Annotated in this window: 43 protein-coding genes, 1 tRNA gene and 1 rRNA gene; 13 read left to right on the plus strand and 32 right to left on the minus strand. The window is 67.8% G+C overall.

From position 1 onward, the window contains the following. Nucleotides 1-239: 239 nt before the first annotated feature. Together ASG80_RS12590 and ASG80_RS22970 are read left to right on the plus strand one after the other, a co-directional pair. Entirely contained in the window at nucleotides 240-1316 is a 1077-nt protein-coding gene (locus ASG80_RS12590) for an IS110 family transposase (protein WP_056731217.1), read from the plus strand. A gap of 13 nt (nucleotides 1317-1329) precedes the next feature. Further along, nucleotides 1330-1488: an integrase core domain-containing protein gene (locus tag ASG80_RS22970; protein WP_082590279.1), complete on the plus strand. Its 159-nt coding sequence runs from the start codon at nucleotides 1330-1332 to the stop codon at nucleotides 1486-1488. A gap of 692 nt (nucleotides 1489-2180) precedes the next feature. On the opposite strand, the gene ASG80_RS12595 is transcribed toward ASG80_RS22970, so the two are convergent. The 3 genes from ASG80_RS12595 to ASG80_RS12605 all read right to left on the minus strand — a co-directional run bounded on the left by ASG80_RS12595 (nucleotide 2181) and on the right by ASG80_RS12605 (nucleotide 5744). Then, nucleotides 2181-3128, minus strand: coding sequence for a fumarylacetoacetate hydrolase family protein (locus ASG80_RS12595; RefSeq protein ID WP_056731219.1), 948 nt, complete (start codon nucleotides 3126-3128; stop codon nucleotides 2181-2183). A gap of 93 nt (nucleotides 3129-3221) precedes the next feature. Next, the gene (locus ASG80_RS12600; protein ID WP_056731221.1) at nucleotides 3222-4262 is read right to left on the minus strand and encodes a carbon-nitrogen hydrolase family protein; all 1041 of its coding nucleotides are present in this window, start codon (nucleotides 4260-4262) and stop codon (nucleotides 3222-3224) included. A 432-nt stretch (nucleotides 4263-4694) separates the two neighbouring features. Continuing rightward, nucleotides 4695-5744 (minus strand): GlxA family transcriptional regulator, encoded by a 1050-nt coding sequence (locus tag ASG80_RS12605; protein ID WP_056731223.1) that lies wholly within the window; start codon nucleotides 5742-5744, stop codon nucleotides 4695-4697. 96 nt (nucleotides 5745-5840) lie between these two features. On the opposite strand from ASG80_RS12605, the gene ASG80_RS12610 reads away from it, so the two are divergent. Further along, nucleotides 5841-6866 carry an SgcJ/EcaC family oxidoreductase gene (locus ASG80_RS12610; RefSeq protein ID WP_056731224.1) on the plus strand — a complete coding sequence of 342 codons (1026 nt, stop codon included), beginning with the start codon at nucleotides 5841-5843 and terminating at the stop codon, nucleotides 6864-6866. Between the two features lie 101 nt (nucleotides 6867-6967). Next, nucleotides 6968-8365 (plus strand): aldehyde dehydrogenase family protein, encoded by a 1398-nt coding sequence (locus ASG80_RS12615; RefSeq protein ID WP_056731226.1) that lies wholly within the window; start codon nucleotides 6968-6970, stop codon nucleotides 8363-8365. Nucleotides 8366-8478: 113 nt separating this feature from the next. Here ASG80_RS12615 and ASG80_RS22975 read toward each other — a convergent pair whose 3' ends face one another. Continuing rightward, nucleotides 8479-9456, minus strand: coding sequence for a GlxA family transcriptional regulator (locus ASG80_RS22975; protein WP_235508304.1), 978 nt, complete (start codon nucleotides 9454-9456; stop codon nucleotides 8479-8481). A 70-nt stretch (nucleotides 9457-9526) separates the two neighbouring features. Here ASG80_RS22975 and ASG80_RS12620 point away from each other — a divergent pair, with 70 nt between their 5' ends. From ASG80_RS12620 to ASG80_RS22980, 4 genes are all read left to right on the plus strand, one after another. After that, a complete protein-coding gene (locus tag ASG80_RS12620; RefSeq protein WP_056731229.1) occupies nucleotides 9527-10117 on the plus strand; it encodes an HD domain-containing protein in 591 nt (196 codons plus the stop codon). 55 nt (nucleotides 10118-10172) lie between these two features. Next, nucleotides 10173-11306 (plus strand): ABC transporter substrate-binding protein, encoded by a 1134-nt coding sequence (locus ASG80_RS12625; RefSeq protein ID WP_056731231.1) that lies wholly within the window; start codon nucleotides 10173-10175, stop codon nucleotides 11304-11306. 11 nt (nucleotides 11307-11317) lie between these two features. Next, nucleotides 11318-11500, plus strand: coding sequence for a hypothetical protein (locus tag ASG80_RS12630; protein ID WP_056731233.1), 183 nt, complete (start codon nucleotides 11318-11320; stop codon nucleotides 11498-11500). A gap of 96 nt (nucleotides 11501-11596) precedes the next feature. After that, the gene (locus ASG80_RS22980; protein ID WP_235508305.1) at nucleotides 11597-12073 is read left to right on the plus strand and encodes an IS110 family transposase; all 477 of its coding nucleotides are present in this window, start codon (nucleotides 11597-11599) and stop codon (nucleotides 12071-12073) included. On the opposite strand, the gene ASG80_RS12635 is transcribed toward ASG80_RS22980, so the two are convergent. From ASG80_RS12635 to ASG80_RS12645, 4 genes are all read right to left on the minus strand, one after another. Then, a complete protein-coding gene (locus ASG80_RS12635; RefSeq protein WP_162256630.1) occupies nucleotides 12070-12918 on the minus strand; it encodes an alpha/beta fold hydrolase in 849 nt (282 codons plus the stop codon). The two genes, ASG80_RS22980 and ASG80_RS12635, sit on opposite strands and share 4 nt — an antisense overlap. A 104-nt stretch (nucleotides 12919-13022) precedes the next feature. Next, nucleotides 13023-14228, minus strand: a complete 1206-nt coding sequence (locus ASG80_RS12640; protein WP_082590284.1) for a low temperature requirement protein A — start codon at nucleotides 14226-14228, stop codon at nucleotides 13023-13025. Nucleotides 14229-14340: 112 nt separating this feature from the next. Then, the gene (locus ASG80_RS22985; RefSeq protein ID WP_255355596.1) at nucleotides 14341-14505 is read right to left on the minus strand and encodes an aldo/keto reductase; all 165 of its coding nucleotides are present in this window, start codon (nucleotides 14503-14505) and stop codon (nucleotides 14341-14343) included. Nucleotides 14506-14710: 205 nt separating this feature from the next. Further along, nucleotides 14711-15163 carry a tautomerase family protein gene (locus tag ASG80_RS12645; RefSeq protein WP_056731240.1) on the minus strand — a complete coding sequence of 151 codons (453 nt, stop codon included), beginning with the start codon at nucleotides 15161-15163 and terminating at the stop codon, nucleotides 14711-14713. A gap of 185 nt (nucleotides 15164-15348) precedes the next feature. Between ASG80_RS12645 and ASG80_RS12650 the strand changes: the two genes are divergently transcribed. Next, nucleotides 15349-15870 (plus strand): TetR/AcrR family transcriptional regulator, encoded by a 522-nt coding sequence (locus ASG80_RS12650; RefSeq protein ID WP_200952559.1) that lies wholly within the window; start codon nucleotides 15349-15351, stop codon nucleotides 15868-15870. Between the two features lie 145 nt (nucleotides 15871-16015). Continuing rightward, the gene (locus ASG80_RS24475) at nucleotides 16016-16150 is read left to right on the plus strand and encodes a UBP-type zinc finger domain-containing protein (RefSeq protein WP_235508307.1); all 135 of its coding nucleotides are present in this window, start codon (nucleotides 16016-16018) and stop codon (nucleotides 16148-16150) included. A 401-nt stretch (nucleotides 16151-16551) separates the two neighbouring features. Here ASG80_RS24475 and ASG80_RS12655 read toward each other — a convergent pair. Further along, nucleotides 16552-16625 (minus strand) — tRNA-Pro (locus ASG80_RS12655). A 208-nt stretch (nucleotides 16626-16833) separates the two neighbouring features. On the opposite strand from ASG80_RS12655, the gene ASG80_RS12660 reads away from it, so the two are divergent. Further along, entirely contained in the window at nucleotides 16834-17346 is a 513-nt protein-coding gene (locus ASG80_RS12660) for a hypothetical protein (RefSeq protein WP_056731244.1), read from the plus strand. 46 nt (nucleotides 17347-17392) lie between these two features. Here ASG80_RS12660 and ASG80_RS12665 read toward each other — a convergent pair whose 3' ends face one another. Continuing rightward, nucleotides 17393-18049 (minus strand): hypothetical protein, encoded by a 657-nt coding sequence (locus ASG80_RS12665; protein WP_082590286.1) that lies wholly within the window; start codon nucleotides 18047-18049, stop codon nucleotides 17393-17395. Further along, on the minus strand, nucleotides 18046-18519 hold the full coding sequence (locus ASG80_RS12670; protein ID WP_056731247.1) for a MarR family winged helix-turn-helix transcriptional regulator: 474 nt from the start codon (nucleotides 18517-18519) through the stop codon (nucleotides 18046-18048). Before ASG80_RS12670 ends, ASG80_RS12665 begins: the two co-directional genes overlap by 4 nt. Before the next feature lie 83 nt (nucleotides 18520-18602). Between ASG80_RS12670 and ASG80_RS12675 the strand changes: the two genes are divergently transcribed. Next, complete coding sequence (locus ASG80_RS12675; RefSeq protein WP_056731248.1) at nucleotides 18603-19106, plus strand: nitroreductase family deazaflavin-dependent oxidoreductase; 504 nt, start codon at nucleotides 18603-18605, stop codon at nucleotides 19104-19106. Nucleotides 19107-19115: 9 nt separating this feature from the next. Continuing rightward, nucleotides 19116-19739 (plus strand): GNAT family N-acetyltransferase, encoded by a 624-nt coding sequence (locus ASG80_RS12680; RefSeq protein WP_082590288.1) that lies wholly within the window; start codon nucleotides 19116-19118, stop codon nucleotides 19737-19739. A gap of 96 nt (nucleotides 19740-19835) precedes the next feature. Here ASG80_RS12680 and ASG80_RS12685 read toward each other — a convergent pair whose 3' ends face one another. From ASG80_RS12685 to rrf, 21 genes are all read right to left on the minus strand, one after another. Beyond that, nucleotides 19836-20765 carry a CHAD domain-containing protein gene (locus ASG80_RS12685; RefSeq protein WP_056731250.1) on the minus strand — a complete coding sequence of 310 codons (930 nt, stop codon included), beginning with the start codon at nucleotides 20763-20765 and terminating at the stop codon, nucleotides 19836-19838. Then, nucleotides 20762-23233, minus strand: a complete 2472-nt coding sequence (locus ASG80_RS12690; protein ID WP_056731253.1) for a glycoside hydrolase family 65 protein — start codon at nucleotides 23231-23233, stop codon at nucleotides 20762-20764. Before ASG80_RS12690 ends, ASG80_RS12685 begins: the two co-directional genes overlap by 4 nt. Before the next feature lie 56 nt (nucleotides 23234-23289). After that, nucleotides 23290-23529 carry a DUF167 domain-containing protein gene (locus tag ASG80_RS12695; RefSeq protein ID WP_056731255.1) on the minus strand — a complete coding sequence of 80 codons (240 nt, stop codon included), beginning with the start codon at nucleotides 23527-23529 and terminating at the stop codon, nucleotides 23290-23292. Between the two features lie 34 nt (nucleotides 23530-23563). Continuing rightward, nucleotides 23564-24007, minus strand: coding sequence for a nitroreductase/quinone reductase family protein (locus ASG80_RS12700; protein ID WP_056731257.1), 444 nt, complete (start codon nucleotides 24005-24007; stop codon nucleotides 23564-23566). Between the two features lie 18 nt (nucleotides 24008-24025). Continuing rightward, the gene (gene der / locus ASG80_RS12705; protein ID WP_056731259.1) at nucleotides 24026-25543 is read right to left on the minus strand and encodes a ribosome biogenesis GTPase Der; all 1518 of its coding nucleotides are present in this window, start codon (nucleotides 25541-25543) and stop codon (nucleotides 24026-24028) included. A gap of 49 nt (nucleotides 25544-25592) precedes the next feature. Further along, nucleotides 25593-26285 (minus strand): (d)CMP kinase, encoded by a 693-nt coding sequence (cmk, locus tag ASG80_RS12710; RefSeq protein ID WP_056731261.1) that lies wholly within the window; start codon nucleotides 26283-26285, stop codon nucleotides 25593-25595. Between the two features lie 2 nt (nucleotides 26286-26287). Continuing rightward, complete coding sequence (locus ASG80_RS12715; RefSeq protein ID WP_056731263.1) at nucleotides 26288-27370, minus strand: prephenate dehydrogenase; 1083 nt, start codon at nucleotides 27368-27370, stop codon at nucleotides 26288-26290. Beyond that, entirely contained in the window at nucleotides 27367-28176 is an 810-nt protein-coding gene (locus tag ASG80_RS12720; protein WP_056731265.1) for a pseudouridine synthase, read from the minus strand. Before ASG80_RS12720 ends, ASG80_RS12715 begins: the two co-directional genes overlap by 4 nt. Next, the gene (scpB, locus tag ASG80_RS12725) at nucleotides 28169-28873 is read right to left on the minus strand and encodes an SMC-Scp complex subunit ScpB (protein ID WP_056731268.1); all 705 of its coding nucleotides are present in this window, start codon (nucleotides 28871-28873) and stop codon (nucleotides 28169-28171) included. Before scpB ends, ASG80_RS12720 begins: the two co-directional genes overlap by 8 nt. After that, nucleotides 28863-29675: a ScpA family protein gene (locus ASG80_RS12730; RefSeq protein WP_056731291.1), complete on the minus strand. Its 813-nt coding sequence runs from the start codon at nucleotides 29673-29675 to the stop codon at nucleotides 28863-28865. Before ASG80_RS12730 ends, scpB begins: the two co-directional genes overlap by 11 nt. 40 nt (nucleotides 29676-29715) lie before the next feature. Next, nucleotides 29716-30603: a ParA family protein gene (locus tag ASG80_RS12735; protein ID WP_056731270.1), complete on the minus strand. Its 888-nt coding sequence runs from the start codon at nucleotides 30601-30603 to the stop codon at nucleotides 29716-29718. Nucleotides 30604-30660: 57 nt separating this feature from the next. Then, the gene (gene xerD / locus ASG80_RS12740) at nucleotides 30661-31566 is read right to left on the minus strand and encodes a site-specific tyrosine recombinase XerD (RefSeq protein ID WP_056731294.1); all 906 of its coding nucleotides are present in this window, start codon (nucleotides 31564-31566) and stop codon (nucleotides 30661-30663) included. Next, entirely contained in the window at nucleotides 31563-32234 is a 672-nt protein-coding gene (locus tag ASG80_RS12745) for an NUDIX hydrolase (protein ID WP_056731271.1), read from the minus strand. The genes xerD and ASG80_RS12745 overlap by 4 nt, the downstream gene beginning before the upstream one ends. After that, nucleotides 32227-34011 carry a CTP synthase gene (locus ASG80_RS12750; RefSeq protein ID WP_082590292.1) on the minus strand — a complete coding sequence of 595 codons (1785 nt, stop codon included), beginning with the start codon at nucleotides 34009-34011 and terminating at the stop codon, nucleotides 32227-32229. Before ASG80_RS12750 ends, ASG80_RS12745 begins: the two co-directional genes overlap by 8 nt. Before the next feature lie 40 nt (nucleotides 34012-34051). Further along, nucleotides 34052-35752: a DNA repair protein RecN gene (gene recN, locus ASG80_RS12755; RefSeq protein WP_056731274.1), complete on the minus strand. Its 1701-nt coding sequence runs from the start codon at nucleotides 35750-35752 to the stop codon at nucleotides 34052-34054. Nucleotides 35753-35760: 8 nt separating this feature from the next. After that, nucleotides 35761-36720 carry an NAD kinase gene (locus ASG80_RS12760; RefSeq protein ID WP_056731276.1) on the minus strand — a complete coding sequence of 320 codons (960 nt, stop codon included), beginning with the start codon at nucleotides 36718-36720 and terminating at the stop codon, nucleotides 35761-35763. After that, the gene (locus ASG80_RS12765) at nucleotides 36675-37484 is read right to left on the minus strand and encodes a TlyA family RNA methyltransferase (RefSeq protein ID WP_056731278.1); all 810 of its coding nucleotides are present in this window, start codon (nucleotides 37482-37484) and stop codon (nucleotides 36675-36677) included. Before ASG80_RS12765 ends, ASG80_RS12760 begins: the two co-directional genes overlap by 46 nt. A gap of 2 nt (nucleotides 37485-37486) precedes the next feature. Continuing rightward, the gene (locus ASG80_RS12770; protein ID WP_056731280.1) at nucleotides 37487-37723 is read right to left on the minus strand and encodes a hypothetical protein; all 237 of its coding nucleotides are present in this window, start codon (nucleotides 37721-37723) and stop codon (nucleotides 37487-37489) included. A gap of 56 nt (nucleotides 37724-37779) precedes the next feature. Further along, nucleotides 37780-38814 carry an HAD-IIA family hydrolase gene (locus tag ASG80_RS12775; RefSeq protein WP_056731282.1) on the minus strand — a complete coding sequence of 345 codons (1035 nt, stop codon included), beginning with the start codon at nucleotides 38812-38814 and terminating at the stop codon, nucleotides 37780-37782. Next, nucleotides 38789-39721 carry a hypothetical protein gene (locus ASG80_RS23580; RefSeq protein ID WP_156401829.1) on the minus strand — a complete coding sequence of 311 codons (933 nt, stop codon included), beginning with the start codon at nucleotides 39719-39721 and terminating at the stop codon, nucleotides 38789-38791. Before ASG80_RS23580 ends, ASG80_RS12775 begins: the two co-directional genes overlap by 26 nt. Before the next feature lie 1003 nt (nucleotides 39722-40724). Further along, nucleotides 40725-40816 (minus strand): 5S ribosomal RNA (gene rrf / locus ASG80_RS12785); the annotation flags it as partial.

The raw sequence follows: 40816 nt of genomic DNA on the forward strand, positions 1-40816 counted from the left end.
ACTGTGAAGACTTATCGTGGTGCTGCGCTGGGCCTGGTCTGACCCTGGCAAAGAATTGACCACGGTGTCCTTCGTTCGATTTGTCGACCGGGCTTGGCGCAGCATCGTGGGGCGTGCCGGCCGGACGGATCTGACCTGATAGGAGCTTGGACTAGAAGCCCCATCACAGTCCTGTCGCTCCGCCCGACCGGCTCACTCCAACCGTCCCCGTTCAGCAGCACGGAAGGAGCACTCTCAGCATGACAACCCTCACGGATCCTGTCACGGTCATCGGCGGTGTCGACACACACAAGCACACCCACTACGCGGCAGCGATCGACAATCACGGCCGACTGCTCGGCCACCGGGAGTTCCCGGCTACCGGACCGGGCTACGCGGCCCTGCGCAGCTGGATGCGCAGCTATGGAGACCTGGCCTCGATCGGAGTGGAGAGCACCGGATCGTTCGGTGCCGCGCTGGCGAGGGAACTCACTCGCAGCGGTGAGCGGGTCATCGAGGTCAACCGACCCAACCGGCTTGCCCGCCGCATGGATGGCAAGTCCGATCGGTTGGATGCGGAACAAGTCGCCCGAGCCGTGCTGGGTGAGACATCCACCGCGACCCCGAAGAGCAAGTCCGGCGTGGTCGAGGTGATCCGCACCCTCCGAGTCACCCGCTCCAGCGCGGTCAAGGCGCGTACCCAAGCGTTCAACACGCTGTTCGCGGTCATGATCGGTTCGCCCTCCCAGCTGCGGGACGAGCTCGTCGATCTGACCAAGCGAACCCTCGTGAACCGGTGCCTGCGGCTACGCCCGGAGACCGACGACCTGCTGTCGCTCGCAGCCAATCCCGAACGCATGCACCTGGCCGCGACGAAGTTGTCCCTGCGGGACCTCGCGCGTCGATGGAAAGCGTTGGACGAGGAAGTAAAACAGCTCAGCGCCCAGATCGCCGCTCTCGTCACCCAGGTCGCACCCGCCCTCGTGCAGCTACACGGGGTCGGCACCGAACTCGCCGGCCAGTTCCTCGTCACCGTCGGCGACAACACCGACCGGATTCACAGCGAGGCCGCCTTCGCCAAGCTCTGCGGCGTCGCACCCCAGCCTGCCTCCAGCGGCCGAACCTCCGGACGCCACCGGCTCTCTCGCAGCGGAGACCGCGCCGCGAACAGCGCGCTCTACATAATCACCATCGTCCGCATGCGCCGACACGAACCCACCCGCGCCTACGTCGAACGCCGCACTGCGGAAGGACTCAGCAAACGCGAGATCATCCGCTGCCTGAAGAGATTCGTCGCCCGAGAGATCTACGCCAACCTGCCGCAAATCGCCACTTGACGAACATAGGAGCATCGAACGCTTCCACCACACCCTGAAACAGTGGCTCCCCGGTCAACCCGCCCCGACCACCCTCATCGCGTTGAACACCCAGCTGGCACGCTTCCAGCACCTCTACAACCACGAACGCCCGCACCGCGACCTACACCGGCGCACCCCCGCCGAGGCCTAGTACGCACTCCCCACAGCCGAGCCGACTCCGCGACGGCGACGAGCACTGGCGGGTCGGCTACGACACCGTCGACCAAGGCGGCACCATCACCGTCCGCTACGCCGGGAAACTCCGACACCTCGGCATCGGACGCCCACACCGGCACCCCGGGTCATCGTCCTCATCACGACCCGCCACACCGGCGAGATCCTCGCCGAACACACCATCGACACAGACCGCGACTACCAACCACAGAAACGACAAAACCCCCTCCCGAAGAAGGGGGTAAATGTCGTCGATGTCCCGAGACATCTGTAAACGATGTCCCGACACATCACACGGTCGGGCTGACAGGATTTGAATCTGCGACCCCTTGGAGGATTCAGCCCGTTTTGGGTCCTCACCGGTTGTCTCGGGAACTCGCGGATTCGCTTGTGATAACGGGGAACCGGGCGGTTCGCTGCCTCCGACTCTACCCGGTCGATTCCGGTCCCTCCCGGATGATTGTGATGGGTAAACGGTGGGAACAACTCCAACGAGTCGAGGCCGGTCGACGACAACCCATGGGGTGCCGCCGCTTCGTCGATGCCACGCTGGATAGCCTGCTTGACGGAATCGGACCGCATTCTCGCATCCGGTTCGACCGCCACTGCAGGGCGCGCAGCGAAGCAGAAACGAGGTCCGGCTTCCGCTGCTGTCTCAGCTGGGCGTGGTCACTCGACCTCATTGAGGACGGGGTTGCTCAGAGTTCCGATGCCATCTATCTTGACGTCGACTACGTCGCCTGCCTTGAGAAACTCCGGCGGATTTCGCGTAAATCCGACGCCCGCGGGGGTGCCCGTGGAGATGAGGTCCCCCGGCTCGAGGGCGACGAACTCCGAGATGTGTTGGATGATCGTCGGGATGTCAAAGATGAAGTTCCTTGTGTTGTCATCCTGCTTGACAGCACCGTTGACCGACGTCGTTACGCCAAGGTTGTGGGGGTCAATCCCTTCGTTGCTGAGCGTCACATGGGGACCCACAGCGCCGGTCGCGTAGAAGTTCTTCCCGGCGGTGTATTGACTTACGCGGAACTGGTAGTCCCGGACCGACACGTCGTTGAAGATGGTGTAGCCGGCAACGTGCTGCAGGGCTTCAATTCTGGAGATGTGGCGTCCGCCTCGACCGATGACGACGGCAAGCTCGCCCTCCCAGTCGACTTGGTTCGACACGGAGGGGATGATGATCGGATCGCCGTCGGCAACTTGAGTGATCGCGAACCGTGGAAACAGAATCGGGATCTCTGGAACGTCCATGCCTGCTTCGGCAGCATGCCGCACGTAGTTCCGTGCGACACAGACGATCTTCGGAGGGCTCGGAATCGGGATGAGTGTCTTGGTCGCCTTGCGGTCCACCAGTATGCCTTCATCTTCGGCCTGAGCGGGATCGAGCGACTGGGCGAACGCAATCGACTCACGCAACGCCGTCGCGCCAGCGTCAGCACCCCGCAGAAGCGCCAGCATATCTGCGGGCAGGACGGCGTCAGCGAGTGCTGCAGCGTCGGTCGTCCCTTGCGAGGCCTTGAGGGCGGCGTATGACCGGTTTACATCGACGTAGTAGCCGCCGTAGAGCGCACCGAGGCGATTCTTGCGGGCGTACCGGAATCGTGCGATCTGAGTCACGTCGCCACTTCCTGTCAGCCCCGGTCCTGTGTGTGGGACGGACACGCGGAGCGCTTGCCGTGATGCAGCCTCGCCGGAGCCGCGGCGCCCAGGTCAAGCGAGTTGCTCGAGGGGTGGTACATCTTCGAAGTCCGCGAAGCCTTGATCGGTGTCGACCAGCTCACCATCGGGAGCCGGTCCGAACGAATGCACAGGACGCTGGCGTGACGGATTGAACAGCAGCCGTGTGACATCCGACCGCGCGTAGTGTCCGGCCGGATCGGCTGCCGCCTTCGCAATTGCGATCGCGCTCAGGTCGATGGTCGCGTAGAGAATTCCCTCCTCGTCCTCGGCCAGCGGCGAGGCGATGTCAGCCCCATCCGGCCCGAAGATTCGACTAACGCCTCCACCGGGCAGAAGAAGGTCGCGTTTTGCCGGCGTGTCAGCCAGCAGCTCGATGATCTCGGACGAGATCGGCATCCACGCCGCGAGCACGAAGCATCCGCCCTCAGCGGCATACGTTCGTGAAGCCGCAGTGTTGAGTTCCGCGCCCAGGGCGTACGCATGATTGCCATACAAGGATGCGCTCGGCCAGCTGCCCACATGGATCTGCTCATTCTGGCTGTACATTGCGAATCTAGTCAGCGGCTGGAAATGCTCCCAGCAGGAAAGTGCGCCCAACCTGCCAAGTTCGGTGTCGTGAACCTTCAGGTCGCTTCCATCTCCTTCTCCGAAGACGGTCCTTTCGACATGGGTCGGCTTGAGCTTTCGACGCGCGGCGATGAGCGAGCCACTGTTGTTGATGAGCATCTGACCGATATAGAGACTGCCGGCATCACGCTCGCTATATCCGAGCACCACATGGATGTCGTTGTCGCGGGCCGCACGCCGAATCTTCAAATCGTGTTCGCTGCCGACGACGAACGAATTCTCGACGTAGCGCTGGACCCACTGGAACGCCCAGGCTTGCGAGTCGAGCCAAGCCCAGTAGGGATAGCCCGGGATCCACGTCTCCGGGAACGCGATCAGTTTGGCGCCGCCACGAGCTGCTTCCCCGATGAGGTCGATGGTCTTGTCGACCGTGGCATCAATATCGAGATAGATCGGCGACGCTTGCACCACCGCTGCAAGAAATGGAGGACGACTCGTTGACATTGGTGATTCCAGTTCTGTTCGAGAGTGACATGGGTCGCTCGAGGAGCTTGTGCATTGGGATCTGTTCGCTTCGTGGGCCCTTTGGTGCACTGGCTTGGAAGCGTGGCACTCGAGTCGGCTCGCGGCAAGTGGCCTGATGGACTGCTACCGATGAGATCTGGCCAATGTCCGGGTCAGTTCCTCCCCGCAGTGGCGGGAGTATCGATGCGCAACCGATTGGCGCCGCCGCATTGGCGAGGATCGTGGTTGGCACACCCTCCTCGCAAACGCACGTCGGTGCCGAATCCCAGGCTTTGACGCGGCTCGAGCAGACAGTCCGTGCCCCGGTTCGCGATGATGCGCGTCGTGGCCATGTAGTCGGATCGGGTCATCGTTCCTCAGCAGATCTGCGTGAGCCGTTGCCTGGTGGGGCCGGCGCAAACGAGAGTGGCGCTAACTCACCTGGGACTCGTCGGTGGAAGAGCTGACGCTGACGGCGTGTCTCTCCCGAGCCATCGATGGTGGCTGAAACAGCTTTCGATAGATCCGCGGCGATACATCGACGAGGCGCCTGAAATTCTCTCTGAATGTTATGGGGGACTCGTACCCGCAGCGTCGAGCTACCTCGTCGACGAGCAGGTCCGTCGTTGCAAGCAACCGCTTTGCCTCCTCGATCTTCATGTTGGTGTGCCACTGCTGAGGAGACAGCCCGGTCTGGGCTTTGAACTGACGGGTGAGGGTGCGGATGCTGACGTTGGCGTGACTCGCCATCTCCGCGATGCTCACCGGATCTTCGATCCGCTTCTCGAGCCATTCAAGAGTGTCGCGGAGGCTGCTACTTCCGGAGGTGAGTGTGCTGTGCTGGACGAGTTGCGATTGCCCCCCAAGCCTGAAGGTCGGCATGACCAGGTGGCGAGCGGTGCGTGCTGCCAGCGAGTCTCCATAGTCACTACGAAGGATATGGAGGCAGAGGTCGATCGACGCGGTTACGCCTGCTGAGCTCAATATCTGTCCGTCGTCGACGTAGAGACTGTTTCCCTGGAGCTCGACCAGAGGGAACAGCTCGGCGAATCGGTCCATATAGGCCCAGTGCGTCGTTGCTTTGCGTCCGTCGAGCAGCCCAGTCGACGCGAGTGTGAAAGCGCCGACGCAGAGCGACGCCAACCGGGCCCCATTTTCGTACGCGTGGGTGAGAAGGTCGATCGTCGCCGGGTCGGCCGTATGATGCGGGCCTACCCCATCGGCATCCCCACCGGGTATGACCACGAGATCCGCCGCCCGAGCAAAGTCGGGCCCCTCTGAGTACACTGGCGGTCCGCCATGGCTCGCCGCGGTGTGAACCCAGTGATCTGGGGTTGCCTCGGCCACCCCCGTGGGCGCGCAGACGCGAACGTCGTACAGGCGCTTCCCGGTCAGGAAATTGGCACTCCCGAATACCTGCCCGGGCACAGCCAGTTCGAAGTTGAGCGTTCCATCAGCGACGAGGACGGCTACGGAGATCATGGCTAGATCTTATCGGTAGTAGTCCATCCGGTCACTTGTTACGCACTGGCTCGAGTGAGACGCTTCCAACTCAAGTTCACCAATGGAGAAGGACTTATGAGCGGAAAGCTTGACCTACCCAGCACCCCGAACGCGGTGGCGGCGCTTGAACACGCGCGAGAGAAGCTTCCAGCGGTGGTGTTCAATCACAGTGTTCGGAGCTATCTGTACGGGCGATCGTTGGGGTCGCGGCAAGGCCTGATCGCAGGCCGCGACTACGATGACGAACTGCTGTTCTTGAGCAGCGTGCTGCACGATCTCGGCGTGTCCGAAGACGGCCCCACCAGCGCCGAGCGCTTCGAGGTGCACGGAGCGGACCTCGCTGCCGAGTTCGCCCGCACTCTCGGGGTGGACGACGCCAAGCTGAACATTCTCTGGGATGCGGTCGCGCTTCACACCTCGGTCGGGATCGCGAATCGTAAAGCGCCAGAGGTGGCCTTGTCGCATCTGGGCATCTCGGCAGACATCATTGGATTCGGCAAACAGGACCTTCCGGATGATCTGATCGCGGCGAGCATCGATGCCTACCCTCGGGAGAATCTGGGTTTCGCATTGACAGACATCATCGCTGGCCACGCAGCGCTTCGGCCTACGAAGGCAATTCCAATGACGTTCGCAGGCCACGTGGACGACCTCTATTCGGACAGGGCGGCTCGAACCTGGTTTGACGTGTTGTCCGCCTCAGGATGGGATGACCAGCCCACACATACTCGCTTCCAGGAGGGCGCGGCCACCGCAGAGGATCTTGCGAGCGAGTTCATGCGCCGGCTGGCCGACCGTGATGTGGACGGGCTTGCGATGCTCTATGCACCCGACGCGGTCTTCGTGCCACAGCCCGGAACCGTGCTGCACGGCCGGTCGCAGGTTCGGGAGGCTCTGGCCGAGCTCGTTGGACAGCGAGCGAATATCGCTCTGACTCTCCGGAGTGTGCGTGCCAACGAGATGCATGCGTTGATCTCCAATTTCGCTTTCGTGACCACCGAAGGGGCCAAGTTCGAGACAGTTACGACAGAGGTCGCCGTCAAGCGACCCGATGGTCGGTGGTTCTACGCCTTCGACGATCCGTTCTTCAGCGCGGAATAGGGCCAGCGCGAGGGCGGCGGAACATTCTCGCTCTCAGCGCTCTGACCTGATGCTCACGCTCGCCACGAACAAGTACCAGCCAAGATGTAAGGACCCACAAGATGACACTGCTGGACTCAGTTTCCGTCGACCCTCGCGCGGGTCGTCCGATTCCCGATGCAGCGACCAGAGAGACGATCGGCTATGCGCCGGTTCATTCGTCCGCGTACTTGGATGAAGCGATCGCCGCAGCCCGTCGTGCGCAGCCGACATGGGACGCTATCGGTCACGTCGAACGAAGCCGAATCCTGAACGACATCGCAGACGACATCCGGGCGAACGCGGACGAGCTGGCGGTGATCCTCTCCCGCGAACAGGGCAAGCCGTTGGATGGGCCAAATGCGCGCTTCGAAGTAGCAGCAGCGGAGTTGTGGACGCGAAACGCGGCCGATACACGACTCGAACCCGAGATCGTGTTCGAATCAGAGGATGGTCGTGCAGAAGTGCACTACGGCGCCTTGGGCGTGGTCGCTGCGATCGGACCATGGAATTGGCCGATGATGATCACGGTGTGGCAGATCGCACCGTCCCTCAGGATGGGCAACACCGTCATCGTGAAGCCGAGCGAGTACACCCCACTGTCCGTCCTCGCGTTGCTCGCGATCTACAACCGTCACCTGCCGTCCGGGGTGCTCACGTCGGTCGTCGGAGACCGCGAGATTGGCGCGGCTCTGGCGGCGCATTCGGGGTTGGACAAGATCATGTTCACTGGTTCTACGGACACGGGCCGAAGAATCATCGAGGGCTCAGCCCACAACCTCGCGCGGCTCACATTGGAGCTTGGCGGAAACGACGCCGGAATCGTTCTCCCGGGCGCAGATCTTTCGCAATTGATCGAGGGAATCTTCTGGGGATCGTTCCTCAACAGCGGGCAGACCTGCGCGAACCTCAAGCGTCTCTACGTTCACGAATCTCTCTACGACGAGGCGGTGGCTGAACTGGCGACACTCGCCACCGAGGTGGCGATGGGCAATGGATTGCAGCCCGGGAACCTCCTTGGGCCCCTTCAGAATCAGCGGCAATTCGACACCGTCAGCGCGCTCGTCGAAGATGCCCGCGCCCGAGGAGCCCGCGTCGTGGCTGGCGGGACGCCGGCGCCGGAGCTCGGGCCACTGTTCTACCGAGCCACGATCGTTGCCGACGTGGATGACGACGCGAGGCTCGTCACCGAGGAGCAGTTCGGTCCAGTCCTGCCGGTGCTTCGCTATTCGAACATCGATGACGCAATCATCCGCGCGAACAACACCGAGCAAGGACTGGGCGCTTCTGTCTGGGGTCCCGACATCGACGAAGCGAAGACTGTCGCACAGCGCCTCGATGCCGGCACCGTGTGGATCAATCAACACGGGACGCTCAACCCCCTGGTTCCTTTCGGGGGGCTCAAGGCATCGGGTTACGGCCAGGAATTCGGGGTTCAGGGGCTCAAGGCCGTGGGCGCTCCCAAGGTCATCTCTCACTGACCTCATCGGGTGCCAGCGGCGCGGCCGATTGCGTGCGTAATCACGTGAAGGACTGACTGTCGTCGAGGCCCCACGCCATCCGGATCGAATCTGCTACTCGGCACTTGCCGGGGTCAGCGACTCGTCGGATCCCTCTGCTGGAACAACGTTCGGTACTCCTTCGGGGATGTGCCAAGATGGCGATGGAAAGCCGCTCGTGCAGATGCGGGATTCCCCAGCCCCACAAGTCGAGCGATACGTTCGACAGGTTCCGTCGTTGTTTCCAGTAGTTCGCGCGCCTGGTCGATTCGAGCGTTCGCGAGCCATGCCATCGGGGACATCCCGGTTTCAACTCGAAATCGACGGATGAAAGTGCGTCGAGACATGTGCGCTCGAGCGGCGAGATGGTCGATCGTGATTGCATCCGCGAGGTTCTCGATCATCCAATCGCGGAGGGCGCCGAGTTCGTCGCCGGTTGGAACAGGGCGTGAGCGCTCGACGTACTGCGCCTGGTCGCCGCTCCGCTGGGGCGGAGCCACCAATGCCCGCGCCCGCCTGTTTGCTGCAGCCGCACCATAGTCGACGCGAATGAGGTGCAGACACAAGTCGATTCCAGCAGTGACCCCCGCGGACGTGAGTATGTCGCCGTCATCAACGAAGAGCCGGTCGGGCTGAACATCGATCTCCGGGTATCGAGCCTTGAGCTGTCCTGAAACGCCCCAGTGGGTGGTCGCCGGCCGCCCGTTCAGAAGACCGGCTGCCGCTAATGCGAACGCGCCAGAGCAAATGGACACGATCCGCGCGCCACGTTCGTGTGCCGCTCGCAGCGCAACGAGAGCCTCTTCCGGTACGCGTGCCTCCGTGTCCTCGTATCCGGGAACGATCAGCGTGTCGGCATCCGCCAAGCCCGCAAGGTCGGAAGCCCCGGAGACGACGAAGGAAGATTCCGCGACCGGCGAAGCGCCGCCGAACACTACAACCGACAACTGGTAATTCGGATCCATCGAGAACACCTGAGTCGCGATACCGAGTTCGAGTGGGAGAACCCGGGGCAGGCTGAGGACCGCGACTCGACGACGACGGAGCCGAAAGTCGGCGGCGTTCATTTCCATGGCCCGATTATAGCGACAATAGGCACTCGGGCCACCTGTGTGCACTCTTGAAGATTCGTACGGTGAGAGCATGAGTGAAGTTCTTGCCCTCCCCAATGATCCGATCGCGAGGGCGACCCTCCGCCTCGTGCAGTCCACCGTGAGTGAAGCGATCGTCGAGCACAGTGTGAGGTCGTTCCTGTTCGCGCGTCTGATTGCGGAACAGGAAGGGTCGGTGCATGACGCGGAATATGACGAGGGGTTGTTGTTTGCAGCGACGACTCTTCACGATCTCGCGCTCGGGACCCTCTCCGACAGCAGTGCTCGCTTCGAGGTCGAGGGGGCGGATCTCGCAAGCCGCTTTCTCCGCGAGCAGGGAATCGCCGACGATGACGCAAGCCGCGTGTGGGAAGCGATTGCCCTGCATAGCTCCGTCGGGCTCGCCGACCGCATGGGCCTTCTTACATCGCTAACGCACAGGGGGGTATTCACCGACGGCGGACGCGTATCGGCTCTTCCGGAGCATCTTGCTGAGCCGGTGCGGCGGGCATACCCCCGACCCCCGGGCGACAGCTCCCTTAGGGAGGCGATCATCGCGCATGGGCGGCGCTCCGCCGCCGCCGTGCCGCCGTTCTCGATCGCCGCCGATCTCATCAGACGCTTGGACGACCCAAACGCGTGAGTGCCGTCACCCGACACCCAGCGAATTGCAACCCATTCCATGAAGGAGACACCCGATGACCGGAATCAGCAGGCGACAACTTCTCGGCACAGGAGGCGCCCTGGTCGCGGCGACATTGATTGGCGACTCGTTCGCCGAGGCCGCGGTCGCAGGCGAAGGGGATCGGCGCGATGTCCGCGAGGAAACAATGTCCCTCGACAAGCTCTATGCCGATGCCCGACGCGAGGGGGGAAAGCTCGTCATATACGCGGGTGGGGACACGGCGGACCAACAGGACGCCGCTAAGCAGGCGTTCACGGCTCAGTTCCCGGACATCGACCTCACGCTCATCGTGGACTACAGCAAGTATCACGATGTGCGCATCGACAACCAGCTCGCGACCGGCAGCCTCGTTCCCGACATCGTGCAATTGCAGACCTTGCACGACTTCGAACGGTGGAAGCGCGCTGGCATCCTTCAGCCCTACAAGCCCGCAGGATTCTCGAGTCTCCATCAAAGCTTCAGGGATCATGACGGCGCGTGGGTGGCGATCGCCGTCTACGCGTTCAGCTACATGTACGACGACACTCTTGGAACGCAAGGGCCGAAGTCCCCACTGGAGCTCGTCGACCAGCGGTGGGCGGGCGCCATCGCCTCGGCGTACCCGCACGACGATGACGCGGTGCTCTATCTGTTCAGTCTCTATGCAGAGGAGTACGGCTGGGATTGGATACTCCGGTTTGCCGAGCAGCGCCCAGTGTTCGCCCGCGGCAGTCACAGCCCCATCGTGGCAGTGGCCAGCAAGCAGAAGCCCATAGGCGTGGGGGGCGCTGGTTCCTTGACAGGACCGCTTGCTCCGGGCGTACGCTGGGCGATCGCAGACGGACACCCGTTCATGGCGTGGGGTCAGCGCGCTGCAATCCTGTCGCAAGCCTCGCACCCTGCCGCGGCGAAACTGTACCTCAACTGGCAATTGTCCGAGCCCGTTCAGGCCGCTGCGTTCGACGGCTGGTCGGTGCGGACCGATATCCAACCGGCTGGCGGGCTTCGGCCCATCTGGGAGTATCCCAACGCCCACCTCGACGGGTTCGCGAAGTTCATGAACGACCGCAGCGAGGTGGAGCGCTGGAAGCAGACGTTCGCGCTCTACTTCGGCGAAGTTCAGGGACCGCCCACGCCAGGATGGCTCGGGCTGCATCCTGGTCGGTAGTTGCGTCCTCGATGGACAGGGAGGAGATCGTCGTCCATGGTGACGGAACGATTGGCGCACTGTTCACCGGCAACGCGGGCAAGGCGAAGTACTCCGTAGAGGCCGCATATCTCGCTTTCGCGCACGCCGTCGACGTGTTCGGCCAACGGAAGGTGAAGCCAGGCGACCCGCACGAGTACAGGACGCACGTCTAGCCGAGCGACACACATCCGCCAATTGGTTCATTGTTCGCTCCAGGATCCCCTTATGCCCGCGGCGGGCACTGAGCCTTCCCATTCGGCAACGTCACCATGGAGACCTACCCGGCACTCCAGGGTGCTGCTCGACTGCTCGTCGACGGCGCGAAGGTGCACCGGTTCGTCGACCGGAACCGGTTCGCCTCCTGGAACGGCACCGCACCGCTCGATGCTTCCTCGGGTGATCAGAAACGGCATCGGCTCTCACGAGCAGGAAACCGTCGGATCAACAGGACCCTGCACATCGTGGCTGTAGTTCAGCCCCGCAACGCCACCGAAGGCCGCCGCTACTACGACGCCGAGAAGTCAGCCGGCAAGACCTCGATGGAGTCGATGCGAGCACTGAAACGACGCCTTTCAAACGTCGTGTTCGCTCGCATGGTCGAGGATCAGAAGCGACGTGAGGCGGCGGGTCCGGGAGGGCACTCGGGGACGACTCTGCAATCCAGCGTGAGGGGTGCCATGAGATTGTGTTTGTCATCGATCACGTGGGAGGACACGCGAGGAACTGCGGTCAGACTGGTCGCCTAGTCCGCAACGCGTCGATACCCGCCGCGGACCCAGTCGGCGACCAGTCGGCCGTATTCCTCCGCTGCTTCTTCCCACGCGAAGTGGCCGGCGTCGAGAGGATGTATCTCGCTGTTGGGGAGGAGGTCGTCCAGGTACTCGCTGTTCGACCACGGCACGAGGTCATCGTGGCGGCCCGCCACGATCTGGGTCGGCGTGGTGATGGACGGCAGCAGATCATGCAGCACCGGGTTCTGCTCGGGGTAGGTCCGCACAAACCGCGCCGACTCTGCGAAACGCCCGAGGTCGTAGGCGCTGACGTAGTCCTCGTGGACCTCCGGCTCGCTGACGCTCGGGGCGGCCGACTCGACCGCGTAGCCGATATTCGTTCTGGCGTCGAGAGCACGGACGTCATCCAGCGTCGGCGCTTCGATGATGTCCTTGAGCGCGCCGCCCGCGTCGATCGGGAAGCGGACCGCGCCGCCGCCGATGGTCAGGCTCGTGACCCGTTCTGGAGCCTTCGCAGCAAGGAAAAGCGCCGCGGCCGTGCCAACGTCCGGGCCGACAATGTGCGGAGCTCCCAGGCCCCACTCATCGATCAGGCGGGCCAGGAACGCTCCGGAGCCGTCCGGGGCGATCAACTCCGGGCGACCATCTGAGTGGCCGAATCCCGGCATGTCGATGGCGACCACCCGCCCGACTGCCGCAACCCGGTTCCAGATGCGGCGAAAGGCCCAAAGGCTTTCCGGCCACGGCGCCAGCAGCAGCACGCTGACGTCCGAGTCTGCCTTGTTGTCCGCGAACCTCACCCGTACCCCGTCACAGACTCGGAGGTACGTGCTGATCAACGAAACCGCATCGGCATCCATGATGACCTCCATAGCAACTATGTGGATCAGCATAGAGAGGAGCGCTCAGCTGATCAATACCAATGCCGAGCACGCTTCGGCCGCGTTTGCTTGATTAGCGCACCTCAAACGGATTCGGGCGCCTCAGCCGGCTCGGCCGAACCCAGGTACCGCTCCCCCGCGAGCATCACACCCAGCGTGACCACTACGAGTGCGAGCGATGCAAGGGCGGGCAACCACTGGGCGACGAACGCCAACCCGAGCAGCACGGCGCCAGCGCCGATTCGGACCGCGGGCCACGTCCGCACCTCTCGATGCCAGACGAAGGCTGAGGCGAGCAGATACGTCGCTGCCCCGGCGAACAGACAGAGAGCCCAGAACAGCCCGAGCGTATCGGATTCAGGATGAGCGACCACGGCTTCGACTCCGGCAGCGGTGATGATGATGCCCGCGATGAGCGGAAGGTGCAGGTAGGTGTACGCCTCCATGCCCATGCGAGATCGACGCGCGCCGCGGGTAGCCGCGAGTGCTCGTCCGGTCGCCGAGTAGAGACGTCCGAAGTAGGCCCACCACAATGCGACCGACAGCACGAAAGCAAGCACGACGGCGCCCACCAAGAGGGGTGAAAGGGTCGAGTTTTGGGTGCTTGTACCGATTGCGACAACCGACTCGCCCAGTGCGAGGATCACGACGAGCGCATGCCGTTCAGTGAAGTGCCCAGCCGAATGGATCCGCCAGTTCCCTCGAACGGACGTGGCGTAGATGATCAGCGCGTCGAGGATGAATGCTCCCGCCCACATGATCGTCTGTGCCACACCCCCGACGAGCGCGCCGGTGACCAGGAGCGCGGTCGATGGCAGGGTGGCGCTCACCATCGACCTGATGACCTGCCGGCGCAGCGCCGTGTCGTCACCGGCGGCCGCGATGTAGGTGACGCCGAGGATGACCCGTACCACGAAGAATCCTGCGGCGATAACGAGGGCCGCTTCGTTGATACCTGGAGTTTCGGAGTATGCGTCGCCGATGGAGAGGGACATGACCAGGACGACCGCCATCGTCGTGAGCAGCCCCGCGCGGGCGAACCCGATATCGGCGCGCGTCTGGTTCGCGAACCAGCCGGCGTTCGACCAGGTCCACCAGAGCAGGCCGAGCATGACGAGCGCCTGTAGCACGCCGACCTCGGTTGACGTGTGAATGATGATCCCGCTGACCTGGGTGAATGCGTAGACGTAGACGACGTCGAAGAAGAGCTCGAGCATCGTCGGGCGGTGGGCGTCGTCCGTGCGGACGGGGCGCCAGAACGGTCGAAGCCGGGGCGTTGCTACCGCCATGGGTGCACCTCGCAGCCTGAGCAACTCAGTTCTGTCCGAGTAGCCCGACGACCAAGCCTCGGGATGCTACGGCTCAAGATGCGGGTCGGCACGTGGTCGAAGAGCCGATTCGTCACCTTGGACTGGCCTCGACCGTTGGGGCGTTGAGGCGATGGAACTCGTCGTCGCTCAGGTGAATGGTCGCAGCTGCGATGTTGTCGCGGACGCGCGCCTGCGAGGACGTCCCCGGGATCGGGATCATGGTCGGGGACCTTCGGAGCAGCCAAGCGAGGGCGATCTGCTACGGCAGCGCCTGGTGCCGGCGGGCGATGTCGGCGTCCGCCCACTTCGGAACACGGCCACCCGGACGTCGGCATCCTCCTCGAGAATTCCGACCACCTCGTCGAGCCCGCCGAAAGTGTCATCGTCGAGCAGGTTGAACGGTGGATTCCGGTACACGAGTTCCAGGGGCCCGGGTGACGGCCTGGTGGCCGTGAACCTGGTCATGTCTGCTGGCCCGACCCCGCAGCCGCCTGGAGGCCTGCGATTTCGGCACGAGCGGCGGTCACGAGCTCTTCGTTGGTGTGGGCGTGTCCTTTGAGCCCCCATCCGCCGGGCGGGGCTTCGGTGAGGAGCACCCAGGTGCGGTCGCGCAGGCCAGGATTCGCGGATGCCTCGACGACGAGGTCGGTGAGTTGGGCGACGACGGCGAGCTGCTTGTCGCGGTCGAGCGCTCCGGCGTTGGTGAGGACCTGCACGCGTACGTGGTCGCTGCCACCGTCCACGTCGGAGATGCCGGCAGCGGGCAGCTCGTGGACGAAGGCCGCTGTGTTCTGTCGGAACATCGGGATGTCGGGTACTTGCTCAACGGTCTTGACGGTCGCCGCCGCATCCGCCGCCAGCTTGTGCGGGTCAGCGAAGGTACCGGACGGCGCGTAGATATCGATCATGGGCATGGGAGGAGCTCCTTCTTCTGATGACTTCGCTGCCCGTCAGTATGAACTATGACGATTGGCATAATCAAGAGCCCTCCGCCAACAGCGAACCTGCCCGCTATGATTAGGAGCCGAAACATAGAGTTGGTGGTGAGGGGAGGCTGACCATGGCTCGAGACACACGCCGACAGATGATCGAAGGGGCGATGGAGCTCCTCGCCACCAAGGGGCTGCAGGGCACGTCCTTGGGCGATGTCGTCGAAGCGACGGGCGCCCCGAGAGGCTCGATCTACCACCACTTCCCCGCTGGGAAGGACGAGTTGATCGCTGCCGCCGTCGACGCGACCGGGCAGAAGTACCTCGAGTGGATGGATACCTTCGTCGGCGCCTCCCCCGAGATGATCACTGGCGGATTCCTGCAGTTCTGGCGGCACACGTTGATCCGCTCCGACATGAAGGCGGGCTGCCCGGTCCTCGCGGTGACCGTGTCCTCCGATGACGAGCAGCTCATCGATCATGCCCGTGCGGTCTTCCGAGACTCGCGCGCGAAGATCGCCGAACTCCTCACTGAAGCGGGAGTCCCTGCAGCCACAGCTGAGTCATTCGCGACCATCGCGGTCGCCTCCGCGGAAGGCGCCGTAGTCCTTGCCCGAGCCGAACGCAGCATTGAACCGTTCGACGTCGTCGCCGCCAGCCTCACCGAGCAAGCGCGGCAACTCTTGAAATAGTCTCCGCGCGGCCCACGCTCCCGGATGAAGAGTCCACGAGCTATGCCGGTCCACATGGAATGTCGGCCATGAGCGCTGACCCTGGCGGGTCGCCGCAGATCCCGGTTCGGATTCTCGAGAGCACGGCCCCACCGTCAGGCGTGGGGTGCGCGACTGCGACGCGCTCGAGGGTTGGTGGTTCCATCTCCGACGATGCGTCGGATGCGGCCACATCGGATGCTGCGATGACTCGCTCGTCCGGCACGCTCGCAGCCACTTCGAGACCATGGGTCATCGCTAAATGCGTAGCTTCGAACAGGAGAGACCTGGTTCTCGGACTTCGCCGAGGAACGAGCTGGCTTCGGCGGCCCGCTCCCCCACACCGCTGAACGGCGGTTCGGGCCTGGCGCTCGGCAACCCGACGACCCCACCTCGGCATTGGAGGCCAATCACCCATCGACCGCATAAACAACGGTCTTAGACCCGACATCTAGACCACTGGCGTCGGCCAGCCGCAGCCCCGAGTATCGCCCCTGCTCCCCCGGAATTGCACGGAACGACAAGCTCGTTGCTGCGCATTCCGAATACACCCGGTTCGCACCGGTTTGTCCCGTTTAAGTCCCTCGCCACAGATCGACGCCGCCTCGAGGTACAGAAAAGTCCCGGCGAGAAACAATCTCTCACCGGGACTTTTACGTTCGGTCGGGCTGACAGGATTTGAACCTGCGACCCCTTGACCCCCAGTCAAGTGCGCTACCAAGCTGCGCCACAGCCCGATGCCATCCGATTCCTCGGAAGGCAACTCGACCATCATAGCGGCATCCGGTGGCGTGCTCGTGCACGAGTGGGGAGGCAGGCGACAGCGGATGCACCGACGACGCATACCCGACGCATAGCCTTCGGGAATAGGCTCGGCAGTACACAACCGCGGTCGAACGTCGAACCGCTGCGCGCTCCGCGCGAACCGATCCCCCGGAGGAACCCTTGCCGAACACCACCACCCGCCGCCTCGCCCTGAACTTCCCGCTGCTGGTCTTGTGGGTCGCCTCGGTCGGGGTCGGAGTGCTCGGGTACTTCCAGCTCCAGGGCGGCAACTCAGCGCAGGCCGACTTCTACAACACCCAAGGCTCCGACTACCTGCAGTTCCTCAACCTGCAGACGCAGAGCACGATCGGCGGGATGCTGCTCATCGCCGGCATCGTCGGCGTGTTCCTCGCGCTCGCGATCCACGGGCGCAACCGCGCCGCCGCGATCCTGGCCGAGAACGCCGCGCTGGCCGCGGCCCCCGTGACCGACGACCTCTACGAGGAGTTCGACGACCTCGACGAGGCCGATGAGTCCGGCGAGACGGCTGCCACGGATGTCGCGGCCGATGGCGAGCCGGCCGATGCCGCGTCCCCGGCCGCCGAGCCCGAGCCGGCGGACGCCTCCGCCGACGCTGAGCCCGAGACCGCCCCCGAGACGCCCGAGGGCGACGAAGCCCAGCCGCGCGCCTGACCCGACGTCCGGATACGCGGGCACTCTTGGGTGGTCCCGCGGGCGCTCAGAGGTATTCGCGCACCTCGTCCATGAACGCCCGCGGGTCGTCGACCCAGATGCGCAGGCCGGTGATCGTCTGGGAGCCGCCGCGCGGGCTGCGCCCGGGCAGGTGCACGATCGTCGGACGTTCGAGCTCGATCTCGATGTCGGTCTCGTCCTGCATACGGAACACGAGCGTGCGCCCGGCATCCGTCTCCTCGAACCGTGGCGATCTCGGCTCGTCGACCCGCTTCACCCGCGCGACCGAGGCGACATCGTCCCAACTGAGCGGGATTTCGATCTCGAGGCCCTGACGCACGCGGATGCCGTCGGGGCCGACGGTGTGCGGCCGCATGAGGAAGGCGCTGAGGAATCCGAGCATCCAGGTCACGCCCCAGATGCCGAGGATGAGGAAGGCGATTGGCACCGCGGGCCACCGGTGCACGATGAGGTCGACGATCGGGATCTCGACCGCCGAGAGCACGATGAAGATCATCAGCACGGTGAGCACCGGCTTGTGGTAGCCGAATCCGGCTGCACCGTGCGGGATCGCCGGGCGCCGCGCGATGAATCGCGCGATGTTCGCGTAGATGCGCACCTCGAGCATCAGTGCGCGCTTCAGGAACCCGGCGGCGCGCTGCCAGACGGATGCCTCGCGCCGACTCTCGGTCGCGACACTCATGTTCCGGCCTCGAGACGGTCGGCGCGGCCTGCCTCGTCGGCGACGACGAGTTCGCGGAACCGGGCGGCGATCGCGTCGATGCCACGCTCGAGCGCGGGCCGGTCGGCCGGGTCGACGGCGCCGAGGAGGTCGGCGGTGAGCTCGGCGTGCTCGCGCTGCATTCCGGTCATCATGCGCCGAGCGGATGCCGCGAGCGACACGATGGTCGCCCGGCGATCGCTCGGGTGCGGCGACCGTGTGACGTAGCCGCCGGACTCGAGCGCGTCGACGAGCCCCGTGATGTTGCGAGGGCTCACCTCGAGGCGTGCGGCGAGGGCGTGCTGCGTCGACGGACCGCTGTGCTGCAGTTCCCAGAGCAACCGGATGCGCGCTGGCGTGAGCGGCGTACCGTCGAAAGCCCGGGCCATGTCCTTCTGGAACAGGTCGCTGATCTCGAGCAGGCGGTCGAGCACGGTGATCTCGGGAGGCATATCATGATGCTACTACATCGTTACCTTACTTCACGATCCGCACCATCCGGCGCCGGGTTCCGCTGACGTTCTAGGCTGACCGCATGCCCAAGGCGAAGCCCGGCCCCATCGTCGCATTCTTCCGTCGCGCACCCGTCGTGCTGTACCGCGCGCACCTCGGCTGGATCCTCGGCGGCCACTTCCTCATGCTCACGACGACCGGCCGGAAGTCCGGCCGCACCCGTCGGACAGTGCTCGAAGTCGTGCGCCGCGCGGACCGTCCCATGGGCGGTCTCCCGACCCTCTGGGTCGTCGCAAGCCGAGGCCGCCACACGGACTGGTATGCGAACGCCGTCGCCGGCGGCTCCACCGGCGTCATCTGGAAGTCCCATGCGTTCACCCCGCGCCTGCACGCGCTCGACACCGCGGAGCGCGCCGAGCTGCTCGCCGACTATCGGCGTCGGCACCCGCGCGCCGCCGCGATGCTCGGCACGGCCGTGCTCGGCGGCGACTTCACCGCCGAGCCCGAGGACCTGCGGCGCCTGGCCACCGAGTTGCGCGCGCTGCGACTCGAACTACCCGGAGCGGATGTCGGCACCGCACGCTAGCGTGGCAGCATGCATGCAGCCGCGACCGACGGCACGCACAGGAGCGAGTTGCGCGTCGTGCCCGCGAACCAGGTGCCCTTCGCCGATGTCGCCGCAGTCTTCGGCACCAAGGGCGACCCGGCGCACTGCTGGTGCCAGTGGTACAAGATCCCGGGCAGCGACTGGCGGTCGATCGGCGACGACGGGCTGCGCGACCGCCTGGCGGTCCAGCTCGAGGCCGACGGCGCCGGGCCGGGGCTCCTGGCGTACGACGGCGACACCCCGGTCGGCTGGTGCGCCGTCGAACCGCGGCGGAACCTCGTGCGGCTCCCCCGCAGCCGCATCGTCGCGGACAGCACGCCCGATCCCGACTTCGAGGACCCCACGATCTGGTCGGTCACGTGCTTCGTCGTGCCGCGGGCCCACCGGAAGCGAGGCGTCGGCCGCGCCCTCGCCGACGCCGCCGTGGAGCATGCCCGCACCCACGGGGCACGCCTCCTCGAGGCCTACGCCATCGATCCGGCCGCTCGATCGGGGGCGCCCGCTGCCGAGCTGTTCCATGGCACCGTGACCATGTTCGAGAACGCGGGCTTCACCGAGGTCGCCCGCCCGAAGGCCGATCGCGCCATCATGCAGCGTCGCCTGCGCGACTGACGCGCTCCTGCGCCACGAGGCCTGTGAGCGCGAGATCGGCCGATGCCGCGGAACACCCCGCGCCGTGGCGGCTCGTTGCGAAAGCCTCTCGAGGCCTCAGCGCGACGCCCACGCCTTCGCCGCCCGACGCAACTCATGCTTGACCGCTGCGAGCCCGTGCACTCGCGCCGCCGCGCGCCGGTCGGCGGCCTCGGCCAACCGCACGAGCACCTCGACGGGCTCGCCCTGGTGCGCAGCGTGCGCGGCCGATCGCCGCACGTGCTCGGCGAAGAGCACCTCGTCGCGGTGGTCGCCGAGCGCATCGTGCAGATCCTCGCCGGCCTCGGCGAGTGCCTGTGCGTGCTCGTCGAAGAGTTCCACCGGGTCCGTCGTGACCGCCTCGGCTGCGTATCGCAGGCGACGCCCTGCCTTGCGCACCGCGTGCAGCTTCTCGGGGTCGGCGGATGCCCCGACCCGCGCGGCACTCTCGGCCGTGCGTCGTGCCTCCCGATCGAGGAGATCGCCGAGCACCTCGTCGGCGCGCCCGGCGGCGAGTGGCGTAACGGGCGGTGAGTCGAGGAACTCGGCGAGCATCGCGCGCCGGGCGGATGCTCGCGGCATCCGCTGGCGTTGCACGAAGCGCGCGTGCGCGAGGCGGTGCGTCTCGAGCTCCGCGTCGATGAGGCGTGCACGCGCCGCCGCGAGCGCGGCCGGTGGCGCGTCGTCGAGCTCCTCCAGCGCCCGCTCGGCGACCTGCACGCGCACCTCGATGTCGCGCACGGTCCCGAGTTCGTTTCCGACCTCGCGATACCGTTGCCGGAGCCCATGGACGATGGAGGCGTCGAACAGGGGCCGGTAGGCGGCGAGCACACTGCGCAGGCGCCGCACATGCGTGCGGAGCTGATGCACGGCGTCGGGCTCATCGGCGACCGCGGCCGGCTCGAGGACATCGAGCCGCTCGGCGATCGCCCGCAGCGCGCGGACGATCGCGGCGCCGGCGTCGAGGTCGGCGAGGTCGGCGCCGGCTTGGGCGGATCCGCTCGTCACAGGGTGAACCTTCGTTCCTCGCCGCTGCCGAGCTCGAACTCGACTCCCTCGACCACGAGCCGGATGGCGTTCGCGCGCCCCTCGGCGGAGACGATGCGCAGTTCCGACTGGGAGAGCGTCACGCTCAGGGCCTGGTCGCGGTAGACGAGGTGGAAGTGTATCGAGTCGATCTCGACCGGCATGCGCGGGTGAAACCAGAGCCGGTCGTCGCGCATCTCGATGCCGGCGTAGCACCGGGTCACCATGTCGACCGACCCGGCCATCGCGGCGATGTGCACACCCTCGCGGGTCGTCCCCTGCTGGATGTCGCCGAGGTCGCTCGCGAGCGTGCGCTGGAGGAACTCCCACGACCGCTCGCGGTCGAGCCTCGCTTCGAGCCAGGAGTGCACGACGTTCGAGAGCGTCGACCCGTACGTGGAGGTGACCGAGTAGCGCTCGACGGTCCGCACGATCGCCTCGGGTGGGAGATCGTATCCCATGTCGGCGAGGAGTTCCCGGAGCTCCTCCGCGGAGAGCAGGTAGAGCAGCATGAGCGCGTCCGGCTGCTTCGAGACCTGGTAGCGATTGGTGGTGTCGTGTTCGGCGTTCAGGATGAGATCGAGCCGGCCGATCGATCCGAAGCGCCGACGGTACTCGTCGAGGTCGATCGGCTCGAGGCGTTCGTACCCCTCGAACTGCGAGAGCGACCCGTCTTGGTTGAAGACGACGGTGAGCCGGCGTGCGATCCGGTCCCACTCGTCGAGTTCACCGGGTGCGATGCCGAGGCGCCGCCATGCGAGCCGGCCCGGATGCCGCCCCAGCGCGTCGACCGTCGCGATCGCACGCCGGAGCACCCACGCGGTCATGACGTTCGTGTAGACGTTGTCCGTGACGCCCTCGCCGGGACGATCGAGGTACCCGTCGTGGAACTCGTCGGGGCCCATGACATGGTCGATCGAGTAGCGATCGCGCACGGGGTCGTAGACGGCGAGCGACGCGAAGAACCTCGCGACGCCGACAATGAGGTCAGCGCCCTCCTGGAGAAGGAACTGGGTGTCGCCCGTCGACTCGTAGTATTGCCACGCGCTGAACGCGACGCCGAGCCCGACGTGCCGCTGCAGGCGCGAGTTGTCGGGAATCCACTCACCGCTCAGCGGATTGAGGAGCCGGCGCGGCGTGACGTCGTCGCCCGCGATGCCGCTCTGCCACGGGAACATCGCGCCGCTCCGGCCGATGCGCGCGGCGGCGGCCTCCGCCGCGCCGAGCCGTCGGTGCCGGTATGCGAGAAGGGCAGGCGCGAGACTCGGCCGCCGCATGGTGATGAACGGGTAGACGAAGATCTCGTCCCAGAACACGTGGCCGTCGTACGCCTCGCCGTGGAGTCCCCGCGCCGGGATGCCGGCGTCGAGGTCGGTGTCGACGGCATTGAGGGTCTGCAACACGTGGAAGGCGTTGAAGTGCAGTGCGAGCGCCTCCTTGCCGGCTGGCCGAAGTTCGACGGCGAACTCCGTCCAGAGGCGTTCCCACGCGTCCTCGTGCGTCCGGTACAGGTCGTCGAAGGACCCGGCACGCTCGACGCCCTGCTCGGCGGCTTCGACCGGAGAGCGCACGGCGCGGTCCCGCGAGGTGCTCACGCACACGACCTTCTCGATCGTGAGGGGCTCGCCGGGCGCGGGCTCGACCGTGAACTCCTGGGCGACGGCACCGCCCTCATGGGAGCGGAACTCGCGCTCGGGGTCGGCCCGCGCATCCCCGACCCTGACGGTCGTGCGGGCGGCCGTCGCGATGCGGATGCCGGACCGGTGCGTCTGGACCTCGAGGAGCACGGTGTCGGGTGCGCTCTCGCGGAGCTCCGTGGGCCGGAGATGCCGGTGGATGCGCGGCGTGTGGCTCGGGACGTTCGTGTTCGACACACGACCATCGATCCCGGACCGCACGGTGACCCGCCCCGACCAGTTCACCGGCAGGATGGACACTCGCATGGCCGCGATCCGGGAGTATGCCTGGGACACGAACCTGCGGCTGCGCACCGTCGTCACCCTGCCCCCGTCGTGGCGGAACGTCACCCCGCGGCTCAGGATGCCATGCCGCACGTCGAGTTCCTGCCCGAAGTCCAGCAGGTCGGCGTCGTCGAGCGCGTCGAGACCGAACCAGTCGCCGCCGTCGAGCCGGAATCGCACGGGCAGCCAATTCGGCGCGTTGACCATCTCCTCATCGGGCGCGGGCTCTCCCCCGACGTGCCAGGTGACCACGTCGTAGACGCCCGCGAAGTAGGTGCCCGGGTAGTGCACCTCGTCGGCGATCGACTCCTCGGCCGCGCCGCGTGTGCCCCAGTACCCGTTCGCGAGGGTGCAGAGCGACTCGCGCGTGCCCTCGTGGGACGGAAGGTAGTCGTCGAACGACACCGCCCAACTGTCCATGTCTCCGGGAGCGTCGACCGGATGTGCGGCGCTGCAGAGGCGTTCACCGAGAACGGTCGGGACGGCCATGACCCAACGCTACGCCGTGGCATCCGCTCGGCGCGCCCACCGCGCGCAATGGATGGCTATCCGGCGTCCTCGATACGCACGCGCTTGATCCGCGACGCCTCGCCCCGGAGAATCGTCACCTTCGACCGGGCGACGCCGAAATGCGCCGCGAGCGCCGCGATGACACCGGCGTTGGCGGCACCGTCCACGGCGCGCTCGCGCACGTACACGGTGACGGATGCAGCGGGGTCGTCCATCGTCTCCTCGACGAGAGGTCCCTTGCGGCTGCCGGGCTTCACCCGGACGGTCAGGTCCATCGACGCGCACCTCCAAGTCGAATCGGCCGCATGATCAGTCCCGGGGCTCGCAGATGACGAGCGGAATCTCCCGTGTCGTCCGGCGCTGGTAGGCGGCGTATCCGCGATACGCGGAGACGACCTTCGGCCAGAGCTCGGCGCGTTCCCCGGCGTCGGCGGCCCTCGCGGTCATCGGCCGCGTCACTCTCTGGACCGTGAGTTCGACCGACGGATTCGCGATGAGGTTGTGGTACCAGGCGGGATCACGGTCGTCTCCGCCCCTCGACGCGACGAGCACGACGCGTTCGGCATCGACTACGGGAGCCGACAACACGACCGTGCGAGGTCGACCGGTGCGCCGGCCGGTCGTTCGGAGCTCGACGATCGGCATCCCGCCGACCGCGGCGCCAAGGCGCCATCGGCTCAGGGTGAGGAGCGCGGCATGCGAGCGCGACAGCCCACGGAACCCGAGGTCCGCGAACCGTCCGCGTCGCGTCATCCGGAGCCTCCGCCCGCGCTACCGCTGACGCCGCTCGCGCACGCGCATGTTGATGACGATCGGGGAGCCCTCGAAGCCGTAGATCTCGCGCAGGCGCCGCTGGATGAACCGGCGGTAGCCCGGGTCGAGGAACCCGGTCGTGAACAGCACGAATGTGGGCGGGCGGCTCGCCGCCTGCGTGCCGAACAGGATGCGTGGCTGCTTGCCACCGCGCACCGGGTGCGGGTGCTCCTGCGTGAGCTCGGTGAGGAACGCGTTGAACTTTCCGGTGGCGATGCGGGTGTCCCACGACTCGAGCGCCGTCTCGAGGGCGGGCACCAGCTTCTCGAGATGCCGGCCGGTCTTCGCCGAGATGTTCACGCGCGGCGCCCAGGCGACGTGGTGCAGGTCCTGATCGATCTCGCGCTCGAGGTACCGGCGGCGGTCGTCGTCGAGGAGGTCCCACTTGTTGTACGCCAGCACGAGCGCGCGGCCCGACTCGAGCACGAGGTCGATGATGCGCACGTCCTGCTCGGAGATCGGCTGCGAGACGTCCAGCAGCACGACGGCGACCTCGGCCTTCTCGAGCGCGGCCTGCGTGCGCAGTGAGGCGTAGAAGTCGGCGCCCTGCTGCAGGTGCACGCGACGACGGATGCCGGCGGTGTCGACGAATCGCCACACCTTGCCGCCGAGCTCGATCTGCTCGTCGACGGGGTCGCGGGTGGTGCCCGCGAGCTCGTTCACCACGACGCGCTCTTCACCGGCGGCCTTGTTGAGCAGGCTCGACTTGCCGACGTTCGGACGTCCGAGGATCGCGACGCGACGCGGGCCGCCGAACTCGTCCTTCGCCACGGCTGAGACCTGCGGCAGGACCTTGAAGACCTCCTCGAGCATGTCGGCGACGCCACGACCGTGCAGCGCCGAGACGGGGTACGGTTCGCCGAGTCCGAGGTTCCAGAGCACCGCGGCCTCAGGCTCCTGTCGCGCATCGTCGACCTTGTTGGCCACGAGGAACACGGGCTTCCTCGCCTTGCGGAGGAGGCGCACCACGTGCTCGTCGGTGGACGTGGCGCCGACGATCGCGTCCACGACGAACAGCACCACGTCGGACAGGTCGATCGCGACCTCGGCCTGGGCGGCGACCGAGGCGTCGATGCCCTTCGCGTCGGGCTCCCACCCGCCGGTGTCGACGAGCGTGAAGCGCCGATCGAGGTAGTCACCCTTGTACGCGACGCGGTCGCGTGTCACGCCGGGGGTGTCCTCGACGACGGCCTCGCGTCGGCCGAGGATGCGGTTCACGAGCGCCGACTTGCCGACGTTCGGCCGCCCGACGATCGCGATCACCGGCAGCGCCGGCAGGTAGCGGATGGCCTCCGTGCCCTCCTCGGAGATCTCGAGCACCTCGAGGTCGTCCTCGTCGAGCTCGTAGTCGGAGAGCCCCGACCGCAGGGCGGCTGCACGCTGCTCGGCGAGGTCCTCGTCGACGTCGGCGAGCCGCTCGGCGAGGCCGTCATCGACGACTGATTCGTCGTCGTACTCGTCGCGCTGGTCGGTCATGGTGTCTCCTCTGAAGTCTGGATGCGCCGGGCTCGCGCACGTCGCGGCGCTAGCGCACCGCCTCGGGCTGCGCAGCCCGGATCACGCCGATCACGGCATCGACGGTCTGCTCGAAGTCGAGCTCCGTGGAATCCACCGTGGTCACGCCCTCGGCGGCGGTCATGAAGTCGACGACCTTCGAGTCCGCCGCATCGCGCCGATGGAGTTGCTCGCCCGCGGCAAGCGCCTGATCGCCCACGAGCTCCGCGGAGCGCCTCGCTATTCTAACCTCCTCGGCGGCGGTCAGCAGGATCCGCACCGGCGCATCGGGCGTCACGACCGTCGTGATGTCGCGTCCCTCGACCACGATCCCCGGCGCCTGCTCGGCGGCGATGATGCCGCGGAACAGCTCGATGAGGTGCGCACGCACCGCGGGCACGCGCGCGACACGGCTGACCACGGCCGAGATCCAGGGGTCGCGTATGGCGATGGTCACGTCGACGTCGCCCACGTGCACGGCGTATCCGGACGGGTCGGTGCCGATGCGGTACGCGAAGCTCTCCAGGCACGAGACGACGGATGCCGCGTCATCCGTGTCGACTCCGGATGCCTCCGCGTGCCACGCGAGCGCGCGATACGCGGCACCCGTGTCGAGGAACCCGTACCCGAGCCGCCGAGCGACCTCCTTCGAGACGCTCGACTTTCCGCTGCCGGCGGGGCCGTCGACGGCGACGACCAAGGGGAAGACGGGTGGGTGGGTCACGTTCAGCCTGCGATCCGCCAGCCGCGCTCGGCCAGCTCGTTGGTGAGTCGGTCTGCCGCCTCGGGCAGCACGGAGATCTCGGCGAGCCCGACCTGACGGCCGGGCGAGTGCTCGAGACGGAGGTCCTCGAGGTTCACGCCGATCTCGCCGATCTCGGCGAGCAGCCGGGCGAGCTCACCCGGACGGTCCTCGACCATCACGATGACGGTCGTGAAGCGCTTGTCGGTGCCGTGCTTGCCGGGGAGTCGCTCGACGCCGGTGTTCCCGCCCGTGAGCTCCTCGGCGACCTTGCGCCGGGCGCCCGGTGCGGTCGGGTCGGCGAGCGCGTCGATGAACCGGTCGAGGTCGTCGCGGTACGCGAGGAGGACGTCGCGCACGGACGTCGCGTTCGCGCCGAGGATCTGCACCCAGAGGTCGGGGTCGCTTGCGGCGATGCGCGTGACGTCGCGCACACCCTGCCCGGCGAGTCCGAGCGCCGCGTTCGGCGCGTCGATGAACCGGCGAGCCATGATGCTCGACACGACCTGCGGCACATGGGAGATGAGCGCGACGCCGCGGTCGTGCTCCTCGGGCGTCATCTCCACGAGCGTCGCGCCGAGGTCGAGGATGAGGTCGTCGATGGCGCCGGCGCGCTGGTAGGTGATGGCATCATGCGCCGCGACGACCCACGGCCGTCCGGCGAAGAGGTCGGCGCGCGCCGCGAGTGGTCCTCCGCGCTCCCGGCCGGCGAGGGGGTGGGAACCGATGTACCGGGAGACATCGGCGCCGGCGTCGCGCAGCGCATCGAGGATTGCGGCCTTGACGCTCGCGACATCCGTCACGATCGCCTCGGGGAACTCGGCGAGCTCGGCGGCGACGACCGACGCGGTCACATCGGGCGGAACCGCGACGACGATGAGCTGCGGAGCGTCGCCGGGCCCGGCCACACGTCCGGCACCGAGGTCGACGGCGATCGCGACATGCGTGGGCGAGGCATCCGCGAGGACGACGTCGATGCCGCGGGACCGAAGTCCGAGCGCGACGCTCGTGCCCAGCAGGCCGGCACCGACGACGCGCACCGGCCCGATGAGGCGTGATTCGGTCACGAGTCCCCTTCGTTCGATCCGGTGCCGCCTTCCCGGGCGGGATCCGCGGCGCGGGAGATCGTGAGCAATTGGCCGAGTTCCACCTTAGTCAACTCGCGCATCGCACCCGACCGGAGGGTGCCGAGGTTGAGCGGTCCGAAGCTGCGTCGCACCAGCTCCACCACGGGATGTCCGACGGCGTCGAGCATGCGCCGTACGATGCGGTTCCGCCCCGAGTGCAGCGTGAGCTCGACCATCGAGTGACGGTCGTCGCCCTGGTGCTGCAGGATGCGCGCGCGATCGGCCCTGATGAGGCCGTCGTCGAGTTCGATGCCCTGCTTGAGCTGCTGCACCACCTGCGGGGTGACGCGACCGCGCACCTTCGCGATGTACGTCTTCTCCACGCCGAACGACGGGTGCGCCAGCACGTGCGCGAGCTCGCCATCGTTCGTGAGCAGCAGCAGGCCGCTCGTCTCCGCGTCGAGCCGGCCCACGTTGAAGACCCGCTCCTCGAGGTCGTCGGTGAACCGCCGCAGGTCTGGCCGGCCCTGCTCGTCGCGCATCGACGAGACCACGCCGCGCGGCTTGTTGAGCATGTAGTACCGCTTCGCAGGGTCGAGCTGCACGGCAACACCGTCGACGGCCACGAGGTCGGTCGCCGGGTCGATCCGGGTGCCGAGCTCGGTCACGATACTGCCGTTCACCTCCACGCGTCCCTCGACGATGAGCTGCTCGGAGACACGGCGGCTCGCGACACCCGCAGCGGCGAGCACCTTCTGCAGGCGCACGCCCTCCGCCGCGTCGCCCGGAGCGGAGGCGTCAGCCACGGTCGAATCCCTCCTGGCCGTCGTCGAGCAGCGGCGAGATGTGCGGCAACTCGTCGAGCGAGTTGATGCCGAGGTTCGTGAGCAGCAGCTCGGTCGTGCCGTAGAGGATCGCGCCCGTCTCGGCGTCGGTCGCGACCTCCGTGATGAGCCCGCGACCGAGCAGCGTGCGCACGACGGAGTCGACGTTCACCGCGCGGATCGAGGCGATCGACGACCGGGAGATCGGCTGCTTGTAGGCGATCACCGAGAGGGTCTCGAGCGCGGCCTGCGAGAGCCGCGTCGACGACTGCGTGAGCACGAAGTCCGACACGAGCGTGTCGTACTCCGCCCGCACGTAGAACCGCCAGCCGCCCCCGACCTCGCGCAGCTCGAAACCGCGACGGATGCCGCGGGCAGGGTGCGCCTCGTCGGCGACGTCGGTGCGCGGCTCCCCCGACGCGCCATCGCCGTCGTAGTCGGCGCGCAGGCGCGCGATCGCGGCACGCACCTCGGCGATCGGACGGGCGACTGCCGCCGCAAGGGTCACGACGGAGAGCGGCTCGTCGGCGATGAAGAGGATCGCTTCGAGCGCCCGGTCCAGGTCGAGGCGCGGCTGGCCCGGCACGTCGAGCGGCGTGACGATCGACAGCTCGGGGCCGTCGTGGATCCCTTCGGCCTGCTCGCCGGCCTCCGTCGTGGCATCCGTGTCATTCGTCATAGTCGGCCCCCAGGCTCTCGAGGTTCTCGTCGTCCCACGTCTCCGCCGCCCAGCGCAGCGTGAGCTCGCCGAGCGGCTCGAGTTGCTCGAAGCCGATCGCCGAGTACCGGTAGAGCTCGAGCACCGCGAGGAATCGGGCGACGACCACGCCGGGCTGCCCGATGCCGGCGATGAGCTCGCGGAAGGTCACCGGGTCGCCGCGCCGCAACACCGCGACGACGTGCGCGGCCTGCTCCCGGATCGACACGAGCGGCGCGTGCAGGTGATCGAGGCCGACCACGGGGATCTCGCGCGGCGCGAGGGCGAGCGTCGCGAGCGCCGCGAAGTCCTCTGCGCTGAGCGTCCACCGCAGCTCGGGCTCCCGCTGGCGGAACTTCTCCTCCAACCGAACCGTGCGAGCGTGCCGGAGCGATTCCGCCTCGAGGTGCGACGCGAACCACATCGACGCCTCCTTGAACGCACGGTACTGGAGCAGCCGCGCGAACAGCAGGTCGCGTGCCTCGAGCAGCGCCACGTCCTCGGCGTCGACGAGTTCGCCCTGGGGCAGCAGCCCGGCCACCTTGAGGTCGAGCAGGGTCGCGGCGACCACCAGGAACTCCGACGCCCGGTCGAGCTCCTCCTCGGAGTCGAGCCCGCGCAGGTACGAGATGAACTCGTCGGTCACGGCCGAGAGCGACACCTCGGTGATGTCGAGTTCGTGCTTGGCGATGAGCGAGAGCAGCAGGTCGAAGGGACCCTCGAAGTTCGACAGCGCGACGCGGAACCCGCTGGATGCCTCGGTCGCGCCATCCCCGGTGGGCACGGTCGCACCGAGTGCGTGCTCCCCCGAGTCCGGTGCGACCTCAGGCGACCGCGCCACGGAAGACCAGCTCCCTCGCGAGCTGCCGGTACGACTTGGACGCCTGGTGATCGGGTGCGAACTCGGTGATCGGGGCCGCGGCGACCGTGGCATCCGGGAATTTCACGGTGCGCGTGATGACCGTTTCGAGCACCTTGTCGCCGAACGCGTCGACGACGCGTTCGAGCACCTCGCGCGAGTGCAGGGTGCGCGCGTCGTACATCGTGGCGAGGATGCCGTCGAGCTCGATCGCCGGGTTGAGCCGGTCGCGCACCTTGTCGATCGTCTCGATGAGCAGGGCCACGCCGCGCAGCGCGAAGTACTCGCACTCGAGGGGGATCACGACGCCGTGGCTCGCGGTGAGGGCGTTCACGGTGAGCAGGCCGAGGGACGGCTGGCAGTCGATGAGGATGACGTCGTAGTGGGGCGCCACGCGGCGCAGCACGCTCGCGAGGATCTGCTCGCGGGCCACCTCGGTGACGAGGTGCACCTCGGCCGCGGAGAGGTCGATGTTCGCCGGGATGACGTCGAGTCCATCGGTGCCGGTGTGCTGGATGACGTCGTTGGGGTCGAGGCTCCTCGACAGCAGCAGGTCGTAGACGGTGGGCACGTCGTGGGTCTTCACGCCGAGGCCCGCCGACAGCGCGCCCTGCGGGTCGAAGTCGACGGCGAGCACGCGGCGTCCGTACTCGGCGAGTGTCGCACCGAGGTTGATCGTCGTCGTCGTCTTGCCGACGCCGCCCTTCTGGTTGCATAGCGCGATGACGCGCGCAGGCCCGTGGGATCGCAGCGGCCTCGGGTCGGGGAACTCGCGGTTGGGACGCCCGGTCGGACCGACCTCCGGCTCCAGCGAAGCGATGCCGTCCGCCGGGTCCTGCGTCTGGTGGGTCACGTCTGGTCTCTCTCCTGCGTCCTACGAGCTTGCATCCGTGCGAGCACTTGGTCGATTCTAGCGAGCACGTGGGTGGGCAGCCGTGTACATCTCCCGGAGTGTATCGGCTGTGACCAGCGTGTAGATCTGCGTCGTCGCCACCGACGAATGGCCGAGCAGCTCCTGCACGACGCGCACGTCGGCCCCGCCCTCGAGCAGGTGCGTGGCGAACGAGTGCCGCAGGGTGTGGGGTGACACGGATGCCGCGAGGCCGGCGCGCTCGGCAGCTCTGTGGATGACCTCCCACGCGGCCTGCCGGGACATCCGCCGTCCCCTGAGCCCGAGGAAGAGCGCAGGCGTCGCCGTGCCGCGCGTGGACAGCGTCGGGCGCGCACGCACCAGGTACGCATCGATCGCGCGTCGCGCGTAGGACCCGAGCGGCACCACCCGCTGCTTGCCGCCCTTGCCGAACAGCCGCACGACCTCGTCGTCGACCAGGTCGTCGACGTTGAGCGAGACCGCCTCGGAGACGCGGGCGCCCGTCGCATAGAGGAGCTCCAGCAGCGCCGCGTCGCGGACCTCGTGCAACTCCTCCCCGCCGGCCGCGGCGATGAGCGCCTCGACCTCCTCGACGGGGATGGCCTTGGGCAGTCGCATCGGCAGCTTCGGCGGGCGCATTTCGCGCGAGACATCCGCCTCGATGGCGCCCTCCTCGGCGAGGAATCGGTGCAGGCCGCGCACCGCGGAGAGCACGCGGGCGATCGACGAGGCGGCGAGCGGCGGCCGTCGCTCGGCGCCGAGGAAGCGCACGAAGTCGGCGAGGTCCTGCTCGCGCGCCGCGCCCGGCCCGTCGAGGCCGCGATCGGCGAGCCAGCCGGCGTAGATGCCGAGGTCGCGTCGGTACGACGTCACGGTGTTGCGCGAGAGGCCGCGCTCGACCGTGAGGTGCCGGAGGTACCCCGTGGTCCACGCGGCATCCGTCATCGCCGTGCGGGCTCCCCTCGCGGGGTCGACCGGCCCGGCCACACGTCGTCGGCCGCGCCGAGCGTCTGCCAGCCGCGTACGCGCGACGCGAAGGCCGCGAGCACGCCGACCGCGAGCGACGGGCTCTGCACGCGTCGGGCGAGCACGGCATCGACGCACGCGTCGAGGCCGACCCACCGGGTCTCCATGTGCGCCTCCTCATCCTCGCGCGCGAATGCATCGGGCATCGAGCTGAGGTCGCGGGCGAGGTAGATGCGGATCGCCTCGTCACTTCCGCCCGGCGAGGTGAAGAAGTCGGCGAGCACCGCCCACTCGGATGCCGCGAGGTCGCCCTCCTCGGCGAGCTCGCGCTGCGCTGCGGCCAGCGGGTCCTCGCCGGCGACGTCGAGGAGCCCCGCGGGGATCTCCCAGTTGAATGTGCGCACCGGATGCCGGTACTGGCGGATCAGGAACACCCGGTCATCGTCGTCGAGCGCGAGCACGGCGACCGCACCGGGGTGGTCGACGTACTCGCGCACGATCGACTTGCCGCCGAGCTCGAACGTGTCGCGACGGACGTCCCAGACGAGTCCGTCGAAGACCTGCTCGCTGTCGCGAAGCGGGAGGTCGACCGGCTCGTCGGCCAGGGGCTCGTCGGCGAGGGGCTCGTCGGCGACCGGCTCAGCCATTGGCGACGTCGAACAGCAGGCTGGCCTGCTGCCGCTCGAGGGCTGCGCTCACGAGCCCACGGAACAGCGGGTGCGGGTCGTTCGGGCGGCTGCGGAGCTCGGGGTGCGCCTGCGTGCCGACGTAGAACGGGTGCACGTCGCGCGGGAGCTCGACGAACTCGACGAGGTGCCGATCGGGCGACATGCCCGAGAACACGAGGCCGGCGTCGGTGATGCGGTCGCGGTAGCCGTTGTTCACCTCGTAGCGGTGACGGTGCCGCTCAGAGACCTCGGTGGAGCCGTAGAGCTCTGCGGCGATCGACCCGTCGGCGAGCTTCGCCGGATAGAGGCCCAGGCGCATGGTGCCGCCCAGGTCGCCGCCGGCGATGATCTCCACCTGCTCCTCCATCGTCGCGATGACGGGGAACTGCGTGTCGGGGTCGAACTCGCTCGACGACGCGCCCGCGAGGCCGACGACGTTGCGCGAGTACTCGATGACCATGCACTGCAGGCCGAGGCACAGGCCGAGCGCGGGGATGCCGTTCTCGCGCGCGAACCGGAGCGCCCCGAGCTTTCCCTCGATGCCGCGAACGCCGAAGCCGCCGGGCACGCAGATGCCGTCGAGGTGCGCGAGGTGCTTCTGCGCGCCCTCGGGCGTGCGGCACTCGTCGGACGGGATCCACTCGACGTTGACCTTCGTGTCGTTGGCGAACCCGCCGGCCCGCAGCGCCTCCGTGACCGAGAGGTACGCGTCGGGCAGGTCGATGTACTTGCCGACGAGGCCGATCGTGACCTCGTGCTTCGGGTCGTGCACCACGTCGAGCAGCTCGCGCCATCCCGACCAGTCGACGTCGGCGGCCTTGCCGTCGAGGCCGAGCGAGTCGATGATGTAGGCGTCGAGGCCCTGCTCGTGGAGCATCGTGGGGATGTCGTAGATCGACGGCACGTCGACCGCGTTCACCACGGCCGCCTCGTCGACGTCGCACATGAGCGCGATCTTGCGCTTGTTCGCGTCGGTGACGGGCCGGTCGCTGCGGAGCACGAGCGCGTCGGGCTGGATGCCGATGGAGCGCAGGGCGGCGACCGAGTGCTGCGTGGGCTTCGTCTTCTGCTCCCCCGACGCACCCATGTACGGCACCAGCGAGACATGCACGAAGAAGACGTTCTTGCGGCCGAGCTCGTGGCGCACCTGACGGGCGGACTCGATGAACGGCTGCGACTCGATGTCGCCGACGGTGCCGCCGATCTCGGTGATGATGACGTCGGGCTGGGGGCTCTCAGTCGCCTGCAGGCGCATCCGCCGCTTGATCTCGTCGGTGATGTGCGGAATGACCTGCACGGTGTCGCCGAGGTACTCGCCGCGCCGTTCCTTGGCGATCACCGTGGAATAGATCTGGCCGGTGGTGACGTTCGCCGCCTGACTGAGGTTGATGTCGAGGAAACGCTCGTAGTGCCCGATGTCGAGGTCGGTCTCTGCGCCGTCGTCGGTCACGAAGACCTCACCGTGCTGGAACGGGTTCATGGTGCCCGGGTCCACGTTGAGATACGGATCGAGCTTCTGCATGGCGACCCTCAAGCCCCTGGCCGTCAGGAGATTGCCGAGACTCGCCGCCGTGAGTCCCTTGCCCAATGAAGAAACGACACCACCGGTCACGAAGATGTGCTTGGTCGTGTCGTTCGAAATGTCTGTGCTCGAAAGAGCTCTGCCGCGATCATCCACCACGGGCTTATAGTCTATCCGACGATCGCCTCGGTCCACGCCGACATGCCCCACGCGCTCCCCCTTCTCCTGCGACATCCGACGGATGCCGCTTCCAGGACGGCCGGGGCCGCCGCCGTCACGCCGCGCGATCCGCCGCGATCTCCAACAACTCCCGTGCGTGCGCGAGCCCGCTCTCGGAGTCGCTGAGCCCCGAAAGCAGGCGGGCCATCTCGGCCTCGCGTTCGGGGCCCGCGAGCTGCCGAACGCTCGACGAGGTGACCTGCCCGTCGGTGCCCTTCACGACGCTCAGGTGGTTCGTGGCGAAGGCCGCGACCTGCGCGAGGTGCGTCACGACGATGACCTGCGATTGCTCGGCGAGGCGCGCGAGCCGCCGCCCGATCTCGATCGCCGCGGCGCCGCCGACGCCCGCGTCCACCTCGTCGAAGACGAACGTCGGCACGGGGTCGCTGCCCGCGATGACGACCTCGATCGCGAGCATGACCCGCGAGAGCTCGCCCCCCGACGCGCCGCGCGACACGGACCGGGGCTCCGTGCCCGGATGCGGTTGCAGCAGGATGGCGACCTGATCGCGCCCGTGGGCGGCGGGCTCGTGCTCGGGGTCGACGCTCACGGAGAGTCGGGCGTCTGGCATCGCGAGTGCCGCGAGCTCTGCGGTCACGGCATCGGCGAGTCGCGCCGCCGCCTCGCTGCGCAGCTCGGTGAGTCGGGCGCCGAGCCGGTCGACCTCGACGGTGCGACGCTCGACGGATGCCTCGAGCCCCTCGATTCGGTCGTCGTCGCCGTCGAGCTCCAGCAGGCGGAGTCCGCCCGAGCGCTGGAACTCGAGGGCGTCGTCGAGCGTGCCGCCGTGCCGGCGGATGAGCGCGGAGAGGGTTGCCCGCCGCTCCTGCACGACCTCGAGCTCGCGACCGCTGTCGGCGTCGAGGCCCGCCAGGTAGCCCGCGAGCTCGGTCGCCGCATCCGCGAGCAGGAAGCCGGCGGTCTGCAGTGCCTCGGCGATCGGTGCGAGGCCGGGGTCGTGCTCCCCGACGCGTTCGAGGTGGCGGCGAGCACTGTCGACGAGCGCGACCGCGTCGGGTGCGCCGTCGATGAGGTCTTCAGCGGACACGAGGGCCTTGGCCTGCGCAGCGGCGACACGGAGCTCCTCGAGGTTGGAGAGCCGGTCGGCGCGCTCCGCCAACTCGGTGTCCTCCCCCGGCCGGGGATCCGCCGCCTCGACCTCGTCGAGCGCCTCACGCAGGTCGTCGGCCTCGCGTGCGCGAGCGTCATGGGCCTCACGCAGACGTGCGAGTTCGGCGGAGTCGGCGCGCCACGCGGTGAATGCCCCGCGATACTCCGCGAGCGCCTGCTGCAGCGAAGCGCCCGCGAACCGGTCGAGCGCCTCGCGCTGCGCGACAGCGGATCGCAGCCGCTGCTGGTCGGCCTGGCCGTGCACGACGACGAGCTCATCGCCGAGTTCGCCGAGCACCCCGACTGGTGCGCTGCGCCCACCGACCACGGCGCGGCTGCGGCCCTCGGAGGACACCGAGCGGCCGAGCAGCAGCTCGCCGCCCTCGACGTCGCCGCCGGTCTCGGCGACGCGCTCGGCGATCGCGCCGTCGTCGGGAACGAGCCATCGCCCTTCGACCCACGCCTGCTTCGCGCCCGAACGCACGGCGCCGGCGTCGGCGCGCGCGCCGAGCAGGAGGCCGAGCGCCGTCACGACCATCGTCTTTCCCGCGCCCGTCTCACCGGTCACGGCAGTGAAGCCGGCGCCGAGCGGCAATGTGGCCTCGGCGATCACGCCGAGGTCACGGATCCCGAGCTCTTCAATCATCGCAGCCCTCAATCACGGCCCACCGGCCCTCGCCACCCGGTGACGGGCAGCTGGAACTTGTTCACGAGCCGATCGGTGAACGGAGCCTCGTGCAGGCGCGCGAGGCGCACCGGCACCGAGGACTTGCGCACGATGACGCGGGCACCCGGGGGCAGGTCGAACGTGCGACGGCCGTCGCACCAGATGACCGCGGCGGCCTCGGTGCGCTGGAGGATCTCGACCGCGAGCGATGAGTCGGCGCCCACGACGAGGGGGCGCGCGAACAGTGCGTGCGCGCTGAGCGGTACGAGCAGGATCGCCTCGAGGCTGGGCCAGACCACCGGGCCGCCGGCGGAGAACGAGTAGGCGGTGGACCCCGTGGGCGTCGACATGACGATGCCGTCGCAGCCGAACGACGACAGCGGGCGCCGGTCGACCTCGACGACCACCTCGAGCATGCGCTCGCGCTCGGCCTTCTCGACGGTGGCCTCGTTCAGGGCCCAGCTCTCGTAGACGACCTCGTCGCCCACCTTCGCGCGCACCGAGAGCGTCATGCGCTCTTCGACGGCGTAGTCGCGGGCGAGCGCGCGGGCGACCGTGTAGCCCAGGTCGTCGCGCTCGCTCTCCGCGAGGAATCCGACGTGACCGAGGTTCACACCGAGGAGCGGTGCGACAGGGTACTCCCGCATGAGCTCGGCGGCTCGCAGGATCGTGCCGTCGCCGCCGAGGACGATGACGAGCTCGATGAGTGCGGAGTCGGTCTCCTCGAACCGCCTGACCGCGCCGTTCAGCTCGGGGACCGAGGCGTGCACGTCGTTCCAGTGCTCGGACGCGACCACCGGTACCGCGCCCGCGGCGAGCAGCTGCGAGCACACCTCGCCCGTCGCCTCGAGGGCGGACTGCCGGCCGGTGTGGGAGACCACGAGGAAGTGCCGTGCGTCGTTCACGCGTTCGCGCCTCCCGTCAGTTCGTCCACCCGACGCATCCATTCTGTCGGATTGACCCCGGCCGACGCGCTGAGGTGCACGAGGTATTCATGGTTGCCGTGACTTCCGGCGAGTGGGGAGGACATGACCCCGGCGGTGCCGAGCCCGAGGTCGAACGCCGCCCAGAGCACGTTGGCGAGGGCTTCGGAGCGGAGCGCCGCGTCGCGCACGACGCCCTCGCGCACGCCTCCGCGGCCGACTTCGAACTGGGGCTTCACGAGCAGCACGAGGTCGGCGTCGTGGCTCGCGGTCGAGCCCAGGGCGGGTAGCACGGTGGTGAGCGAGATGAACGAAAGGTCGGCGGTGACGAGCGACGGCTGCTCGTCGACGCCGGTGAGCTCGGCGAGCCGGGCACGATCGAGGTTCCGCACGTTGCATCCCTCCACGAGCACCAGCCCCGGCGCTCCGCGCAGTTCGGCCGCGAGCTGGCCGTGCCCGACGTCGACGGCGAGCACGGTGCGCGCGCCGCGCTCCAGCAGCACCTGCGTGAATCCGCCGGTCGAGGCGCCCGCGTCGAGCACGACTCGATCGAACGGGTCGACGCCGAACCCGTCGAGCGCGGCGATGAGCTTGTGCGCTGCGCGGCTGACGTAGTGGTCGGATGCCGCGACGGCGATCTCCGCGGATTCGCCGACCTTCAGCGCGGGCTTCACCGCGGGCCGCCCGTCGACCGTCACGACACCCGCGGCGATGAGTGTGGCGGCATGCGTGCGGGAACGCGCGAGCCCGCGCGCGGCCAGCGCGGCGTCGAGGCGCTGCTCGGGCATCGTCAGTTCGGACCGCGCGACGGGTCGGACTCTTCGAGCTCGACCCGGAGGCGGTCGGCGAGGTCCTGGTAGCCGGGCGCGCGGTCGGCGAGCGGCTGCGACTCGATCTCGGCCAGCGTGGCGCGTACGTCGTCGGATGCCGCGCCGGCGGCTTCGGCGGACACGCCAGCGTCGGCGGCATCCATCGGCCCCTGCGGCTCGCCGGCCGCGGAGTCGTGGGTCTCGTCGTCAGTGCTCACCAGACCAACGGTACCCCGAGCCGCCGACCCGGGCACCGAACGGACGCGTGCGCCGCTCAGGCGTAGAGGCTCGCCGGCACGTCGAGCGCGTGGATCGCCGTGCCCGACTGCCAGATCGCGGCGCACGCGGCCCGCAGCACGTCGAGTCCGCCGTCCCCGTCCGACACGATGACGACGCGTCGGCCGTCGACGCGCACACGGGCATCGCCGACGCGCACCGCGCCACCGCGCACCGTCTCCACGACCGGGTAGGGATCGTGCAGTCCGCGGAGGTCGCCCAGGATGAAGTCGGGCCGGCTCGCGGCGTCGGCGGCGAGCACCTGCTTGGCACGATCGATGCCGGTGAGCACGACGGCGCTCGCCATCCCCGCGCGGTTCGCGCCGAGGATGTCGGTGTCAAGCCGGTCGCCGACCACGAGCGGACGCTCGACGCCGAATCGCCGCCTCGCCTCCTCGAAGATCGGCGTCTCGGGCTTGCCCGCGACCACCGGGAACCGTCCGACGGCCGTGTGCACCGCCGAGACGAGCGTGCCGTTCCCCGGTGCGATCCCTCGGGCGACCGGGATGGTCCAGTCCATGTTCGTGGCGATCCACGGGATGCCGGGGTCCGGCGAGTCGGGCCCCCCGTGCGCGTTCAGCGCGAACGAGGCCTCGGCGAGCTCGCGCCACCCGACCTCGGGCGCGAAGCCCTGCACCACTGCGGCGGGGCCGTCGTCGGCCGAGCGCGTCACGCGGAATCCGCGTTTCTCGAGCTCCGTCACGATCCCCTCGCCGCCCACCACGAAGACCAGCGCGCCGGGCTCCACCCGCTCCTCGAGCAGGCGCATCGCGGCCTGCGGCGACGTCACGACGTCGTCGGGCACGACCTCGAGGCCGAGCTCGGCGAGGTGCTGCGCCACGGAGGCGTCGCTCCGAGAGGCGTTGTTCGTGATGTAGCCGACGGCGTGGTCGTGCTTCGTGCGATTGAGGCTCTCGACGGCGTGCGGGATCGCCCCCGCTCCGGCGTACACCACGCCGTCGAGATCCGCGAACACCGCGTCGATCCCCTCGAGCGGCGTCATCGGCTCAGTCCTCGTGCGGAACAGGCCCATCGGGCTCGTCCTCGCTCGTGGCGGCTGCGGTCTCCGCGTCGTCCGGCCCGAGTGCCTCGCGTTCGGCGAGCACCGCCGCGACGTCGTCCTCGAGCACGGCGCCGGGGTCGTCGGGAAGGTCGCCGATGGATGCCGCGCCGATCACGGTCTCGGTGTCGGATGCCTCGCCGGATGCCTCGTGACGGCGATCGCCCGCCGCCTCGCCCTCGCTCTCGTCCTCCTCGAGCTCGACCTCGAAGATCTCGACGAGCTCCGCCTCCGCCGGGCCGCCCAGCGCCTCCTCGGCGCGGTCGGCGCGGGCACGCCATGGGGCGGCTTCCGTGTCACGGCCGAGCTCCTCGAGCACCTCCGCGTAGGCGGAGAACAGGGCTGGGCTGTACGAGAACGCCCGGTCGGGATCGAGTTGCGGGATCTCGAGCTCCGCGAGGGCCAGCTCGGGCTGGCCGAGATCGAGCCGCGCGCCCGACATCGCGATCGCGAGTCCGACCTGCACCGCCGCAGGGAGTTCGTTTCGGTCGACGGCGCGACCGACCTCGAGCGCGCGATCGGGCCGGCCGACGCCACGCTCGCTGTCGACCATCAGGGGCAGCTGGTCGTTGTTCCCGGAGATGCGCCGGTACGTGCGGAGCTCGCGCAGGGCGAGGGCGAAGTCCCCGGTCGCATACGCCGTGATCGCGAGCGTCTCCCGGACCACGGCGATGCGGCCGGCACGGCGGGCAGCAGACATCGCGTGGTGGTGGGCGAGCTCGGGGTCCTCGTCGAGGTACTCGGATGCCGCCACGAGGTGCCGGGCGACCCAGTCGGCGTTGTCCTTGCTCAGGGTCTTCAGTTCAGCCCGGGCGCCCTTGTCGAGGTCGCGTGCTTCGATGCGCTCGGGGATCTCGGGTTCCTCGTGACGCGGACGCACCGCGAGGTTCGCTGCGCCATAGCTCTCCCGTGGCTCGTCATGCTTGGCGCCATGGCTCTCGGGGCGAGGTCCGCGGCGGTCCTCGGTGCGCTTTCCTCCGCCTGCGTAGGGGCGCTTCGCGTCACGATCACCGTACGGACGCTTCGCGTCACGATCACCGTACGGACGCTTCGCGTCACGATCACCGTACGGACGCTTCGCGTCACGATCACCGTACGGACGCTTCGCATCACGATCACCGTACGGATGCTTCGCATCACGATCACCGTACGGACGCTTCGCATCACGATCACCCTGAGGACGCTTCGCGTCACGGTCACCCTGAGGACGCTTCGCGTCACGATCGCCGTACGGACGCTTCTCTCCGCTGCCGGAGTACGACCGCTTTCCGTCACGGTCACCGTACGGACGCTTCGCGTCACGGTCACCGTACGGACGCTTCGCATCACGGTCACCCTGAGGACGCTTCGCGTCACGGTCACCGTACGGACGCTTCGCGTCACGGTCACCGTACGGACGCTTCGCATCACGGTCACCTTGGGGACGCTTCGCATCACGGTCACCTTGAGGACGCTTCGCATCACGGTCACCGTACGACCGCTTCGCATCACGGTCACCGTACGGACGCTTCGCGTCACGGTCACCGTAGGGACGCTTCTCTCCGCCACCGGAGTACGACCGCTTCTGCCCAGCGCCCGAGGTCGACTGCTTGCCATCGCGATCGCCGTGCGATCGCTTGTCGTCCCGCCCGCGAGCGGCAGGTCGAGCTGCGCCCTGGCCGGCGCGTCCGGCGGAGGATCCGCGACCGCTCCCTTGCGCTCGCTCACCGCCCTGCCCGTTACGCTGAGGGCGCTCCGAATCCGCCGAGTCGTGCCTCGAATCGCTCACGATTGTCCTGTCGTGTGTGGAGTCCCCATCGGACTCAACCGTACTGCGGCCGCATTGCAACGACCTGTTAACGAGAAATGGCCACCCGTCTTCGGGTGGCCACTCCTCAATGAATGTCCGGCGGTGTCCTACTCTCCCACAGGGTCGCCCCTGCAGTACCATCGGCGCTGCGAGTCTTAGCTTCCGGGTTCGGAATGTGTCCGGGCG

Origin of the sequence: Agromyces sp. Soil535 (genome assembly GCF_001428255.1) — a bacterium.
Taxonomy (GTDB): Bacteria; Actinomycetota; Actinomycetes; order Actinomycetales; family Microbacteriaceae; genus Agromyces.

What these genes read in the sequence shown, in the direction of transcription:
- ASG80_RS12590 (WP_056731217.1), top strand. Translation starts at nt 240, where the DNA reads ATGACAACCCTCACGGATCCTGTCACGGTCATCGGCGGTGTCGACACA.
- ASG80_RS12600 (WP_056731221.1), bottom strand. Translation starts at nt 4,262, where the DNA reads ATGTCAACGAGTCGTCCTCCATTTCTTGCAGCGGTGGTGCAAGCGTCG.
- ASG80_RS12605 (WP_056731223.1), bottom strand. Translation starts at nt 5,744, where the DNA reads ATGATCTCCGTAGCCGTCCTCGTCGCTGATGGAACGCTCAACTTCGAA.
- ASG80_RS12610 (WP_056731224.1), top strand. Translation starts at nt 5,841, where the DNA reads ATGAGCGGAAAGCTTGACCTACCCAGCACCCCGAACGCGGTGGCGGCG.
- ASG80_RS12615 (WP_056731226.1), top strand. Translation starts at nt 6,968, where the DNA reads ATGACACTGCTGGACTCAGTTTCCGTCGACCCTCGCGCGGGTCGTCCG.
- ASG80_RS22975 (WP_235508304.1), bottom strand. Translation starts at nt 9,456, where the DNA reads ATGGAAATGAACGCCGCCGACTTTCGGCTCCGTCGTCGTCGAGTCGCG.
- ASG80_RS12620 (WP_056731229.1), top strand. Translation starts at nt 9,527, where the DNA reads ATGAGTGAAGTTCTTGCCCTCCCCAATGATCCGATCGCGAGGGCGACC.
- ASG80_RS12625 (WP_056731231.1), top strand. Translation starts at nt 10,173, where the DNA reads ATGACCGGAATCAGCAGGCGACAACTTCTCGGCACAGGAGGCGCCCTG.
- ASG80_RS12630 (WP_056731233.1), top strand. Translation starts at nt 11,318, where the DNA reads ATGGACAGGGAGGAGATCGTCGTCCATGGTGACGGAACGATTGGCGCA.
- ASG80_RS22980 (WP_235508305.1), top strand. Translation starts at nt 11,597, where the DNA reads ATGGAGACCTACCCGGCACTCCAGGGTGCTGCTCGACTGCTCGTCGAC.
- ASG80_RS12635 (WP_162256630.1), bottom strand. Translation starts at nt 12,918, where the DNA reads ATGGATGCCGATGCGGTTTCGTTGATCAGCACGTACCTCCGAGTCTGT.
- ASG80_RS12640 (WP_082590284.1), bottom strand. Translation starts at nt 14,228, where the DNA reads ATGGCGGTAGCAACGCCCCGGCTTCGACCGTTCTGGCGCCCCGTCCGC.
- ASG80_RS12645 (WP_056731240.1), bottom strand. Translation starts at nt 15,163, where the DNA reads ATGCCCATGATCGATATCTACGCGCCGTCCGGTACCTTCGCTGACCCG.
- ASG80_RS12650 (WP_200952559.1), top strand. Translation starts at nt 15,349, where the DNA reads ATGGAGCTCCTCGCCACCAAGGGGCTGCAGGGCACGTCCTTGGGCGAT.
- ASG80_RS12665 (WP_082590286.1), bottom strand. Translation starts at nt 18,049, where the DNA reads ATGAGTGTCGCGACCGAGAGTCGGCGCGAGGCATCCGTCTGGCAGCGC.
- ASG80_RS12670 (WP_056731247.1), bottom strand. Translation starts at nt 18,519, where the DNA reads ATGCCTCCCGAGATCACCGTGCTCGACCGCCTGCTCGAGATCAGCGAC.
- ASG80_RS12675 (WP_056731248.1), top strand. Translation starts at nt 18,603, where the DNA reads ATGCCCAAGGCGAAGCCCGGCCCCATCGTCGCATTCTTCCGTCGCGCA.
- ASG80_RS12680 (WP_082590288.1), top strand. Translation starts at nt 19,116, where the DNA reads ATGCATGCAGCCGCGACCGACGGCACGCACAGGAGCGAGTTGCGCGTC.
- ASG80_RS12690 (WP_056731253.1), bottom strand. Translation starts at nt 23,233, where the DNA reads ATGGCCGTCCCGACCGTTCTCGGTGAACGCCTCTGCAGCGCCGCACAT.
- ASG80_RS12695 (WP_056731255.1), bottom strand. Translation starts at nt 23,529, where the DNA reads ATGGACCTGACCGTCCGGGTGAAGCCCGGCAGCCGCAAGGGACCTCTC.
- ASG80_RS12700 (WP_056731257.1), bottom strand. Translation starts at nt 24,007, where the DNA reads ATGACGCGACGCGGACGGTTCGCGGACCTCGGGTTCCGTGGGCTGTCG.
- der (WP_056731259.1), bottom strand. Translation starts at nt 25,543, where the DNA reads ATGACCGACCAGCGCGACGAGTACGACGACGAATCAGTCGTCGATGAC.
- scpB (WP_056731268.1), bottom strand. Translation starts at nt 28,873, where the DNA reads ATGACGAATGACACGGATGCCACGACGGAGGCCGGCGAGCAGGCCGAA.
- xerD (WP_056731294.1), bottom strand. Translation starts at nt 31,566, where the DNA reads ATGACGGATGCCGCGTGGACCACGGGGTACCTCCGGCACCTCACGGTC.
- ASG80_RS12745 (WP_056731271.1), bottom strand. Translation starts at nt 32,234, where the DNA reads ATGGCTGAGCCGGTCGCCGACGAGCCCCTCGCCGACGAGCCCCTGGCC.
- ASG80_RS12750 (WP_082590292.1), bottom strand. Translation starts at nt 34,011, where the DNA reads ATGTCGCAGGAGAAGGGGGAGCGCGTGGGGCATGTCGGCGTGGACCGA.
- recN (WP_056731274.1), bottom strand. Translation starts at nt 35,752, where the DNA reads ATGATTGAAGAGCTCGGGATCCGTGACCTCGGCGTGATCGCCGAGGCC.
- ASG80_RS12760 (WP_056731276.1), bottom strand. Translation starts at nt 36,720, where the DNA reads ATGGATGCGTCGGGTGGACGAACTGACGGGAGGCGCGAACGCGTGAAC.
- ASG80_RS12765 (WP_056731278.1), bottom strand. Translation starts at nt 37,484, where the DNA reads ATGCCCGAGCAGCGCCTCGACGCCGCGCTGGCCGCGCGCGGGCTCGCG.
- ASG80_RS12775 (WP_056731282.1), bottom strand. Translation starts at nt 38,814, where the DNA reads ATGGGCCTGTTCCGCACGAGGACTGAGCCGATGACGCCGCTCGAGGGG.